59 protein-coding genes and 4 pseudogenes (1 of these 63 cut by a window edge) are annotated in these 57,671 nt (G+C 36.4%); 24 read left to right on the top strand and 39 right to left on the bottom strand.

Going from position 1 to position 57,671, the window contains the following annotated elements:
- A protein-coding gene (locus tag JI665_RS19845; protein ID WP_019380960.1) for a disulfide oxidoreductase crosses the window boundary here: on the top strand, nt 1-16 show its 3' end. It extends 407 nt beyond the left edge of the window; only the last 16 of its 423 coding nucleotides appear in the window; its start codon lies beyond the left edge, outside the window; it ends in the stop codon at nt 14-16.
- Between the two features lie 312 nt (nt 17-328).
- Here the strand turns inward: JI665_RS19845 and JI665_RS19840 are convergent, their stop codons facing one another.
- Nucleotides 329-535, bottom strand: a complete 207-nt coding sequence (locus tag JI665_RS19840) for a capping complex subunit for YIEGIA (protein ID WP_019380961.1) — start codon at nt 533-535, stop codon at nt 329-331.
- Between the two features lies 1 nt (nt 536).
- Nucleotides 537-1,448, bottom strand: a complete 912-nt coding sequence (locus JI665_RS19835) for a YIEGIA family protein (protein ID WP_019380962.1) — start codon at nt 1,446-1,448, stop codon at nt 537-539.
- Nucleotides 1,449-1,715: 267 nt separating this feature from the next.
- On the opposite strand from JI665_RS19835, the gene resA reads away from it, so the two are divergent.
- Nucleotides 1,716-2,237, top strand: a complete 522-nt coding sequence (gene resA / locus JI665_RS19830; protein WP_019380963.1) for a thiol-disulfide oxidoreductase ResA — start codon at nt 1,716-1,718, stop codon at nt 2,235-2,237.
- Between the two features lie 125 nt (nt 2,238-2,362).
- Nucleotides 2,363-3,073: a cytochrome c biogenesis CcdA family protein gene (locus JI665_RS19825; protein ID WP_019380964.1), complete on the top strand. Its 711-nt coding sequence runs from the start codon at nt 2,363-2,365 to the stop codon at nt 3,071-3,073.
- Between the two features lie 576 nt (nt 3,074-3,649).
- Here the strand turns inward: JI665_RS19825 and JI665_RS19820 are convergent.
- A complete protein-coding gene (locus JI665_RS19820; protein ID WP_019380965.1) occupies nt 3,650-5,074 on the bottom strand; it encodes an N-acetylmuramoyl-L-alanine amidase in 1,425 nt (474 codons plus the stop codon).
- A 257-nt stretch (nt 5,075-5,331) separates the two neighbouring features.
- Here JI665_RS19820 and JI665_RS19815 point away from each other — a divergent pair, with 257 nt between their 5' ends.
- Nucleotides 5,332-5,553 carry a hypothetical protein gene (locus JI665_RS19815; RefSeq protein WP_019380966.1) on the top strand — a complete coding sequence of 74 codons (222 nt, stop codon included), beginning with the start codon at nt 5,332-5,334 and terminating at the stop codon, nt 5,551-5,553.
- Nucleotides 5,554-5,605: 52 nt separating this feature from the next.
- Here JI665_RS19815 and qoxD read toward each other — a convergent pair whose 3' ends face one another.
- From qoxD to qoxA, 4 genes are all read right to left on the bottom strand, one after another.
- Nucleotides 5,606-5,890, bottom strand: coding sequence for a cytochrome aa3 quinol oxidase subunit IV (gene qoxD / locus JI665_RS19810; RefSeq protein ID WP_019380967.1), 285 nt, complete (start codon nt 5,888-5,890; stop codon nt 5,606-5,608).
- Between the two features lie 2 nt (nt 5,891-5,892).
- Nucleotides 5,893-6,489, bottom strand: a complete 597-nt coding sequence (gene qoxC, locus JI665_RS19805; RefSeq protein WP_019380968.1) for a cytochrome aa3 quinol oxidase subunit III — start codon at nt 6,487-6,489, stop codon at nt 5,893-5,895.
- Nucleotides 6,486-8,435: a cytochrome aa3 quinol oxidase subunit I gene (gene qoxB, locus JI665_RS19800; RefSeq protein WP_019380969.1), complete on the bottom strand. Its 1,950-nt coding sequence runs from the start codon at nt 8,433-8,435 to the stop codon at nt 6,486-6,488. The genes qoxC and qoxB overlap by 4 nt, the downstream gene beginning before the upstream one ends.
- A 78-nt stretch (nt 8,436-8,513) precedes the next feature.
- Nucleotides 8,514-9,431 (bottom strand): cytochrome aa3 quinol oxidase subunit II, encoded by a 918-nt coding sequence (gene qoxA / locus JI665_RS19795; RefSeq protein WP_019380970.1) that lies wholly within the window; start codon nt 9,429-9,431, stop codon nt 8,514-8,516.
- A gap of 438 nt (nt 9,432-9,869) precedes the next feature.
- On the opposite strand from qoxA, the gene JI665_RS19790 reads away from it, so the two are divergent.
- Nucleotides 9,870-10,730 (top strand): cation diffusion facilitator family transporter, encoded by an 861-nt coding sequence (locus JI665_RS19790; RefSeq protein ID WP_019380971.1) that lies wholly within the window; start codon nt 9,870-9,872, stop codon nt 10,728-10,730.
- 87 nt (nt 10,731-10,817) lie between these two features.
- Here the strand turns inward: JI665_RS19790 and JI665_RS19785 are convergent, their stop codons facing one another.
- On the bottom strand, nt 10,818-12,671 hold the full coding sequence (locus tag JI665_RS19785; protein WP_019380972.1) for an LTA synthase family protein: 1,854 nt from the start codon (nt 12,669-12,671) through the stop codon (nt 10,818-10,820).
- 189 nt (nt 12,672-12,860) lie between these two features.
- Here JI665_RS19785 and JI665_RS19780 point away from each other — a divergent pair, with 189 nt between their 5' ends.
- On the top strand, nt 12,861-13,709 hold the full coding sequence (locus tag JI665_RS19780) for a COX15/CtaA family protein (protein ID WP_019380973.1): 849 nt from the start codon (nt 12,861-12,863) through the stop codon (nt 13,707-13,709).
- A 100-nt stretch (nt 13,710-13,809) separates the two neighbouring features.
- Nucleotides 13,810-14,685, top strand: a pseudogene (locus JI665_RS19775) (cation diffusion facilitator family transporter).
- A gap of 59 nt (nt 14,686-14,744) precedes the next feature.
- Here JI665_RS19775 and JI665_RS19770 read toward each other — a convergent pair.
- Both JI665_RS19770 and ctaG read right to left on the bottom strand, forming a co-directional pair.
- Complete coding sequence (locus JI665_RS19770; RefSeq protein ID WP_019380976.1) at nt 14,745-15,143, bottom strand: FixH family protein; 399 nt, start codon at nt 15,141-15,143, stop codon at nt 14,745-14,747.
- A gap of 57 nt (nt 15,144-15,200) precedes the next feature.
- Nucleotides 15,201-16,124 (bottom strand): cytochrome c oxidase assembly factor CtaG, encoded by a 924-nt coding sequence (gene ctaG, locus JI665_RS19765; RefSeq protein WP_019380977.1) that lies wholly within the window; start codon nt 16,122-16,124, stop codon nt 15,201-15,203.
- Between the two features lie 334 nt (nt 16,125-16,458).
- On the opposite strand from ctaG, the gene JI665_RS19760 reads away from it, so the two are divergent.
- On the top strand, nt 16,459-17,988 hold the full coding sequence (locus tag JI665_RS19760; RefSeq protein ID WP_019380978.1) for an alpha-amylase family glycosyl hydrolase: 1,530 nt from the start codon (nt 16,459-16,461) through the stop codon (nt 17,986-17,988).
- A gap of 323 nt (nt 17,989-18,311) precedes the next feature.
- On the opposite strand, the gene JI665_RS19755 is transcribed toward JI665_RS19760, so the two are convergent.
- The 4 genes from JI665_RS19755 to JI665_RS19740 form a co-directional block, all read right to left on the bottom strand.
- Nucleotides 18,312-19,712 (bottom strand): nucleoside recognition domain-containing protein, encoded by a 1,401-nt coding sequence (locus JI665_RS19755; protein ID WP_019380980.1) that lies wholly within the window; start codon nt 19,710-19,712, stop codon nt 18,312-18,314.
- A complete protein-coding gene (locus JI665_RS19750) occupies nt 19,672-20,403 on the bottom strand; it encodes a FeoB small GTPase domain-containing protein (protein ID WP_019380981.1) in 732 nt (243 codons plus the stop codon). The genes JI665_RS19755 and JI665_RS19750 overlap by 41 nt, the downstream gene beginning before the upstream one ends.
- A gap of 1 nt (nt 20,404) precedes the next feature.
- A complete protein-coding gene (locus JI665_RS19745; protein WP_019380982.1) occupies nt 20,405-20,647 on the bottom strand; it encodes a FeoA family protein in 243 nt (80 codons plus the stop codon).
- A gap of 140 nt (nt 20,648-20,787) precedes the next feature.
- Nucleotides 20,788-21,525 (bottom strand): ZIP family metal transporter, encoded by a 738-nt coding sequence (locus JI665_RS19740; RefSeq protein WP_019380983.1) that lies wholly within the window; start codon nt 21,523-21,525, stop codon nt 20,788-20,790.
- A gap of 813 nt (nt 21,526-22,338) precedes the next feature.
- On the opposite strand from JI665_RS19740, the gene JI665_RS19735 reads away from it, so the two are divergent.
- The 5 genes from JI665_RS19735 to JI665_RS19715 all read left to right on the top strand — a co-directional run bounded on the left by JI665_RS19735 (nt 22,339) and on the right by JI665_RS19715 (nt 26,586).
- On the top strand, nt 22,339-22,644 hold the full coding sequence (locus JI665_RS19735; protein ID WP_019380984.1) for an ArsR/SmtB family transcription factor: 306 nt from the start codon (nt 22,339-22,341) through the stop codon (nt 22,642-22,644).
- Between the two features lie 16 nt (nt 22,645-22,660).
- The gene (locus JI665_RS19730; RefSeq protein WP_019380985.1) at nt 22,661-23,593 is read left to right on the top strand and encodes a cation diffusion facilitator family transporter; all 933 of its coding nucleotides are present in this window, start codon (nt 22,661-22,663) and stop codon (nt 23,591-23,593) included.
- A gap of 227 nt (nt 23,594-23,820) precedes the next feature.
- Nucleotides 23,821-25,215, top strand: coding sequence for a sensor histidine kinase (locus JI665_RS19725; RefSeq protein WP_019380986.1), 1,395 nt, complete (start codon nt 23,821-23,823; stop codon nt 25,213-25,215).
- Nucleotides 25,193-25,870 (top strand): response regulator transcription factor, encoded by a 678-nt coding sequence (locus tag JI665_RS19720; RefSeq protein WP_019380987.1) that lies wholly within the window; start codon nt 25,193-25,195, stop codon nt 25,868-25,870. The genes JI665_RS19725 and JI665_RS19720 overlap by 23 nt, the downstream gene beginning before the upstream one ends.
- A gap of 545 nt (nt 25,871-26,415) precedes the next feature.
- Nucleotides 26,416-26,586 (top strand): DUF2759 domain-containing protein, encoded by a 171-nt coding sequence (locus tag JI665_RS19715; protein ID WP_019380988.1) that lies wholly within the window; start codon nt 26,416-26,418, stop codon nt 26,584-26,586.
- A gap of 220 nt (nt 26,587-26,806) precedes the next feature.
- Here the strand turns inward: JI665_RS19715 and JI665_RS19710 are convergent, their stop codons facing one another.
- Nucleotides 26,807-27,400 (bottom strand): C39 family peptidase, encoded by a 594-nt coding sequence (locus JI665_RS19710; RefSeq protein ID WP_019380989.1) that lies wholly within the window; start codon nt 27,398-27,400, stop codon nt 26,807-26,809.
- 327 nt (nt 27,401-27,727) lie between these two features.
- A pseudogene (gene lgt, locus JI665_RS19705) lies at nt 27,728-28,543 on the bottom strand (prolipoprotein diacylglyceryl transferase).
- A 284-nt stretch (nt 28,544-28,827) separates the two neighbouring features.
- Here lgt and JI665_RS19700 point away from each other — a divergent pair.
- Both JI665_RS19700 and JI665_RS19695 read left to right on the top strand, forming a co-directional pair.
- On the top strand, nt 28,828-29,502 hold the full coding sequence (locus tag JI665_RS19700; RefSeq protein WP_019380992.1) for a response regulator transcription factor: 675 nt from the start codon (nt 28,828-28,830) through the stop codon (nt 29,500-29,502).
- Between the two features lie 31 nt (nt 29,503-29,533).
- Entirely contained in the window at nt 29,534-29,854 is a 321-nt protein-coding gene (locus tag JI665_RS19695; RefSeq protein ID WP_019380993.1) for an AbrB/MazE/SpoVT family DNA-binding domain-containing protein, read from the top strand.
- Between the two features lie 231 nt (nt 29,855-30,085).
- Here the strand turns inward: JI665_RS19695 and JI665_RS19690 are convergent, their stop codons facing one another.
- The 6 genes and pseudogenes from JI665_RS19690 to JI665_RS19665 all read right to left on the bottom strand — a co-directional run bounded on the left by JI665_RS19690 (nt 30,086) and on the right by JI665_RS19665 (nt 36,522).
- Nucleotides 30,086-30,724 carry a TetR/AcrR family transcriptional regulator gene (locus JI665_RS19690; RefSeq protein WP_019380994.1) on the bottom strand — a complete coding sequence of 213 codons (639 nt, stop codon included), beginning with the start codon at nt 30,722-30,724 and terminating at the stop codon, nt 30,086-30,088.
- Nucleotides 30,725-30,883: 159 nt separating this feature from the next.
- Complete coding sequence (locus tag JI665_RS19685; protein ID WP_211202642.1) at nt 30,884-32,056, bottom strand: D-alanyl-D-alanine carboxypeptidase family protein; 1,173 nt, start codon at nt 32,054-32,056, stop codon at nt 30,884-30,886.
- Between the two features lie 327 nt (nt 32,057-32,383).
- Nucleotides 32,384-32,563 (bottom strand): annotated as a pseudogene (locus JI665_RS19680) (YdhK family protein); the annotation flags it as partial.
- Between the two features lie 371 nt (nt 32,564-32,934).
- Nucleotides 32,935-34,005, bottom strand: coding sequence for a flavin-containing monooxygenase (locus JI665_RS19675; RefSeq protein ID WP_051005546.1), 1,071 nt, complete (start codon nt 34,003-34,005; stop codon nt 32,935-32,937).
- 20 nt (nt 34,006-34,025) lie between these two features.
- Nucleotides 34,026-36,161 (bottom strand): heavy metal translocating P-type ATPase, encoded by a 2,136-nt coding sequence (locus tag JI665_RS19670; protein ID WP_082919471.1) that lies wholly within the window; start codon nt 36,159-36,161, stop codon nt 34,026-34,028.
- Complete coding sequence (locus JI665_RS19665) at nt 36,154-36,522, bottom strand: ArsR/SmtB family transcription factor (RefSeq protein ID WP_019381000.1); 369 nt, start codon at nt 36,520-36,522, stop codon at nt 36,154-36,156. The genes JI665_RS19670 and JI665_RS19665 overlap by 8 nt, the downstream gene beginning before the upstream one ends.
- A 185-nt stretch (nt 36,523-36,707) precedes the next feature.
- On the opposite strand from JI665_RS19665, the gene JI665_RS19660 reads away from it, so the two are divergent.
- The 3 genes from JI665_RS19660 to JI665_RS19650 are packed head-to-tail and all read left to right on the top strand — an operon-like array spanning nt 36,708 to nt 39,095.
- Complete coding sequence (locus JI665_RS19660; RefSeq protein ID WP_019381001.1) at nt 36,708-37,721, top strand: multicopper oxidase domain-containing protein; 1,014 nt, start codon at nt 36,708-36,710, stop codon at nt 37,719-37,721.
- Nucleotides 37,722-37,736: 15 nt separating this feature from the next.
- A complete protein-coding gene (locus JI665_RS19655; RefSeq protein WP_019381002.1) occupies nt 37,737-38,906 on the top strand; it encodes a ZIP family metal transporter in 1,170 nt (389 codons plus the stop codon).
- A 12-nt stretch (nt 38,907-38,918) separates the two neighbouring features.
- Nucleotides 38,919-39,095 (top strand): twin-arginine translocase TatA/TatE family subunit, encoded by a 177-nt coding sequence (locus JI665_RS19650; RefSeq protein WP_019381003.1) that lies wholly within the window; start codon nt 38,919-38,921, stop codon nt 39,093-39,095.
- Nucleotides 39,096-39,222: 127 nt separating this feature from the next.
- Here JI665_RS19650 and JI665_RS28705 read toward each other — a convergent pair whose 3' ends face one another.
- Nucleotides 39,223-39,450, bottom strand: a complete 228-nt coding sequence (locus JI665_RS28705) for a hypothetical protein (protein WP_236888105.1) — start codon at nt 39,448-39,450, stop codon at nt 39,223-39,225.
- Between the two features lie 918 nt (nt 39,451-40,368).
- Here JI665_RS28705 and JI665_RS29245 point away from each other — a divergent pair.
- Nucleotides 40,369-40,694 (top strand): annotated as a pseudogene (locus tag JI665_RS29245) (JAB domain-containing protein).
- A gap of 427 nt (nt 40,695-41,121) precedes the next feature.
- Here the strand turns inward: JI665_RS29245 and JI665_RS19635 are convergent.
- Entirely contained in the window at nt 41,122-41,298 is a 177-nt protein-coding gene (locus JI665_RS19635) for a hypothetical protein (RefSeq protein ID WP_019381005.1), read from the bottom strand.
- Between the two features lie 306 nt (nt 41,299-41,604).
- Nucleotides 41,605-42,078: an NAD(P)-binding domain-containing protein gene (locus tag JI665_RS19630; protein ID WP_257781704.1), complete on the bottom strand. Its 474-nt coding sequence runs from the start codon at nt 42,076-42,078 to the stop codon at nt 41,605-41,607.
- A gap of 251 nt (nt 42,079-42,329) precedes the next feature.
- Between JI665_RS19630 and xerS the strand changes: the two genes are divergently transcribed.
- Nucleotides 42,330-43,451 (top strand): tyrosine recombinase XerS, encoded by a 1,122-nt coding sequence (gene xerS, locus JI665_RS19625; protein ID WP_236888104.1) that lies wholly within the window; start codon nt 42,330-42,332, stop codon nt 43,449-43,451.
- Nucleotides 43,452-43,660: 209 nt separating this feature from the next.
- On the opposite strand, the gene JI665_RS28690 is transcribed toward xerS, so the two are convergent.
- The 3 genes from JI665_RS28690 to JI665_RS19610 form a co-directional block, all read right to left on the bottom strand.
- Complete coding sequence (locus tag JI665_RS28690; RefSeq protein ID WP_257781703.1) at nt 43,661-43,855, bottom strand: SRPBCC domain-containing protein; 195 nt, start codon at nt 43,853-43,855, stop codon at nt 43,661-43,663.
- 504 nt (nt 43,856-44,359) lie between these two features.
- Nucleotides 44,360-44,827: a hypothetical protein gene (locus tag JI665_RS19615; protein ID WP_019381011.1), complete on the bottom strand. Its 468-nt coding sequence runs from the start codon at nt 44,825-44,827 to the stop codon at nt 44,360-44,362.
- Between the two features lie 787 nt (nt 44,828-45,614).
- Entirely contained in the window at nt 45,615-46,094 is a 480-nt protein-coding gene (locus JI665_RS19610) for a restriction endonuclease (RefSeq protein WP_019381013.1), read from the bottom strand.
- Nucleotides 46,095-46,400: 306 nt separating this feature from the next.
- Between JI665_RS19610 and JI665_RS19605 the strand changes: the two genes are divergently transcribed.
- Nucleotides 46,401-47,072: an SOS response-associated peptidase gene (locus tag JI665_RS19605; protein ID WP_019381015.1), complete on the top strand. Its 672-nt coding sequence runs from the start codon at nt 46,401-46,403 to the stop codon at nt 47,070-47,072.
- A gap of 395 nt (nt 47,073-47,467) precedes the next feature.
- Here the strand turns inward: JI665_RS19605 and JI665_RS19600 are convergent, their stop codons facing one another.
- The 3 genes from JI665_RS19600 to JI665_RS19590 all read right to left on the bottom strand — a co-directional run bounded on the left by JI665_RS19600 (nt 47,468) and on the right by JI665_RS19590 (nt 49,268).
- Nucleotides 47,468-48,373 (bottom strand): Abi family protein, encoded by a 906-nt coding sequence (locus JI665_RS19600; protein WP_019381017.1) that lies wholly within the window; start codon nt 48,371-48,373, stop codon nt 47,468-47,470.
- Between the two features lie 248 nt (nt 48,374-48,621).
- A complete protein-coding gene (locus JI665_RS19595; RefSeq protein ID WP_019381018.1) occupies nt 48,622-49,065 on the bottom strand; it encodes an ArsI/CadI family heavy metal resistance metalloenzyme in 444 nt (147 codons plus the stop codon).
- Nucleotides 49,066-49,103: 38 nt separating this feature from the next.
- Nucleotides 49,104-49,268 carry a hypothetical protein gene (locus JI665_RS19590; protein ID WP_157888620.1) on the bottom strand — a complete coding sequence of 55 codons (165 nt, stop codon included), beginning with the start codon at nt 49,266-49,268 and terminating at the stop codon, nt 49,104-49,106.
- 307 nt (nt 49,269-49,575) lie between these two features.
- On the opposite strand from JI665_RS19590, the gene JI665_RS19585 reads away from it, so the two are divergent.
- Nucleotides 49,576-49,902, top strand: coding sequence for an ArsR/SmtB family transcription factor (locus JI665_RS19585; RefSeq protein ID WP_019381019.1), 327 nt, complete (start codon nt 49,576-49,578; stop codon nt 49,900-49,902).
- A gap of 52 nt (nt 49,903-49,954) precedes the next feature.
- Nucleotides 49,955-50,110: a hypothetical protein gene (locus JI665_RS19580; protein ID WP_019381020.1), complete on the top strand. Its 156-nt coding sequence runs from the start codon at nt 49,955-49,957 to the stop codon at nt 50,108-50,110.
- Between the two features lie 408 nt (nt 50,111-50,518).
- Here JI665_RS19580 and JI665_RS19575 read toward each other — a convergent pair whose 3' ends face one another.
- The 8 genes from JI665_RS19575 to JI665_RS19540 all read right to left on the bottom strand — a co-directional run bounded on the left by JI665_RS19575 (nt 50,519) and on the right by JI665_RS19540 (nt 56,890).
- Entirely contained in the window at nt 50,519-50,938 is a 420-nt protein-coding gene (locus JI665_RS19575; RefSeq protein WP_019381022.1) for a protein-tyrosine phosphatase family protein, read from the bottom strand.
- A 14-nt stretch (nt 50,939-50,952) separates the two neighbouring features.
- Nucleotides 50,953-51,900 carry a thioredoxin-disulfide reductase gene (gene trxB / locus JI665_RS19570; RefSeq protein ID WP_206843020.1) on the bottom strand — a complete coding sequence of 316 codons (948 nt, stop codon included), beginning with the start codon at nt 51,898-51,900 and terminating at the stop codon, nt 50,953-50,955.
- Nucleotides 51,901-51,913: 13 nt separating this feature from the next.
- A complete protein-coding gene (gene arsA / locus JI665_RS19565) occupies nt 51,914-53,686 on the bottom strand; it encodes an arsenical pump-driving ATPase (RefSeq protein WP_019381024.1) in 1,773 nt (590 codons plus the stop codon).
- A 21-nt stretch (nt 53,687-53,707) separates the two neighbouring features.
- Entirely contained in the window at nt 53,708-54,061 is a 354-nt protein-coding gene (gene arsD / locus JI665_RS19560; RefSeq protein ID WP_019381025.1) for an arsenite efflux transporter metallochaperone ArsD, read from the bottom strand.
- Nucleotides 54,062-54,151: 90 nt separating this feature from the next.
- On the bottom strand, nt 54,152-54,571 hold the full coding sequence (gene arsC / locus JI665_RS19555) for an arsenate reductase (thioredoxin) (protein WP_019381026.1): 420 nt from the start codon (nt 54,569-54,571) through the stop codon (nt 54,152-54,154).
- 28 nt (nt 54,572-54,599) lie between these two features.
- Entirely contained in the window at nt 54,600-55,895 is a 1,296-nt protein-coding gene (locus JI665_RS19550) for an arsenical efflux pump membrane protein ArsB (protein ID WP_019381027.1), read from the bottom strand.
- 14 nt (nt 55,896-55,909) lie between these two features.
- Entirely contained in the window at nt 55,910-56,254 is a 345-nt protein-coding gene (locus tag JI665_RS19545; protein WP_019381028.1) for an ArsR/SmtB family transcription factor, read from the bottom strand.
- Nucleotides 56,255-56,506: 252 nt separating this feature from the next.
- Nucleotides 56,507-56,890, bottom strand: a complete 384-nt coding sequence (locus tag JI665_RS19540) for a MerR family transcriptional regulator (protein ID WP_026041646.1) — start codon at nt 56,888-56,890, stop codon at nt 56,507-56,509.
- Nucleotides 56,891-57,235: 345 nt separating this feature from the next.
- On the opposite strand from JI665_RS19540, the gene JI665_RS19535 reads away from it, so the two are divergent.
- Nucleotides 57,236-57,568: a hypothetical protein gene (locus tag JI665_RS19535; protein WP_019381030.1), complete on the top strand. Its 333-nt coding sequence runs from the start codon at nt 57,236-57,238 to the stop codon at nt 57,566-57,568.
- The last annotated feature ends 103 nt before the right edge of the window (nt 57,569-57,671 follow it).

Raw genomic sequence — 57,671 nt, 5'->3', positions numbered from 1 at the left:
GCAAAAGAAGAACTAGGCAATTAAGACACCCTTATCGTGTACGAATTAGACGTGAACAGTTATAAAATTCTAAAAAGAAACCAGATTATATTTTAAATTACAAATTATCGGCATCGGTTCTTTAACCGATGCCGATAATTTTTAAACCTCAAGGCTATTATCAGTGTTAGTATAGGAATTTACATAGGTAAACAATTATATAATATAGTTTGGACTCACTTTTTGTTGCAATTAAATGGACAAAAAGTATAAAAAATCGCATAAGCTGTATATTTTTATATCAAGTTGCATGTTTGGTTTTATAAGCCACATAAAGAATATTAAGTGTTTATACTCGAAGTACCAGGTAATCCCCTGACTTCATTTGCACAACATCTGCTTTCATAGCTTTAGCGATATCTACAGTTAGAGATTCAGCATCTTTCTCATCCTTGGCGAGTAGCATCAGTGGTTTTCCTCCCAGCACCCTTTCTTTATTAGTGGTTATAAATGCTAATATTTCATAATTAGGCTTTTGTGTTGATTCGCGTCCCAAATTACTCTCTCCCTGTTAAATTAGTTTTCATTACTGCATGACTTTTCTTAGAACTTTCAAGTAGTGGAGTCTCCTTTACTGTTTCAATCAATTTATTAATGTCTTTTACAATAGGAACTAACGTGATCACCACTCTTCCTGCCTCATAGTCTTTCCGTGTGAAGTGATATCTCTTTACGCCTATTGACCTGGTAGCTTCAAATAATATGGCTTGCCTTTGACCATAATTATCGAGTGTAATTCGAAAATGTTCTTCGCGTGGATAAATAACAATCGCAATGCCCTCTTTTTCGAACAGTTTACGAGCATTCTCAGTTCCAAGCTGATCCGAAACATAAATGTCGTCTACAAATAGTTCAGAATCTCTTATCTCCACTTTTCCTTCCTTAATATCCGCAATATCGCCAACAGTTTTTCCTTTTGAAAAACGCTTCAAAACATAAAATACAAAAAAGCCGACAATCACCCCACACACTACATTAATCCAAGGCGTATCATTGTTAATTAGCTGAATTGTGAGACCTGTTGAAAATGAGACAATTAAAGCAAAGTAGTTCCTTGCTTCAAAGGTCTTGGCGATACCATCAATATAAGCATCCCCTCTATAAGTTGCTTCAGTATTCTCAAGGTCTTTTAAACTATCCCTTTCGGTCTTCCGTACATCCCTGAACTGCTGTATAGCCAGTGTCAAGAAAGTTACCGCAACAAAGTTTTTAGTCATTAAAGCCGGAATAGCAACCGCTCCTAAAGCTGCTGCAACAAATCCAGTGATAAGATGTGTTAAATAGCCATTTGGATAGCTAGGATATTGCCGATAGTCTTCTTTAATGGTTAAAACTCTTGCTAGTGTTCCAACTACAATTGCAGTAGTTATTAATACAATTTGGTCTGTTGAAATAATTCCGTCTTTCATTTTCTCACTCCTTAACAACCCATTATTGCCTTTTTCAGAAAAGGTATTCTTTTGAACCAAAATTGTTGATCTACTGTACTAGCGTAGCTGGATTCTAATTAATTAATTTTTTGATTTTAATGGCCAAGTATCAAAAGAGCTTGGGGTTATTAAACACCCCATTTACAACAATATTCTAATATGCATTTGAATATTGTATTTATCTTTACTATAATAGTAATTAAAGACAATCTAAGCAAAGTTTGAATAAAAATTAAGGAGATTGATATGAAAAGAAAAAGACTTATTATTCGAAGTGTGATTTTAATCCTGCTTTTTGGTGCTGTCGGATATACTCTTTATGCGAACTTTACAAAAGACAAGACTGTGATTGCAGAAGGAACAGCTGCCCCTGACTTTTCATTAGAGACACTGGATGGAGAGCGGATAAAATTATCTGATTTAAGAGGAAAAGGAGTCTTTTTGAACTTTTGGGGAACTTGGTGTAAGCCATGTGAAAAAGAAATGCCATATATGGAGAATCAGTATAAAAAGTTTAAAGATAAAGGAGTAGAAATTCTGGCTGTTAATATTGATGAAAGTGATTTTTCTGTTTCAACATTTGTGAAAAGACATAATTTAACGTTTCCGATACTGATGGATCGTGGGAGTGTTGTAACGGAATTATACAATATTGGTCCTATCCCCACTACAATATTAATAGACAAAAGTGGGAAAGTTGTTAAAGTATTAACCGGCACAATGACGGAGGAAGATATTAGCAATTACATGGAGTCGATTGCTCCTTAGTATAAAAGCCCTTTACAGGGCTTTTATACTTTCATGCTGATTACGTTAGATACCACATTGGAAGTTATAGATAACTTATAGAATGGCCGAAGCCAACATTTAAGCTTTGATGGAGGTTGTATTTTATGGATTTAAATTTGTTCTTAGCATTTGGAGCTGGTTTGCTGTCCTTTATCTCACCATGCTCTCTTCCCTTATATCCTGCATTTATTTCCTATATAACGGGTATATCCGTTAATGACCTTAAAAGTAAAAGAGCCCAATTCTTTAAAAGCAATGCATTCTTTCATACTTTATTATTTTTGGTCGGCTTTTCGATTATTTTCTTGGCGTTAGGATGGTCAAGTTCTCTAATCGGTGTACTGTTTATTCAATATAAAGATTTGTTGGAGCAAATAGGAGCCATCATTATTTTCTTTTTCGGTCTTATTATGGTAGGTGTGCTGAAGTTTGATTTTCTGATGATGGACCATAAGGTGCAATTTAAGAAGAAACCAGCAGGGTTTTTAGGATCAATATTAATAGGAATGGGGTTTGCAGCTGGATGGACACCTTGTACAGGGCCTATTTTGGCAGCTGTTTTTGCTCTTGGAATCACTAATCCAGGGCAGGGCTTGTTGTATATGGCTGTATATTGTCTTGGATTTTCCATACCTTTTCTATTTATGTCAATGTTTATAGATAAACTGACATTCTTTAAAAGGCACAGTGATTCACTTATGAAGGCTGGTGGGATTATAATGATACTAATGGGTGTTATTTTATATTTCAATTGGCTTACAAAATTAATCTCCGTCATTACAAACAGCCTTTTTGGCGGTTTTACTGGTTTTTAATTAGAAGAATCATATAGCAGTTTGGTGTAGGAGATAAAAAAATTAAATAGTAATAAACGATTGTAGTCTAATTTATTTATTAATGTATTGGTATTATCTAAAGAATATGTACGAGTTTTTTACATATTAGGGTTAGATTATGTCTCATAATTATTGTATTCTCTAAAATCTTGAGGCTGTTAAATACCTAGTAAAAATGAAAAAAAAAGACCGATTTGACCAAAAAACTAATTTGACTCAAAAAACTTAATTAGATATAAAAGGCATTGTTTATATATAATGCCTTTTTACACTAAATTTAGTATTACCTTTAGAAAAAATTAAGACATTGACTATGTTTATTGTTATCCTGTTGATTAGTATGTCAATTTCGGTGCTGCATGTACTCACATCATTTTAAGTCTGCTTTATAGACACAAAAGGTCCAAATCTTATGCGATTTGAACCTAAAATTACCTTCTATATTCATATTTTGTAATCTCAATAAAACTGTTGAGCTTGTAAAAAAGATCTATAAAAAATATTTCCATCAATAACTGTTAAGGTTAGCTGGGGCATGAATATACTTTTGATTGATTAATGGAGCTTCTCTGAGGGACTTGCTCCCAATTGCTGGTATAAAGATGCTACGTCCTTCTTTTGATAATGATGGTAATAGTCCAGGATTCCCAAATAAATAGCTTTTGCAGCCAGTTCTCTCCATTGAGGGGACCGAAGCTTGTCATTATCAGTTTTATTATCAATGAATCCGAGTTCAACTAGCACCGCGGGCATTGAATTTTCTCTGATTACATGAAAATCCCCGTTTTTCACCCCTCTGTCATTTAACTCCCATGCTTCCAATAACCTATTTTGGATATACTTAGCTGCTGCTTTACTCTGATTAACATTTGGATTTTGTGAAGCAGAATAGTAATATGTCTCAGTTCCATGGCCTGAACCGTTAAATGAGTTTGCATGGATGCTTACAAATAAATCGCCATTAGCATTTTGGGCTTTAGATACACGATCTTTTAATTCAATTTTTGTGTCCCTGTCTCTGGTCATCACTACAGCAAAAGGAGACTTTTTAATATAGGTATTTAACCTTAAAGCAGTATCTAGTACAACATCTTTTTCATATATCCCATACCCAGATGCCCCCGTATCGGGATAACCATGCCCGGGATCGATAATTATCGTCTCATCACTGAGTGGATTTTTTGTTCCAGATGAACCTTGTAAACTATTTATACTTAAGTAATCTTGATGTACGAAACCTTTTGAACCCCCTACAGATATATAAGCCCATTTTCCAATGGAATAACCAATATTTACTTGCGTTCCTGTTTCGAGCTTATTGACAACTGGATACTTTATAGAAGGGCCGCTTCTGACATTGAGTACATCAGCATTCACTAGTGCCTTTTTTGAAAAAGAAACAGACGCTCTCCTAGTTCTTAACTCTTCATTGATTGACCTAGCTAAAAACACAGCAAAATCTGATCGTATAAGTGTTTTATTAAGACCAAATGTTCCATCAGGGTATCCTTGTGCTATTCCAAGGTTCATAAGAACTGTTCCTGATGAACTCGTATTAGACCCACCGAGGTTAAATGCCCGGTTTAACATAAGTGCCATCTCACCCCTTGTTACTGACTTGTTAGGTCTAAAAGTACCATCAGGATAACCCGAAAGAATCCCGTTTTTGTATGCATCATTGATGTACCCTGAGGCAAAATAACTTGAGGACACATCCTTGAAATTGGTAGAACTATTTCCTGAGCTATACTGCAAAGCTCGTCCAATCATAGCAGCAGCCTCTCCCCTTGTAACTTGCTTATTTGGCGAAAATCGGGTAGCGCTTGTTCCGCTTACAATATCTCCAATTTTTAAGTAATTTATTTCTCTTTCAGCCCTATGATTCACTCCTAAATCTGAGAATGATTCGGCACTTCCAGGCGATGCGAATGTAAACAATAGAAAAGTAGCAGTAAACAAGAGAATTAACAAACGTTTCATTTATTAAAAAACACCCTTTTCTTTAAATTTTGATCCTTTAAATATATTATCGACATAATTATTCGCACTTTTTAATATAAAAGTCTGCTTCATCTCCTTTTGCTGTTTATGAGTGAGTATCGTTGTTATATGGATTAATAAACTCATATTTCACTAAATAAACATTGTCAGCCGAAACTGTCAATAATTTTAAATCCGAAATATTTGACAATTTTGTGAACAGGTTGAATAATATATAAAAAGGAGGTTGTTAACATATGGAATCTCGAGTAAAAATTTTAAATGCCCTAAAGTTTACAAGCGGCACTATAACTTTGATTGGCATCATTATTTTTTTTCTAGGACTTTTTGAAAACGGTTACAGTGTTTTGACACCCATCGGTGTTGGCACAATAGTAGGAGCTGTTTTTATCTTCCTGATGGGTATGTTCTTGGTAGCATCTGAAGAGATGGTAAAAAAGATTGGGAGACAGCAATAAGATTCGAAGCAATAAAAAGAGCGCCCTTTCAAGACGCTCCTTTTGTTACATATTAATAATAACCCCAAATTAATGACAGTAATGTACCGAAAACTGTCACTAAGGCTATGAAAAAACCATAATACAGCGTAGTGTAGATTGACCTCTTATCTTTCGATTCACCAGCGTGCATAAAAACAACCAATTGAACAGCTGCTTGAATAAAAGCTGTTATAAGAAGAATGGTCATAGCTAACTCAAATGACATATCCAAAAAGTAAACTGAAAGAGCAATTACCGTTAGGACAATAGAGAATACAAACCCTAATACTTGTTTTGGAGGAAATAATTCTTTCATTTCTATATCATTCCTTTCAGGAAGACGAAGCTAAAGATGAAAATCCACACCACGTCCAGAAAGTGCCAGTAAAGCGAGAAGATAAATGCTTTATTCGCTGTTTCAGGTGTCAAGCCCCGCTTTATAACTTGAAGGATAATAAACGCCCCCCAGAATAAGCCAAAGGTAACGTGTGCTCCATGTGTTCCTAAAGTTAGAAACAAGATAGCTGTAAAACCGCTAGTTTGCAGTGTTGCTCCTTCGTGAACATAGACAATAAAATCATATATTTCTACTCCTAAGAAACCAAGTCCAAGTAGTAGAGTAATTGCAAAGAAAGTAATCATGGCTTTTGCCTTGCCTAACCGCATGGCATGGATCCCGAGCCCAATTGTGAAACTGCTTGTCAAAAGTAATATTGTTTCAATCAGTACCGGTGTAATCTCGAAAATCTCAGCTCCAGATGGACCGCTGCCTGTCCGATCCACCAAAGTAAAATAAGAAGCAAAAAGCGTCCCAAAGAGAGCAATTTCAGCTCCAAGAAAAATCCAAAATCCTAATATGTTAAGGCGATTTTGTTCTGTTCCATATTCTAAAGGGAGCGAGTGATCTATTTTCATTTTTTGGCACCTCCCAATTCTTCTTCTGTTTTTTCGATTTCTTCAACAGAAATATAACGGCCATGGTCTTTCTCGAATGAGCGGTGAGCCAAACACGCAGCTATGCCGATTGAAGCAAGAACCGCGAGCATCCACATGCCGAATACAAAAGCAAAGCCCCATACAAAAAAGACTAATCCCATTAAAAACGGTACGCCACTATTATTAGGCATATGAATCGGTTCATACTTGCCTTTAAATAATTTATATCCTTTTTTCTTGTAATCCCAAAATGCTTCAGTTGAATCAACTTCCGGCACGATTGCAAAATTATATTCAGGGACTGGATTATGTGTAGCCCACTCTAATGAACGCGCGTCCCATGGATCTGCAGGGATATCCCTTGATGAGTATCGAATACTGTAATAGATGTTATAAACAATTAACGCAAATCCTATTGCCAGTCCAATGGCACCAATAAACGAAATCAGATTCCATATTCCAAATCCAGTTGATTCCGAATAGGTATACATCCGGCGTGCCTGGCCATCCAATCCAGAAATAAACATAGGGAAAAAGGTTACGCATACACTGATCGCAATAAACCAGAATGACCATTTACCAAGCCTTTCATTCAGCATAAAGCCGAACATTTTCGGCCACCAGTAGAAAAGTCCAGCTATCATGGCAAAAACAACGCCAGGAATGATAACCAGATGGAAATGAGCAACCAGGAACATTGTATTATGGTATTGATAGTCGGCGCTGGCCATCCCTAGCATAACACCCGTCACCCCACCGATTGTAAATATCGGGATAAAGCCGAGCGAGTAGAGCATTGGGGTGGTAAAAACGATTTTCCCTTTTCGAAGGGTGAACAGCCAGTTAAAAATCTTAATCCCGGTAGGAACAGCAATAGCCATCGTGGTAATCGAAAAAATACTGTTTACTAATGCTCCCTGACCCATTGTAAAGAAATGGTGGACCCAAACAAGGAAAGAAAGCACAGAGATAGCGACCATTGATATAACCATAGATTTATAGCCATATAGATTACGGCGTGAAAAGGTTGAAATAATTTCACTATAAATACCAAATGCGGGCAATATTAAGATATAAACTTCGGGATGGCCCCAAACCCAGAACAAGTTAGCCCAAAGCATGTCCAATCCGCCATTACTTGTTGTGAAAAAGTTAGTAGCAAATAGACGATCCATGGTACCCATTAATAATGCTACTGTCAATACTGGAAAGGCAAAGACAATAATCAGATTAGTAATTAACGCTGACCATGTGAACATGGGCATTTTCATTAAGGTCATCCCGGGAGCTCTCATTTTCAGAATGGTCGTAATAAAGTTAATACCAGTAATTAATGTACCAAGTCCAGAGATTTGAAGAGCAAGCATGTAGTAGTTAGTACCTACAGATTTACTATATTCAGTTCCTGCCAGCGGGAAGTAAGAAGTCCAACCAGAATCTGGAGACCCCCCGATAACGAACGAAATATTGAAGAGCATTGCTCCGAAAAAGTACAGCCAAAAACTTAAAGCGTTTAATCTTGGGAAAGCCACATCACGTGCACCAATTTGCAATGGAACAGCAAAATTCATTAATGCCATAATAAACGCCATTGCCATAAAGATAATCATAACAACACCATGTGTTGTAAAAATTTCATTGTATTCCTGTGCGCCAAGCAGCGTATTCTCTGGAACAGCCGTTTGGGCACGCATCATTATGGCGTCTACCCCTCCACGGAAAAGCATCAGTAAAGCTGATATTAGATACATGATTCCAATCCGTTTGTGGTCCACGGTCGTCAGCCATTCACGCCATAGGTATCCCCATTTTTTGTAATATGTCAGTCCTACAAAGATAGCGACCATTGTAAGGGCTATGGCAACCATCGATGCGTAAATTGTAGGTCCTGGATTAGGTACGGCAAATCGTGCTAAGAAATCCATACTATTTGACTCCTTTCGGAAAGTGTGTTGCTAAAATATCCAGCTAGAAATAGATTAGAAAGCTAGGCAACTCTTACTTTATTGGTTCATTTTGCTGTGATCCATTATTTCATCCGGATCTTTTTCGGATTTGCCAGGCTTCATTTCTTCTTTCTCTGAATCACCTTTCTTATGATGGCCTTTAGGCGGTGGTGAGAAAGATAAGTGAGTGCCAGTATAAGTTGATTGACCAAGATGTCCTGGCTTTAATAATTCCTCAAATTTTTCCTCTGTAAGAGGTTCTGCAGTTGCATTAATTTCCTCTACCCATTCATCGAACTCTTTGGGCGGCATTGCTTTTACATTAAACGTCTGTTGAGCAAAGCCTTCACCAGTAAAGCTGGCATTCCTACCGCTATATTCACCTGGTACATCAGCAGCAAGATTTAGGGTATTTACCATGTCAGCCATCGCATATTTTTGTCCACCGAGCTGAGGAATCCAAAAACTTGAGATTGGCCCGTAAGAATAAAGTTTGAATTCAATTGGCCGGTCTGTAGGAATGAACAGATAGTTTACAGTTTCAATGTTCTGTTCAGGATAACTAAAGTGCCATTTCCAATTAGATGATGAAGCGTAAATAACTAATGGTTCCTCGTCATATCCTTCTGGTGTTGCCTCAACTTTGTAGGTGGATACAACAGTCACTACCGATAGAAACGCAACAATTAATACCGGAATAGCGGTCCAGATGATTTCTAGTTTAAGACTGCCTTCAATGTGTGGAGGTTCATAGTCTTCACTCTGATTAGAAGCACGATACTTTCTAACAATGAAGATATATAAAGCAAATACAACCACTACAACTATAGCCATGGTCCAAATTGAGATCATGATTACATCTGCTGTTGTACGACCTTGTGGCCCTTTTGGATCTAAAACCAATAACGGTTCACATCCTGTTAACACAGTGGCAATAGTGAAAATTAATGTCAGTAAAGCCCATTTCATTTTCATAGGAGTTCCCCTTTCCGTATTTGCACAAATTTAAAGAATAAACTTAATGATTATATGTGCATGTGTTCACTTAAAGATGTTTAAAATATTATCATAAATTCAGCTGCCAATTGTGACGATTTTGAAAAGGAATTATTTTACTATAATTAGAGAGAACAAGACAAACCATCCTTCCATATTTTTCAATTAGAATTATTACACCTTTAAAAAAACATTTTTATGCTCACTTAATCACATTATCTCATAATCCACATTCAATAAAAGTGACAATAAAGCAACAAATTTATGGCGAAAATATGCACTATATCAATTTCCCCTCAATTACAAACCCCCAAAACTGGACTATTTTCTTTTGGAGAGGGAATAAACGAATTGTAGTTGACTATTATTGGTTAAGATAAAACTAAGTGCTAATTATGTTAAGTGGAGGAACTGCGGATGGAAGAAAATGAAGTGAAAAAAGGAGAAAAAGGTGCCTGGATTAGTATATCAGCATATATACTCTTATCCATTATCAAGCTTATCATGGGGAATTTGGGAAATTCGGAAGCTTTAAAAGCGGATGGATTAAACAATTTAACTGATGTCATTGCTTCTGTAGCCGTATTAATTGGATTAAGGATATCTCAAAAACCGGCCGATGAGAACCATAAGTATGGACATCTTAGAGCTGAAACGATCGCTTCTTTGGTTGCTTCATTAATTATGCTTACTGTTGGTTTGCAAGTAGTGATCGATTCTTTTAGAAATTTATATAATCCTGTTGAAGAAAGACCTGATTTATATACTGGGGCTGTTGCTTTATTTAGTTCTCTTTTTATGTACCTAGTCTACAGATATAATTTGAAGCTATCTAAAAGGATTGGAAGTAAGGCCCTTTATTCAGCAGCACAGGATAACCGTTCCGACGCATTGGTAAGTATAGGCGCTGCAATAGGAATAGCTGGTGCACATCTCGGGTTGAATTGGCTGGATTCCCTCGCGGCAGCAATTGTGGGAATAATTATATGCTTAACTGCCTGGGTAATTTTTAAGGAGGCGGCTCACGATTTAACTGATGGTTTTGAAGTAAAACTCTTGAAGGAAATTGAAGAAACAATCAATCAAACGGAAGGAGTAAAATTTGTTAAAAATCTAAGAGCAAGACTTCATGGAAACCACCCAATAGTAGATGTGACTATTTTTGTTGAACCTTCACTAACCGTTATTCAAAGTCATGATATTACTGTGAAAATTGAGGATAATTTACGTAAGTTTCATAATATCCATCATACTCATGTTCATGTAGAGCCTCACTAGATTAAATTGCCTGATTACTAAGTTCAAAAAAATGAGCCGCCATTACTGACGGCTTATTTCACTTTATGAATTGGATCTACCTTTTGTTTATTTATCGGAAGTATATCCTTTCTGATTAATAAACCTTAACAGATCGCCGTAGATAACTTGATCTGATGCGTTCAATTCCTTTTGCGCCCTTTCAGCATTCTTTTTACAGTTTTGTCCATCAATTTCGAGTGCAGTCTGCTTATCATAGCATCTATTTTTTGTATACAAATATTCTTTAGTAATAAAACTACCGTCTCTGAGAACTGTAAAATTGTCAGGATCTTCGGTAAAAAGATCTGAGCCAAAAGTAACATCCGTTTTATCTTTTATACCCAATAGGTTAAGAATAGTGGGTTTAACATCAATTTGTCCTGATATATTTTCTATAGTCTGTCCTTTATTTATTCCGGGAATATGAACGATCATAGGGACTTTTTGAAGCTGTGTTTCTTGGAATGGAGTAATCTCTTTACCCAGAAATTGAGCCATGGCTTCATTATGATTTGATGAAATCCCGTAATGGTCTCCCATTAGTATGAAAATAGAATTCTCATAAAGCCCTTCTTTCTTTATCATCTCAAAGAACTTTTTCAGAGACTCATCTTCGTATCTTACGGTCGTAAAGTATCGATTTACTGTTCCATCCTCAGAATTCCATTCGGGAATTAGCTCATCCTCTTCCTCTAAGGAAAATGGAAAATGATTTGTTAAAGTAATAAATTTAGCGTAGAATGGCTGCTTTAAAGTCCTTAAATATTGCATTGACTGTGCAAAAAAGATGTCATCTTTAAGACCCCATCCAATCGAGTTTTCTTCAGTAATATCATAGTATTCATCAGAAAAATACTGATTATAGCCTAAGGATTTATACATAACATCCCTGTTCCAAAAACTTTTGTTGTTAGCATGAAAAACTGCAGTGGAGTACCCTGATTGACTTAACAACGAAGGCAACCCCACAAAGGTATTTTGAGAATGTGTGAAGAATACTGCCCCCCTTGGAAGTCCGTAAAGAGAGTTTTCAAACAAAAATTCAGAATCGGAGGTTTTTCCTTGTCCGGTCTGATGATAGAAATTATTAAAATAGTAAGTGTCCGTACTTTTTATCAAACTATTTAAAAAAGGAGTGATTTCCTGGCCTTCAACTTTTTCGTTTATTATAAAGTTTTGAGTAGATTCCATAGAAATAACAAATACATTCTTCCCCTTCGCTATTCCTGCAAGTTCTTCATTGTTTGGTTTTTTAATTGCATTCGCATAATTTACGATTTCTCCTATTTGACTGCTGTCAGCAAAAGCACGATTCATACTTGTTTTTGTCTGCAAGTATGCATCATACAGTTGATAATTAAAGACTCCCAGGTTTTTCACAAGCATATTTCTATCAAATGATCTGGTTAATAACTGGGGTCTTTCAATATTGGCAAGAACTAGATTAGCTGCCATAACGAGTATGGAATAAAATAAAATCTTCCGCTTTTTAATTTTAATTTCACCAAATCGTTTTTTTAAAGGAATCAGAAATCCCAAATCTAATACTAAAAGGATGTCAAGCGGGTTAAGAAGACTGATAATACTGCTCCCCAAATCACTTGCATTGTCAGTTTGGAATAACACTGGAATTGTAATAAAATCATTAAAAAAACGATAGTAAATCAGATTAAAATATAACAATGTGGTAAGGAAGAAATTTGTAATAAAAAGCCTGGATTTAATTCCCTTTTTATTCCCAAATAAACACAAACACAATAAAAATAAAATTGAACCCCCGCAAGCTAACATTAATATGACTTCTTGGATAAAATTTTCAATTTCTAAGCTGAAAGCAAACCGGGTGACAACATATGTTTTTAAAGTTAAGGTTAACCAAATTATCCCTAAATACGAATCCTTTAATTTTTTCCCTTTCATATGGCTAGTCCCCTTTATACTTTTAATACATGTACATCCTCTCATATAGTTATCTATCTTATAATCTATCCCTATTTTTGTCAATTAATCTATAATTATTAACTGTTGAGACTCGTTATGATACATGTTAAGTTTGTATATGTCTTTAATGGGATTATTCATATTTAATAATGTTAGGATGATTATTAATTGAAGAATTTATTTTCTAAACTCACCATACTTTCAACTCTATTTGCACTTATTCTAGGGAATTTAGTTGTTGCTACAAATTCCGGGGATGCGTGTGGCACTGATTGGCCAAAATGTAATGGTCAATATGTTCCTGACTTTACTAAAATTAATATATTAATTGAATATTCACATCGGATATTTACCACTTCTCTCGGTTTTATTTTACTATTGAATGCCATTCTGGTTTCGAAAAAGCTAAAAAAAAGGCATACTAAATCTTGGTGGCCTGCAGTTACTGTAATTTTACTAATCGTTCAATCCCTAGTGGGTGGAATAAATGTAATATTGGGTACCCCTATTGGTTTTACAACCATTGATGTCACAGTGAGCTTGTTATTACTTGTATCAGTTATTTATACACATACCTTATTAGAATCACCAAAAGAAGGGCCTAAAAAAGTTATAAAAAAAAGTGCTCATTATTTATTAATCATAACCTTCATAGAAATAGTAATTGGAGCTTTCTTTAAACATTCTAGGATGAGCGAACTGCTCTATCCTGGTCAAACCGATGCCCTTATCAATAACCGAAATTTTTCACAGATGATTTACTCAATTCACGGTATATTAGGGCTAGCCTCTATCTTAGTGACAGCCTATCTTCTGTTTTTATCCTATAAACACAATAATTTTAAAATCCAATCAACACTGCTAATGTTTTTCTTATTAACCACAGCTATTTTTGGTCTCATTACAAAGATAAGTTTTTTGAGTCCTGTAACTTCATCTATACACATGATTTTTACTATTATATCCATTGCACTCACCTGCTCAATATCAGCTGACAGAAAGGGGATAGGAATTTAAGAAATTTAGTTATGCATGCTGATTAGCTGATTACTAACTTCTAATTGCTTGTTTTAAAAGTTAGGTTTTGGGTATTAACCCTTTTAAAAGGGGGATTACTATGAGCGCAAAAAATAACAAAACACAAAAAAATATGGGGCTGGCTTTCTTTTTGAACTTAGTCTTTACAATAATAGAAATAATTGGCGGTTTTATTACTGGTAGCATCGCTATTATATCTGATGCAGTTCATGATTTGGGGGACTCAATTTCTATAGGAGTGTCTTGGTATCTTCAAAAGAAGTCAGAAAAAGGTGCAGACTCTCATTTTACTTTTGGGCATAAAAGGCTGTCCTTAATGGGTGCACTATTAAATGCAGCTGTCTTATTAGCCGGTTCCATTTATGTTTTATACGAAGCAGGCAAGAGGTTATTTAACCCTGTTAATCCCAACTCGGAGGGTATGCTTTGGCTTGCCATTTTAGGGATTGCAGTGAATGGGTTTGCAGCTTACCGGTTAAAAAAAGGTGATAGCGGCTTAAACCAGAAAATTCTCTCCTGGCATTTAATTGAGGATGTATTAGGATAGGTAGCAGTTCTAATTGTTAGCATTATTTTGTTATTTAAAGATATTCCAATCCTGGATCCACTTTTATCTATAGGGATTACTTTTTACATTCTATACCATGTTATAAAAAACCTAAAGGATACCTTAGGTATCTTATTAGATAAAGCACCTAAGGGAATTGATACCAATATTTTAGAAGAAAAAATTCTGGGAATTTCATCGATTGAAGGTCTTCATCACTTGCATTTTTGGTCCATAGATGGAAAGGAACACGCATTTTCTGTTCATCTTGAAGTGCCAAATGACATGGACAGAGATTCTATTGTTACTATTAAAAATAAAATAAGGGAACATCTAAACGAATTTAAAGTGGCTCATTTTACAATACAATTCGATTATAGTGGAGAGAATTGTGAACAAAAAGAATAGCATGCAACTTATTCAAAAAATGAGGGGGATTTAATATCCCTCTCATTTTTTTCTATTAGTTATTCAGCGACCTCAAGTTCAACTTGAGGCATATTATGCATTCCTCTTGCTGTAACATGCGCTATAACATAATAAAGACCAGGCTCATTAAAGGTCTTTTTTACAAAGTAGGTACCTTCTTCTTTATTTAATTCACCTTTTATTTTTTCATGCTCCTGATCAGGAGCCCCTTCTTTCCAAATTTCAAACTTCATGTCATCTGCATCTGTTACCACTTCTTTTCCCTGGGTTATTTTAGCCTGAATCATTATTTCATCATTGGGCTTTAAGTCTGCAGGAACAGTTTCAACCGATACTTCTATAAGCTCCGGAATTTTTTCTTTGCTTTGTGTTTCGTTTTTATTTGAACAGCCAGCTAAAGTTAAGATTAAAAAAAGCAAAATAATTAATTTCTTCATCAGGTCGATTTTCCTCCAAATTAATAATGATTTTTTTGTTTTGTTCTTAAAACAACTTTAAAATTCCCTATGTTCTGAGTTAAGACTTCTGTTTGTTTCCATTTTATTGATTTTAAAATCTGAGGCTTCCTGATCCTTTCGGTACCATTCAAAAAATGTTGAAGCCAAAACAATCCCTAGAACTACTTCCTGTATAATTTTCATGAGGACTCCTCCAAGTTGCTGGTCCTGAACCAGAGACATTGAATTAAAGATCTCTGGGCCTGTCAATTCCAATCCTGACAGTCTATTAGATGGAACACATAACTTTAAAGCTTCTTGCCAGGCAGCAGGGTTTGAGTAAGTAGCATACAAAGAGGTATCTGCAAAAATAATCAAGGCACATGCGGGGGTTAACAATACTCCTTCAGCAAAGATATAACCCACCTTTTTTAGTCCATTCAGGGTTTGATGTTCTTCAAGCTGGTTGATTAGTGGCCACCACATATTTATTGCTAATAGGAACAGAACAAAGGTATAAGACGCATGAATTATTTTATCGGTTTTAACCATATCAAAAACCATGGGAATATGATAGATAGAGAAAAAACCATTAAAAAGTATTAATCCAATAAGCGGCTTGGTTAATAACATAAAAATCGGTTTTATTCCTGCAACATTTATTAAATTCCTCCAAATCCATTGAGGAATTCCAATTATCAATAATGGAGGAATAATCAAATATAAAATTGCCATCTGAGTCATATGAGCAGAGAACATTAGATGACCAAGCAGATCGACTGGAGCCCCTTTAATAACGTATAAGAGCAGTATCCCCAAAGAAAAAATGATTCCCTGTTTTGTCGTTAACGTCTCACTGTTTTTAAAGTTTCTACGGTAGATAACAGTAATAAGAAAATACATGGTTAATAGCATCAAAAGAAATACCAAAAAATAAGGACTCCAAAGAGCGCGAAAACCAAATATATTTAGTGTCCCCAAAGCACAGCCTCCCCTTTATAAAAAATAATAAGTACAGATCTTTCATGTGTGTCAAATTAGACTAACCATAGAAAAATTTTTAAGATTATGCTTTTCACCATTTCAAATAAAAAATTTAAAAAACCTCCTGCAAAAGGACGTGTCAATATAATTATCTATCTTAATTTTTATAGATTAATGAAAAAACCCTATATTTTTATATGCTCATATATTAAATTAATAGATAGGCTGTTAAAAGACAATCTTTATATTAAAAGTTCTTTTTTTCTTCACAATTCCTTAACAATTGAATATTTACGCTGTTAATTTACAAAATTTAAAAGGAGGAAGTACTATGCTAAAAAAGTTTATTCCCCTATTCCTTATAACTTTTTTTATTCCCCATTGGGTCTCAGCTGAAGCAAATGAAAAAAATGAAAGGAAATGGCAAGATGAAACGATCTACTATATAATGGTTGACCGCTTTAATAATGGAGACATTAAAAATGATTTCAATGTTGATGCTAAAAATCCTGAATCCTATCAAGGCGGAGATTTCCAAGGAATAATAGACAAACTAGATTATCTCAAAGATATGGGATATACAACGTTGATGCTCACGCCAATTTTTAACAATGAAGAAAATGGATATCACGGTTATTGGATTAATGATTTTTATAATACCGAAGAACATTTTGGTTCTTTAAAAACGTTTAAGAGACTTATTAAGGAATCTCATAATCGTGATATGAAAATCATCCTAGAGTTTCCATTCAATAATATTGGTCCTAACCACCCCTGGCTGAAAGACCCCCAAAAACGTGATTGGTTTAAGGGGAATATGGAACCGAAGGTTACAGGTGAAAATACTAAAGAAAATGAGTTCAGCAACCTGCCAGAATTAGATATGAGAAACCCTGAGGTTCAGAAGTACTTGATTGATATAGCGAAATGGTGGATAGCAGAAACGGATATAGACGGATATCAATTAAACTTAATCCAAAATGCACCTGAAAGCTTTTGGGAAAAATTTTCAAAAGAGGTTTATGAGGTAAAAGACGATTTCTATTTAATTGCTGACACAGTTCCAAGTGATTCAAATCCTGACAAATACGAAAAAATGGGTATAAAAAGTTTAATACATGAGGCATTCAGTAAAGAGCTAAGATCAGCATTCTCAAAACCTGACCAATCGCTTGAAAACTTATTCTCAAATCAATTGAAAGCTGACCTTACTGAAGACTCCCCTTATTTAATGGGAAAGTATTTGGATAATCCACATACACCACGTTTTACCAGCGGGGCGGTAAAAAACAATCAGCATCCGGGACCAAGGTGGAAGCTGGCACTTACTTATTTATACACCACACCTGGCGTACCTATTGTGTATTATGGGAGCGAAATTGCATTAAATGGTGAAGAAGAACCTGATAACCGGAAGATAATGGACTTTAGAACTGATAAAGAATTAATTGATTTTATAACTAAGTTAGGAGAACTCCGCCAACAGCTTCCTTCCTTATCAAGAGGACAACTGGAAGTATTATATGAAGACCATGCTGCAGCAGTGTATAAACGAGTCTATAATGATGAAGTGACTGTAACGGTCATCAATAACAGCTCCCGATCAACCACCATTACTTTATCAGCTGAAAAGCTTGGAGGAAAAGACAAAGAGTTAAGAGGATTGTTAGCAGGAGATCTTATTCGTCCAAAAGATAATAAATACATCTTTGTTCCCGAACGGGAGGAAAGTGAAATATATGTACTTAAAGAGAAAACCGGACTAAACATTCCACTTATCTTATCACTGGCAGCTGTTTATACAGCATTTATAATATTTATTATTGCTCTTCGCAAGCGCGCAAAAAAGAAGAAAAACTAATCAGTTGAACTGTTGGAAATGAAATAAAAAGAAGAACAGTCTTTAAAATATAGACTGTTCTTCTTAAAATTCTACATGTTAAGCCTCTGAGTAACCCTCCCTGAAATTATACTTCATCTATTGGCGAAATAGCCAAATTGCTAAAAGAATGAGGAAGAAAAAGCAGGTTAACCCAATGAACATCCACATCCTGCTGTTATTTGATAGGACAAAATATCCTGCTAAAAAACAAGTAAAAGCTAGTGATATTAGAAGAGTTCCTTACCTGATTAACATGTTGGATCTCCTTTTGTAGTGCTCCTTAAGCTATACCGTTACTTGATCTACACCCAATTGAAGATACGAGCTAATTGTGCAATAAGAAAAGTTACAAAAAACGCAATACCAGTAGGAATGATAAAGGACCAAAAAGTCCACTTTGCACTTTTGGTTTCCTTGTATATATTTACAAGTGTAGTGCCACAAGGATAATGCAGTAAAGAGAACAGCATCATATTTAAAGCAGTCAGCCAAGTCCAGCCTTGCTCGATAAAGATTTGTTTTAAATCCTCAATCCCATCTACATCTATTAAAGCACCAGTTGACAGGTAACCCATTAATAGGATGGGCAACACGATTTCATTAGCAGGAAGTCCAATTAAAAATGCCATTAAAATATATCCGTCTAGACCAATCGCCTGGCCAAGCGGGTCTAAAAATTGAACAATATGAAGCAGTATACTTGTATCTCCTGCCTGAATGTTTGCAAGTACCCATGTTAATATGCCTGCTGGAGCGGCGACTTTAACCGCACGGACTAAAACAGACCAGGATTTATTCAAAGAAGCACGAATAACTGTATCAAAGAATTTAGGTTTTCTGTAAGGAGGCAACTCCAAAGTGTAGTGAGTTGGCACGCCCTTCAATGCCGTTTTGGCTAGAGTCCAGGATACAAAGAATGTTATAATTATCCCGAAAAGCACGATCCCCACAATAACTGAAGTCGTAACAATTGACTTCATTCCACCGGTAAAACCTGTCGCCATAAAGAGTGAGGCCAAAACAATTAAAGTACCCCATCTACCGTTGCAAGGGACAAAATTATTTGTTAATATAGCCAGCATCCTTTCCCGGGGAGATTCGATAATCCTCGATGACATAATTGCTGCAGCGTTGCAGCCGAACCCCATCGCCATTGTCAGTGATTGCTTTCCGTGTGCCCCTACCGTTTTAAACAGCCGATCCATATTAAATGCTACACGTGGCAGATAACCGTAGTTTTCAAGCAATGCAAAGGTCGGAAAGAAAATGGCCATGGGTGGAAGCATTACGCTGATTACCCAGCTCGTTCCACGGTAGAGACCCAATACCAAAACTCCATGAAGCCAATTAGGGGCATTTAATTCAGTGAAAAATAAGGTTAAATACGCTTCCACCCAGCCAAAGAATTCAGCAAGCATGGACGAAGGGATATTTGCTCCTGCAATTGTTAAATAAAACACAACACCCAGCATAACCAACATGATTGGAAATCCAAATACAGGGGAGGTAAAAATTGCATCTAATTTTTCAGTTCTGTGGTCAAATCTATTTTTTGTAAATGAGACACCTTCTTTTACTAATTGATGGCTTTTTCTATATAACTGCTCAACTATTTGGTCACGTATCTGTGTCGAGGAAAGAAGATCTGCCTGCTGGAACAATTCATTTAATGCCTGTTTTTGTTTTGTGGATTGTAGTTCCATTGATCAAAACCTCCCTGTTTCTGGCCTTTTCTACGATTTGTTCAAATAGTTCTCTGTCTCCGTCTAATAACCTTAAAGAAAGCCATCTTGCAGATATATCATTTCCAACAGTTTTCTCAATCATAGGCTCCAAGATTTTTATTTTTCTTTCAGTCTCCTTATCATATTTCATTTGAAAAGGAGTGCACTGAATGGCTCCCGAAATAACTCGGCTCATAGTATCAAGAAGCATCGGTATCCCCGTCTTATTTCTTGCAGAAATTTTAATTACCGGTATGCCTAACCTCCTCATTAGTAATTTTTCATTAATATTAATTCCTAATTTCTCTGCCTCATCAATTAAATTAATACAAATGATTACTCGATCAGTCATCTCCAGTACCTGCAAGGCCAAATTTAAATTTCTTTCAAGAGCAGTAGCGTCCAAAATAACAATGGTGATATCGGGATTCTCAAACACAATATAATCTCGAGCGATTTCTTCGTCTAAGGAATTTGAATAAAGTGAATATGTGCCGGGTAAATCAACAATTTCATATTGATCATTTTTATAAGTGTATACACCCTTTTTCATGTCCACGGTTTTTCCTGCCCAATTTCCAGTATGTTGTTTTAGTCCTGTTAGTGCATTAAATAAGGTGCTTTTGCCTGTGTTCGGGTTGCCGCAAAGAGCAATTCGAAAGTTACCCATGCTAAACCAACTCCCCTAAAATTTTGTGACTTTCCTCTTTCCTTAAGGCTATAGAAGTGTTGCTTACCCGAAAAGCAACAGGGTCCCCCAATGGGCTTTTTCTTAGCACTTCGACATTTGCCCCCGGAACAAATCCTAAATCGAGTAGACGTCTCCTCATTATTCCTTCTATGTTTAAATCAGTTATTCTGATAATGTCCCCTTTTTCTCCTTCAAATAAAGAGAGTTTTTTAGACAACCCCATATTTTTTTCCCCCCTGCTTGTTTTTTTCCCTAACGCAACTTTTAGTATTATAATATGAATATATTTTCATGTTGTCAAATTTATTTTGAAAAATAAAAAAAACTGCCATCTCCATGACAGTTTTGATTGGGCTGATCTATTTAATGTCCTATGGGTACCAAAATAAAAAATAAGATTATAAGAAGTGCTCCTAATAAGGTTATGGATAGCACTTTAATTTTCGACAGGTGGAAGGAATGTTTCCAAAGTACCTCATAGATTGTTACATAACTTAATGTACCTATGGCGGTTCCGTTTAAAATAGTAGTAAACTTCTCAGATGGCGATTGCCACTCCAGTCCCCCTAAAGCATTCAAACTGACCGCAAGCGATAGGATAAAGCAAAAAACCCCAAAAATAAATAAGTTCATTTCTGTATATATGAGGGTCCCCATTAGAATAACTCCCTCAGGAATATGATGAAGAAAAACTGCTGCTAATAATATTGACGGATTGACAACCTGTTGCTGGACATTCATACCAAATGCTAACCCTGTAGGAATGCTGTGGAGAAATAATGCCGTAAAGAGTAGGAGGAACATTCCCGAGTCACGTTTGAAACGATTTTTGGTTTTATGGATTAATCCTTCCATTGCAATCATAGAAAATACACCTAATGAAATTCCAGCAAAAACTCCGATAAAATCTAAATGTTTAAGTGTTTCTGGAAGGAGTTCAAATCCAATCAAACCGATTAGTATCCCGCTGCAAAATATATTAATGTAATGGCTATTCAGCTTTAGTGTATGACAGATTAGCCACGTAAGCCCTCCTCCAATCAGAGTTCCAAAGAAAATAATTAAGAAAACATTTACAATTACCGCTAAATCACTGTTCATTAAAGAACCCCCATGTATGTTTGTACAAGTATATTCATAGAGTATTTAAATAAGAATTCATTAAAAATATAGAAAATGGAATAAGTATCAGAGATTTTCATTGACAGTATTTTCTTTTTTGTATAGGATTTATATGAGTATTTATTCATATACTTGTGACAAATTCGGGTTTTTTATGATTTATGATGCAGTTTTCTTAGATTTACTCTTATAGTCTTCTTTATTAAAATCTTCTTTCGCCTTCTTAACCTGGTTTAGTAATTAGGTGGCATCCCTAAGGGTTTCTTAATAAAATAAGATACTAAGGTTTTCAGTTGTCAATTCAGTTTAACTCTCGAGTGAACAAGGTAAATAAAGAAAAAGAAAATTTTTAGAACAAATCACTGCTCTTTCCAAGCAAAAGTATAGATTTCACAACAGGTGCATTTAACAATATGAGGATTCCATCATTTGCGAGGTGACTTCGACCAGGTTTTTAAATCCACCCTTCACAATATAGGATTTCTTAAGATGAATTGCATTGATTGTTGGTACCACAGCATCAGCAATTGATTAAAAAGTCACTATTAATTGATCAATCTTCTTTTAGTGTCATCAATATAAACTGTGCTACAGATTTTCGTCCATTTTTTAAAAGGAAAGATTACACTTTATTGAAAAATCTTATACATATACGATGATCCTCTTTAGAGGTAGCATATTTGTTGGCCTCCCCTGGTAGCGGTCCCCTTTTGTTATAATATGGAAATGGGGTTAAAAGTTTGTATTATTATATAAGAATAAGAACAAAATAATTAAAAGGTGGAAATATAAATGAAGCAACAGGAACATACGTTTTTATCAACTCAGACAGTGGATGAAGCCTCTAGGATTTTTAAGGCACTAGGAGATCCCACACGAATTAAAATTCTATACTTATTATCACAAGAAGAGTGCTCGGTAAGCCATATAACCGAAGTCTTGGAAATGACTCAATCTGCAGTCTCCCACCAGCTTAGTTTACTTAGAAAGCTAAGGCTTGTTAAATACAGACGCGAAGGAACTACGCTCTTTTATACATATGATGATGAGCATGTCATCACGGTGTTAAATCAAGTTATAACCCATATTAAATGTTAGAATAGGAGGATTATTAATGGGACATCACCACGACCACGGACATGGTCACTCACACGGACATAACCAATTTGAAGAATCACGAGAAGGAAATAAAAAAGGATTAATCATTGCTCTGATTATTACAACGGGCATTATGATTTTAGAATTTTTCGGAGGACTGATTACCAATAGTTTAGCTCTACTCTCAGATTCAGGCCATATGTTGAGTGATGCAAGTTCACTGTTTTTGAGTTTAATTGCTATCTGGTTTGCTTCTAGGCCCCCATCCCCTCGCAAGACATATGGATTCTACAGATTCGAGATCTTAGCTGCATTGTTTAATGGAGTTACTCTTTTTGTAATAGCTGGCTTTATCGTCCGGGAAGCTTATGGCAGATTCTTTGAACCACCAACTGTTGCAAGTGGATCAATGATGCTGATTGCTTCTATAGGCCTAATCGCTAATTTGATTAGTGCCTGGTCCTTAATGCGGAAAGGAGATGTGAAAAATAATGTTAATTTAAGAAGTGCCTATTTGCATGTTCTGGGAGACGCTCTAGGTTCTATTGGTGCAATTATTGCAGGAATATTAATGCTATTGTTTGACTGGTATGTAGCAGATCCTATTATCTCTGTTTTGGTTGCTTTATTAATATTGAAAAGTGCCTGGGGAATTATAAAACATTCTGTTCATATTTTAATGGAAGGAACACCAATCACTATTGATCAAGAGAAAGTGAGAGAGGCTTTAACTGAAATTGATGGAGTCATTAATATTCATGATCTCCACATATGGACCATTACTTCCGGACTTGATTCACTTAGCTGCCATATCCTTATCGATGATAACAGAGACAGCCAGGAAATACTCCAACAAGCAATTAGCAAAATAAATGAAACCTTTCAAATTGAACACACTACAATACAGGTAGAAACTTCTTCTATTGCTCATAATGAGTTGAAAATATAGACAGTTAAAAATACAACTTCTAAGCCAAGAGCCTTTCTTCTTGGCTTTTTATAGTGTGTTTGGGGAAATAAAGAATTCAGGTAATAGTTAATTGAATTATTTAAAAAATATTTCTTCGTTTATAACCTTTTAAGTGGCTATAATTTTTCTAGCTGCAATTTAATTCTGCATAAAATCTTCAAATTTCAGGGATATAATTTAACTATTAGCATGAAACAGGTGATTACATGAACAAGCTATCAATAAAGCTAGGAGTAATTTTCTTTTTAATTATATTTGGCCTTGTTATTTTGATGTTTTTCTTCTTACATTCGGCTCTCGTCGACTCGAGAATAGAAGAAGAACTGCTTTCTTTACAAGCGAGAGGAAATTCTCATAGAGCAATCCTAGAAAAACACTTTGACGCAGATACTATCTCACATGTAACTCTTATGGAATCTGAAGCAAATACTGACGTGGTAATCACGGATGTAAACGGTAAAATACTTGGATCATCAGCTAATAGCGAGAGTTTTGAGAGGTATATTTATAGTTCGGGGTTTAATATTCCAAGAAAAGGTGAAATTTTAGAGGATAATTGGAAAAATGGGTCCTTTATTTCAACCGTAAGCCCAATAGAGATCGATGGCAGGACAGAAGGTCGCGTTTATATGTTTCAGGATACAGAATCACTTCACGCTTTGATAAAACGGCTGAATGGGAACTTTTTATTGGCAGGAATAATTGCTGTATGTTTGACTCTGATTATTATTGTCTTTCTTTCCAAAGGTCTTGCTAAACCTCTTATAAAAATGAAGGAGGCTACCTTTCAAATAAGCAGGGGGGATTTCTCCGTGTCTCTCCCAAAAAACGGCAATGACGAACTTGGTGACCTAGCTCATTCCATATCAAGGCTTGCCAATGACCTAAAATACTTAAAACAAGAGAGAAACGATTTTTTAGCCAGCATTTCTCATGAGTTAAGGACCCCTTTAACTTATATAAAAGGGTACGCTGATATTGTCCTTAGCCGAAACCTTTCTATTGAAGACCGTGACAGATATTTAAATATAATTCATGAGGAGGCGAATCGCCTTTCTGATTTAATTAAGGACCTTTTCGACCTAGCGAAAATGGACAAAAATTCATTTATAATACAAAAAAAAGCAATAGACTTAACTGACTTTATGATGAAAATAAATCAAAAGTTCACTCCCGCTTTCCAAGAAAAAGAGATGGAACTTGAAGTAGTTTGTCCGGAAGAGTTATTTATTATGGCGGATCCATCCAGACTTGAGCAAATCATTTTTAACTTATTAGATAATGCCATAAAATATTCTCCTTCTGGAGCAAAAACACTTCTTTCTGTTAGCAGAAAGAAAAAGGATATTTACATTCAGATTCAAGATAACGGTAAAGGCATTCCAGAAGAAGACCTTCCTTACATTCTAAATCGCTTTTACCGTGTAGATAAATCCCGTACAAGATCATTAGGTGGAACAGGTCTAGGATTGGCCATTGTAAAAGAACTGGTTCTTGCTCATGGTGGTAAGATCTCTGTTAAAAGTGAAGAAGGCAAAGGAACTGAGTTTGAATTAATCTTTAAAGGAGCAGGTAAAATTGAAAACGATACTATTAGTTGATGATGAAACTAGGATGCTTGATTTATTAGCCCTATATTTAATGCCGCTTGGTTATAATTGTGTCAAAAAGCGATCAGCCATAGATGCAATCCTTTATTTAGAGTCCCATCCTGTAGACCTTATATTGTTAGATGTTATGATGCCTGAAATGGATGGGTGGACAGCATGCAAGGAAATTAAGAAATTCAGGGATATTCCAATAATCATGCTTACTGCTAGAAGTGAGAAGCCAGATATTGTAAAGGGGTTAAAAATAGGAGCTGATGATTATATTTTAAAGCCATTTGATGAGGAAGAACTCCTAGCAAGGATTGAGGCAGTTTTAAGAAGAACACAATCAGAGGAAGGAATCCTTTCTTTTAAAGGCCTTGTACTAAAGCCAAATTCTTATGAACTCTTATTTGAAGATAAAGAGATTTTGCTGACGCCAAAAGAGTTTGCAATGATGGGATTGTTTTTAGGAAATCGAAACAAAGTTTTCTCCAGAGATCATTTTATTGTGTCCGTGTGGGGAGATCGAGTTTCAATTGAAGACCGAACTATCGACTCTCATGTTAGGAACCTACGGGACAAGCTCAGAAAAGTAGGGTTTCCCGCAGATGATCATTTGCAAACTGTTTGGGGTGTTGGCTATAAATGGACTGAAAAAAAATAACAAGTCAATTAGGTGTATAGTTCATTTAAATACATTTTCTTCGAATTGAAAGTAATCGGATCGTAATAATAAGTATATGATTATGCTTGAATATCAACAAGATATTACACTATGACCAATTTAAAGACTCAATCTTATATGTTCAGCTTCACTTTCTGGAAATTTTGAGCTATTTAATTTAATAATTTATTATCCATACTTTCTGCATACTTTTTAATTATAATAGGTTCGAACCTTAAGCGTCTAACTTCATTTAATATATCGTTATCCTGGTTACATTTCTGAACTTCTCCAAATAAAACTTGTTCGAGTCAGAGTGTGGACATATTTATAATTATGGAATTCGTCTAAAAGTTGCAATTTGAGGATTATGCTGTATTTTGATGGACATGCTATATATAGGGTGACAAGTTTTTAAGGTACAAGAATGCAATTTCACTAGAACATATCAGGAAATTCCATGGAGTATTTGTTTGAAATGTGACAAGGAAGTAGGAAATTATTCTAGACAGCGATATATACCATAATAGATAGGAGGTTGTCCCTTGGGTATAGTAATTATATTTGGTTTAGTAGCATTGTTATCAGGTTTTGGGACTATCACTGCGATAAAAAATAAAAATCTTCTTGGAGTCCTTTTTGGTGCTGGAAGTTTTCTTGTCTTTGGTTGGTTCTCAATCATGACTTTTATTAACTCTGGGTATCCAGCTATGTAATCGACTTGTTGGATTTTAAGGTAACAAACCCATATTTCAAGAAAACTTTTAGGATATTATAATACATACACTGAAAATTACCATCAACCTTTTTCTATAGGTAAAGTCAAGAAAAGGGCAAAATCAATAGCTAGCCCCTTCTTGACTTATCTTATTAACCACCACGTCAATAATGTTTCTAATAATCATTATTTAAATCAACTACTAATCTTCTTAAACACTAATCTGGCAGATATGTCACCGCTTGACTCCCCATTTGCTTCCAGGCAGCAAGAAATTCCCCCTTTGAAATTAGCTTATTTTTCATGCCGTCAATTGGGTCATTAAAATAAATTGCCTTTTCATCGTAGCCTGTAATAAGAACAGAATGTTCTTTATAAGTTATTTTTATCTCCCCATTAGGTGTAAACCACTTTACAAATGCAGAATCAGGCAATTCATTATAGGTAGTATTGGTTATAATCCAAATTGGAATACCAAGCGAAAGATAAGCCTGAAGTTCCACAAAATCCCTACCTGTTAAATCTATTATTTGACCTGGTATATATTTTTCGGCTAGTTCTCTTATCGGTTTATGATAAACTCCATAGCCGGGATTTTTATAGGAATACATATCACCAACGAATCCCTCATTTGGATCTCCCCAAAATATCTTCCCGCTTTCTTTTTTTAGCGGAACAGAATTCTTTTTTATATTATTGGCAAGTGTAATTTTATTTGTTTTAATTCCTTTATACTGCAGAAGCATTGCCAGACTAGTAACCTCACAACCTCTTGGCAGTTCAGGAAATTGTTTAATAATAGGTGCATCCAAAAGGACTCGGTCCTTAATCTTTACCACCTTTTTGTTATATCTTCCGAATCTACAGATGCACGAGATGTTTGTTCAATATTATCTAAAACTTGAATATTACCAAGCTGCGTAAGCTCTTCTCTTCCTAATAAGAGAAGAACTGATAGGCTTATTAATGTGAAAACTAAAAAGTGAAGAATAAATTCATGTTATATTCCCCATTACAAAGTTTAATGTAAACAGAACTTACATTTCTTTAAATTCCTATTTAGAGAGTGGTTCTTTCCGAAAATACTTATTATCTCCGCAGAATTATGCTTAAAGCAGGTGGCCTTTATTAAAAATTCATTAATCCCTATCAGCATATCTATGAACAGCTTTTTCTAAGCGTCTTCTAAGGACAATGACTAAAACGGCTGCTGCAATCAAAGTTAAGGACATAGCTTGAGCTATTCTAACTGATTCTGTGAGCATTAAACTATCTGTTCTCAATCCTTCAACAAAGTACCTCCCAACTGAATACCAAATAATATAAGATAGAAAAACTTCACCACGTTTTATGGATAAACGTCTGAGAAAAACCAAAAGAACAAAGCCAAGAATATTCCATAATGATTCATATAGAAAAGTCGGATTATAGTATGCTCCTTCTATATACATTTGATTAATGATTAAGCCTGGGAGTAAGAGGCTTTCGAGGAATGAGCGGGACACTTCTCCCCCATGCGCTTCTTGGTTTATGAAATTCCCCCACCGTCCAATTGCCTGGCCTAATATTATGCTTGGTGCAGCAATGTCTGCAAGTCTCCAAAAAGAAATACCCTTTTTTCTAGAAAAAATAACGGCAGTTATCACTGCTCCTAATAATCCTCCATGAATAGCAATACCACCTTCCCATATCGCTAAAATATCTCCTGGATTTTTAATATAGTATTCCCATTTGAAAATTACGTAGTACAATCTTGCACAAATAATTGAAATGGGAATTGCCCACAGCTATAGGTCTGAGAGTAGTTCTTTTTCCATTCCAACTTTTTTCGATTCTCTTGCAGCAAGAATCCATCCTAATAACAGACCACTTCCGATAATGATACCATACCAATAAATCGTTATTGGGCCTAACTCAAAGGCAATTCTATCAATCGATTCAATTTCCCCCAATATATTCACCTCTTTAATGTTTTTATATCAAAAATATTTTAAGGGAATAATATCAAGAAAGTGTGCAAGAAGATAACTTTAATGAAAATATTAATACAGAAAGCATAAATAACCAATTTGTGGATTAATGAGATTAATTTTTTAATTGGATCTATTTAATCTAATTTTAGCTTGAATTCAATTAAAATAATTTCTAGTGTTTTTTGGAAGTCTTCTAAAATGCAAAATTTCTTCATATTTTTTTAGTAAGGTAAACGTAGATTACTAATGAAAAGAGGAAAGCTAAAATGAAAAAAATTATGGTGATTGATAATGATCAAAAAACACAGAACTTATTGTCTTCCCTTCTTTCGCCATTCTATCGATGCATACAGTTCCGTTCAGCTAGTGATGCAATTTCATTTCTTTCACAGAAGAGTGTATCTCTCGTCATATTAGAGGTTGTTATGCCTGATATGCATGGTTCGTCTACTTGTGAAAAAATTCGAAGGGTTTCTAATGTTCCAATCATTATACTATCTAAAAAAAGTGAGAAAGAAGATATAGTAGATGGATTTAAACAGGGTGCCGATGATTATCTAACTAAGCCTTTTAACAAAAACGAACTTTTAGTCCGAATAGAGGCATTGTTAAGAAGGTCTTCCCTAGTAATCAGTGATTCACTTTTTTTTCAAGGGTTAAAATGGGATGAAACATCTTTCAATCTTTCTTTTAACGGAAACACCATATCTATGACTCCTAAGGAATTTGCACTTGTAGGGCATTTGTTAAGTAACATCAATAATGTTTTTTCTCGTGAAGCCCTTTTACAGACCATCTGGAGTCAGGAATGGAAAACAGAAAGTAGAACGATTGATTCTCACATTAGGAACATACGAGAGAAGTTAAGACAATCTGGTTTCCCAGTTGATCGCCATCTAAAGACCATTTGGGGAGTCGGCTATAAATGGGAAACAAATTAATATAGAGATTAAGGGAAAGGATGAAATGCCTTTGTATGTAAAAAAGTTAACAAAAAACGGTCAAATTTTACTTCCTGCCGCTCTATATAGAATGTTGGGCATGAAGGATGGAGAGTTCGTCTTTATTTATGAGGAAGCTAACCAGTTGGTTGTAAGCAATCATCATGAAAATGCCCATTTAAATAAATGCATTTTCAGGAATGGAAAATTATCTATTCCAATGGAATTAAGAAAAATGTTAAAAATCGATACAAATACACTATTATTATTGCAGGCATACCCAGAAAAGGGATTTATAAAAATAATGAAGTTAATTGAAGACCAGGCCAACAGCCTACATCTCGAAATATAAAGGAACCATAGCCTATGTTAAGATATTAAAAACTGAGGTGGAAGCTTCTACAATAATTCCAAAATCCTTAAAAATAAGCAGAAGAATGGAATTTTCCTGATTTGCCTCCCTCTTGTCCTTTAAACGAAGGGAATCAGGGGTTTTAAATTTCGTACAGGAACCTTAAGACAATCTTTTTTCCTCTACAAGATAATAATAAAAAGGAGTTAATCAACGCTGTTATAGCATTGATTAACTCCTTTTTATAAAGCTTGCAACTGAATCAATTGTCATTTCCATCATTTTCTCTGTTGATAGCGGTGAATCATTTTCTAATAAAGGCCCTCTTGCCGCAAGTCGGTGAACCATTCCCAGTAGATTATTAAATGTCCATGCCGTTAGGTCATTGGCTGTAAAATCAGTTCTTATGCTTCCTTCATTTTGTCCTTGTTCAAACACCAAAGGAATTGATTCCCCATTTATTTTAATTAATTCAAGATAATAAGCTTGCTCAATTTCTAATTTATGTGATTGATAATAAAGATCAAATTCTGCTTGAAATCGGATATGATCGTCTTTTTCTTTTAGATAAGAGTCCCATTGTTTAAGCCAATTTATGATTTGTTCATATGCAGTACTATCAGTTGATATCTCTTTGAAAAATTCCTTCATTTCAATAAAAATTTGTTGTTTAACTTCAGCAGCAATTTCATCAACAGACTTATAATATTTATATAAGGTAACCGTAGATACCCCTACCTCTTTTGAGATATCTCTCATCGTCACTCTTGGCAAACCTTTTTCCAAAAATAATTCCCTTGCTTCATCTAATATCTCTGTGCGGCGTCGTATCCTTAGTTCGTCTAACTCGCTATCCCATTTTAAACTCAAAAATAGCCCTCCATTATATTAATTAATTTTATTTCAACACTTATCATTTCTATTTAAAAAAATTGATTGCCTAGTGCAAGATCTGTCCCTTCATAATAAGTACTCCTCATCTCACCTTATATCCTAATAGTTGTTCTTCTATCTATAACTTTGAAGGTGTCATAACTGTTCTTCAATGGTTGTTTTTGCTATTTTGTTACAGGTTCTATTTCCTAATACAATAACGGAGACTAATAAAGTAATTAATATGGTGCCAAATATATAACTTCCTTTTGCCAACTTCTCATCTTTTTGATTCGTCGATTGCTTCACTATTTTCTTTACTTCTTTATTCTTTTTAATAGCATATCCTAATTGGATATCAGAAAGCAGCTTTGCACTCGGGTATAAAATTTCAATTTTCCCATCATCCTTTAAAGTACTTAGAACATTACTTTGAGTGGACTGAGTAATATAGAGTTTAGTTGTTGCATTATAAACAATATTGTTAATTTGAAAATCAGTTCCTTTAGATAGACTTGATGTTTTAAAGTTATTAAATCCGAAATCAAGTAATTTCATTGTGTCATTATAAGCAATTTCTTGTGATGGTGCCTTAAGGGTGACTGCAATCAAGCTCAGATCCTTTCTTTGGGCAGCAGTTACCAAAGTATGTCCAGACTGATCAACGTATCCTGTTTTCCCACCTATAACACCCTCATATGGGAATTCCCTCATCAGTTTATGATGCGTATATAAAGTTGTATCCCAGGATACACCTTTCCACTTTAGCTCTTTGGTTCCAAAAATTTCTCTAAATATACTATTTTCCATTGCATAACGGGTTAAAAACGCTAAATCTTCTGCCGTAGTAACATGTTCAGGATCGTAAAGGCCATGTGGATTTTTAAAGTTAGTTTCCTTTAGCCCCAAATCAGCTAAATACATATTTAATTCTTTTGAAAATCGTTCATTTGATCCACTTAAGTGCTCAGCTATGGCAACGCCTGCATCATTACCGGAATTAATTAGCATTCCTTGAATAAGTTTTTGCAAATTGACTGTTTCACCTTCTTCCAAATAAACCCGTGTACCTTCAGTTACTCTTGCATTTTTCCCAACTGTAACGATATCGTTTAAATTTCCTTTTTCTATCGCGTATATTGCCGTTGCTATTTTTGTTAGACTTGCAGGATACATCCTTTTATTTGAGTTTTTTTCAAATAAAACCTCACCTGTTTTTGAGTCAATTAAAATAGCTGCTTCGCTTGAGATCGCTGGTTCTTCTTCTGCTTGAACTATTATAGAAGGGCTATTCAAAAAAACCAAAATAGAAACATATATTAGTAACATTTTCACGGAATTCCTCCTGAGGTCGATCGCTGTTAAGAGATACAGAGAATTATTCTCTTATTACCACCATTGAATTATAATAAAAAAATATGAAGAAAATATGGAGAAGCTAGTTTCCGGCTCATAGAACTAGTTTTAAATAAATCTCTAGAAAGATAATGTTTAGTAAATAATGTATCCTAGTTTCTGGATTTTACATGTATTGTCTGGAATTATCTTCTGAAAACGTTTGATTTAAGTATTAAAACATTCTCACTATAAAAAAAGCCAATTCCCCTTGTTAAGGAATTGACTGACTATCCAAACGAAAATGGTATTATCTGGTGATTACTCGCTTTCTGTTACCCATTTATGATTTTTCACTTCATCTCCGCCGGTAGTTGGAGTGAAATCAACCATATATACAGTTGTTTGTTCAGCAGAGTCAATTTTAGCTGTTACTCCGTCCATTCACTTCATATGTTCCGTAGATACAGTAACTTCTGTTCAAGGTTCAAGCGGCTCTTCTCGGGCTCCTTCTAACTTAGCTTACCCTTTTAAGTAAATAAACAAAATGTGCTTTAGGCTCCTCCTGTTAGTCCATATAATTCGCTCTTATAAAAAGTTGCTTGGCAGTTAGCTTTACTCCAAAGTGCTAGTTTTGAATATTTCTTTCAGTATCCCAGTAATATTCACTGACCACTTCCGGAATTGTAATTCAAAATTTTCACCTTTGCCCCTTGATAGGTAAATCTCTTGAAGACCTGATGTAGCCTAATAATCAGTATTTTAAGATGCACAGCAACATTGTGCAATGTATCATCTGACTAATTGAAGTTTCATCCATTAATTTGCTTTATTTTCGCTGTGGTCAGAGCGCATACTTGAATGAAACGCATCTATAGTCGCATCTGTTTTGCTAAATATTCAGCATCTGCCCCGACCCCTTGAAGCAGTGCTGAACCCCTTCTATATTGCCATGGGAGTCCTAAGAAGTATAAGCCTTGAATTTCTGTAACTCCTCTTTCATGAATCGGCAACCCCTTCTCATTAAAGATTACGGGAATCTTTATCCAGCTATAATCCGATCGAAAACCAGTGGACCAAATTAGATTTCTCACTTTCACAATGCTTTGGTCCTCAAACATGATCTCATTATCATTAGCAGATATAGCTTTCGGCTTTTGCTGTACTTTTCCGTCCATGAGCAGTCCTTTAAGTTCGAAACCAAAAATTGTATCAGGCTTATTCATTATCAACTGACCAATTTTGCTGTCTATATTTGCCTTTAATAATCCTAATTTATCAAACCACCAAAAGATGCTTTTGCCCAAAAAGTCCTGAGGCAGGAAATTAGGTTTGTGCCCAACCGACAGATATACTTCGTTATGATCCGCCAATTCTACCGCAATTTGTGCTCCAGAATTCCCTCCGCCAACAACTACTGTGGTACCGCTCAGGAGCTGATTAGGATTTTTATATTCTGAAGAATGCAGCTGAAAAACTTCATCCGAAAGGCGTTTAGAGAATTCGGGTATATTTGGCTGCTGGAAAGGTCCTGTGGCAACTACCACCTGTTTGCTTCGGTATACACCCTGGCTGGTGGACACAACAAAAAGATCCCCTTCTTTATCCAGTTTTGTAATCACTGTTTGGAGCTTTACTGGGAGCGAAAACGCCTTTGCATACTGCGACAAATAGTCACTGATCTCATCTTTTTTTGAATATCCATTCGGATCCGCGCTTAAAGATAATCCTGGAAGAGAACTGAAATAACGCGGTGTAAACAGCTTTAGAGAATCATATCTTTTTCTCCAGCTCTCGCCTATTTCGTCCCCCTGGTCCAGGAGAAGAAAAGATACATTATTCTTTTTAAGGTAATAGCCTATCGAAAGCCCGGCTTGTCCTGCGCCAATAACCAAAACATCGTATAACAAGAATATCCCTCCTAATAAAAATGAGCTTCCCATGAAAACGGGAAGCTCCTAGCTTATTTGTCTTTAATTCTGAGAAGTCGCAAGCCGTTTAATGTGACAATAAGAGTCGCACCCATATCTGCAAAAATCGCAATCCAAAGCGTCAGCCACCCTGGAATGACCAGTAGTAATGCAACAAGCTTTATCCCTAATGAAAACGTAATGTTTTGCTTAATGATGCTAAGTGCTTTCCTGCTTAACTTAACTGTAAACGGCAATTTTCCAAGGTCATCTGCCATCAAGGCAATGTCCGCTGTTTCAAGAGCCGTATCTGTTCCAGCTCCTCCCATGGCAATCCCCAACGTAGAAGCAGCTAATGCAGGGGCATCATTCACGCCGTCACCGACCATTGCCACTCGGTCATATTGATTCCTAAGATCTCTAATAAACGTTAATTTATCTTGCGGCAATAATTCAGCTTTAATATCCGATACGCCAACTTGTTCACCGATCGCGTTTGCGGTTCCTTCGTTATCACCAGTAAGCATAATAGTCTTTTGAATTCCCAAAGAATGAAGATTTTCAATAACATTTTTACTGTTTTCCCTTAACACATCCGCAACGGCAATCAAACTCAATACTTCTTCTGAGGTTCCTGCCACCATGACGGTTTTTCCTTGATTTTGAAGGCGGGCAATTGTTGTTTTTAATGCAGCCGGAATGCCGTTTGATAATAGTTCTTCAAACAAATTCGGGCTTCCAACATAATACATCTTATTTTGAAAGTTTCCTTTAATTCCTTTACCCGTAATGGAAGAAAAATCTTCAATACTGAGGTCCTGGTATGGCGCTTTTTCTTCTTCCGCTTTTTTCATGATAGCTGAAGCCAGTGGATGCTGTGATCCTTTTTCCAGCGCTGCAACAATAGACAAAAGTTCTGCCGAATTTGTATTAGACTGTGGAAGATAATCTGTTACCATTGGAATACCTTTTGTTAGTGTTCCTGTTTTATCAAAGGCAATGGCTTTGATTGCTCCCATCTCTTCCAAGTGAATGCCGCCTTTAATGAGCACGCCATTTTTTGCAGCACTCCCAATCGCTGTTACAATCGCAACAGGAGTTGAGATCACAAGCGCGCAAGGGCATCCAACCACAAGTGCAGCTAATCCTTGGTAAATCCAGGTATCCCAATCGGCTCCAAAAAACAGTGGGGGGATAACGGCAACCCCTAATGCTACAAGAATAATAAGCGGCGTATAGTATTTCGCAAATTTGTCCACAAAAGCTTGTGACGGAGCACGCTCAGCCTGAGCCTCTTCAACTAAATGGATAATCTTCGCAATGGTTGTGTCATCCACATGCTTTGTCACCTTGACTTCAAGGAGACCTTCTTCATTCAAGGTTCCTGCAAACACTTCATCATCTGGTGTTTTTGAAACAGGGACAGATTCCCCCGTAATAGCCGCCTGATTAACGGAAGACAAGCCTTTTACCACGATTCCATCCATCGCAATTTTTTGCCCAGGCTTTACGATCATAATGTCGTCTATCTGAATATCATCCACTTCAATCATCATTTCCTTATTTCCTCTTCGGATTAAGGCTTCCTTGGGAGCAATATCCATTAAGGAGCGAATGGATTGACGGGCTTTATCCATAGAATAAGTCTCTAGAGCCTCACTAATCGCAAAAAGAATTACGACAGTAGCTCCTTCTCCCCATTCCCCAATAAAAGCAGCACCGATGACAGCGATAGTCATAAGCGTTCTCATATCAAACTGAAGGCGAAGGAGATTTTTCAAGCCTGTTGTGAAGAGGCGATACCCGCCAATTAACATGGATGCACCATATGCTAAAATCGGTGTGATGCTGTCCTCCCCATTCATTTTTACAAAAACCCATCCAAGAATAAGAAAAACAAAGGATGCAATCACAGTTGCGTGTTTTATTATAAAAGGAACCTTTTTCTCAACGAATCTCTCTTTTTCAGGGATGATTTTTAAACCTTCAAAAGCTCCCGCCTTCTCCAGTTCTTCAATGGTTGCTTCTCCATGTACGGTAAGCTTTGAAGCACCAAAATTTACAACTGCATCAGAAACACCATCCAGGTGTTTTACGTTCTTTTCGAACTTTGTGGCACAGCCTGCTCAGGTGAATCCCTGCACACGATAGACCGTTTTTTCATCTGATTTCGTTAAAGCTTCATTCATAGTTCTCCACCTCCTTTTGATGTGCAAATGCGATTTGGATAAGCTGTCTGACATGATCATCATCCAGCGAATAAAAAACTAGTTTTCCTTCCTTTCGATATTTCGCTAGTCCCATATTGCGTAACAAACGCAAATGGTGTGATGCGGTTGCTGTCGTACATCCGACGATATTCGCAACATCACAGACACATAACCCCTCTTCTTCATATAGGGAAAAAGTAATCTTTACTCTAGTGTCATCAGATAATGCTTTAAATATTTGAGAAACAGCCAAGGTATTCTGCTGTTTTACCGATTCCTTAACACGCCTTACTTTCTCTTCATCCACACAGGTAACTTCACAAACATCATCTTGTTTCAAATTAAACCCCTCCATACTCAAACAATCATTTGATTATTAGTATATGTAATTCCTTTTATTTGGTCAAATAATTATTTGAATGTTTTCGTAAAATGTTTGTTGACAAAAAGGTTGTCCTTGTCATAAATTATTGGCAAGTACTAATATTTTTGGATTAAGGAAACTTTTTAAGAGGAGGTAAAACAATGTCAGAAAATAAGATATCCCGCCGTGATGTATTGAAGCTGGGGGCTACTGGGGCACTTGGGATAGCAGGAAGCATGTACTTAAATAACGTTTCGCCATTCACAACTGAGGTTCAGGCTGACAGCGGGAAAGCAAAACATAATAATCATGCTGCTAACCACACTAACATGAAGGACACAGCAAAAACAGAAGGCTATAAAATGGCTGAACAGCTCCTGACCGAGTTTGATTATGGGAAAGTGACAACGCTGCCTGACGGACGGACTTTAAGGGAATACGAGGTTGTTGCCGTCGATAAGGAAATTGAAATTGCCAAAGGCATTAAGTTTCCTGGCTGGACTTATAACGGAACCATACCTGGACCAACCTTTCGCTGCACAGAAGGAGATTTCTTGAGATTTCACTTTACAAATAAGGGAAGCCACCCCCACTCCATTCATTTTCACGGGATCCACCCACCCGAAATGGATGGGATAACTCCTATCGCTTCAGGGCAATCCTTTACGTACGAATTCGAGGCAAAGCCCTATGGCTTGCAGGTTTATCACTGCCATGTGCTGCCTTTAGCCCGCCATATTCATAAAGGCTTATACGGAAATTTTATAATTGACCCGAAAACGCCAAGGGAGCAAGCTTTGGAATTAAATATGGTCATGAATGCCTATGATTTAGATTTGGATGGTGCAAACGAATTTTATACGGTGAATGGATATGCTTTTGCTTTTATGAATCATCCCATAAAAGTCAAGAGAAATGAGCTTGTCCGAATTTACTTAAGCAACCTTACTGAATTTGATTTGCTCAATTCTTTCCACTTGCACGCGAATTATTTTACTTATATTCCGACAGGGAGAAATGAAAACCCATCTCAGTTCACAGACACCATTATGCAATGTCAAGGCGAACGCGGGATCCTAGAGATTCGTTTCCCTTATAAGGGGAAGTATATGTTTCATGCCCATGTCAGCGAATTTGCTGAGCTGGGCTGGATGGGATTCTTTGAAGTTGAATAGAGAGGAGTGTAAATGATGAAATCAAAATGGCTTTTATCAGGTATTATCCCGCTTGTTCTATTGCTTATGGTATTGGGATGGCTTTTTAAAAATGGAGCTGGGGTGGAACGAGATCCTGCTGCTCCCATTGAAGTATTGAATATTGAGCAAATCAAAGTGGTCCCTTCAGGATTTGAGCTTGATGTCAGTAATACCGGACCCGAAGCATTGACCATATCACAGGTAATCGTCGATGATTCTGTTTGGAACTTCTCCATCAAACCAGGACCAACTCTTAAACGATTCCAGGAGGGAAAAGTCACGATACCCTATCCTTGGGTTGAAGGCGACCCCCATACTATTCTATTAGTTTCAGAAAATGGAATCATTACAGAAGCAGGTATTGAGGCAGCTACTTTGACCCCTGAATTTTCATGGGTTAATGTATTGAATTATGGGTTTATCGGCTTCTATGTAGGAATTGTCCCCATTACTCTTGGTTTATTATGGTATCCATTTATGAAGCGTTTAAAAAAGAGCTGGATTAATGCCATTCTCGCGCTTACGGTTGGGCTATTATTATTCTTATTCTTTGGAACACTATTTGATGGTTTCGAAATCGGAGCAGAGGCACCTTCTGTGTTCCAGGGCAACATGGTCGTTATTATCACAACTGTTCTCACCTTCCTTCTTTTAATAGGATTTGATCAATACCAGCACCGAAAACAAGAACGAGCAGGATATTCTCCATTTGCGGTTGCATTTATGATGGCAATTGGAATTGGACTTCATAATTTTGGGGAAGGTTTGGCAATTGGCTCTTCCTTTGCACTGGGCGAAGCGGCTTTAGGAACATTCTTGGTGATTGGTTTCACTCTTCACAATATCACGGAAGGGATTGGTATAGCCGCTCCCCTTTTAAAGATTAAGCCTAAATTCCGCACCTTTTTGCTACTGGGAACTATTGCAGGCGCTCCTGCCATCCTGGGTACCTGGTTCGGCGGGTTTGTTTTTTCACCTATTTGGGGAGCTGTCTTTTTAGGAATAGGCGCAGGTGCGATTTTACAGGTGATTTACGTGATCACCAAAATGTTGATTGAAGATCAGAGGAAAAATCTTGAACCTGCTGTTTCATGGAAGAACTTCGCAGGATTCACAATCGGGATATTGATTATGTATTTCACAGCTTTCTTTGTAAAATTTTAAGGGGTGAAACATATGGCGAATATAGGTGTAAGCGGGGCGCTATTAATCTTTGTTCTTGCATTAATTATTATTGGGCCGAAGAAGCTTCCTGAACTGGGGCGTGCAGTTGGAACCACACTTAGGGAATTTAAACAGTCCACCAAAGGTATAATGGAAGATGATACCCCTAAGGGCAAAGAAAAAGAATAAAAAGAGAAGGTGGTTCAATGGATTTGATCCTGGACCACCTTTTTTGCACTTACTTATTTGTTTACTACATTTACCGTGAATTCTTTGGTAGGCATATTTTGCAACCCTCTTGCCCTCACGTGCGCTGTTACCGAATAGGTCCCCGTCTCTTGAAAAATCGTGGTAATGGAATAAACACCTTTGCCTTGATGCTCCCCAACCATTTCTTTTGATGTATCTGAGCTGCTTTTTTCACTTCCAGCTTAACCTCAATGGCGACTTCAACTTTTTCCTTCCCCTGTATAACGGCTGCCTGGATGACAATCTCTTGATTAGCTTGTATCACTTCTGGAATGTCAACTGAAACCTCCAACAATTCAGGACTTTTTCGGCAGCGTCATTCTCCTTTAAACACCCTGCCAGCAAAAATAAAACACATGCAAAAAAATGGCTTTTTTCATATATAGCACGTCTCCTTTTATCATGTTCCAATAACTGTGCACCTTTTCAATAACGCGATGGCTGATATTTTATTTATGTTTTTTCTATGAACTCACTTGCCATGTTAATTTTAATAGGCATTGAATTATGAAATATAAAATTAGAATTAGGTATTCTTACATTTCATCAGTAGATTTGCTATCAATATAAAAAGTTAATTTCTTGGGTGTATATAAGTAGGAAATTTAGCTTTAGAAACTTTAGAAAAAGTGCCCGATAATTGAAAATAACTTTACATCCATTTCTATCTATAACCCTTAATATATGTTTTAATTTTCGTTGGTTTCTTTTTCGTAATTCTTTCAAAATCATGTGTAATCCCTTTAGCCAGTCCAAGGATTAGTGTACTGTACCTTACTGCACTTACCTCCCTCAATAAAAGAAGCGAAAACAGCTGATTACTCTTGTTTTCTTAGGTTTTCATAGTTAGTGACATCCCGATAAGTCCTTTATTGTTGGAGATTATCACTTGAAAGGATATATTACCTTACCCACTTTACTCTGTATTGGTTTGGAGAATCTCTATTAACTTGTCCTATTTGTGACTTTCATCATATACATTCCATAAAAATTTATCTAATCTGAATATTGATATCATTCTAAAAGTGGGATTACAAATGAAGAAAATATATGAAGTTATTATAAAATCAAACAAGTTGTAAAAGAAATTCAAAATGAATTAATTGAAGTTATCCGTTCACCACTGGATGCCAGCCGTATTGCCCATTATTTTTTTGGGGATGATGACAGGGAAGTCTTCCTTGTCCTTTGCTAAAATACAAACCAAAACGTCATCGCCGTTCACCACTGCCATATAGGATCATTAGACTGGGCACTCATTTCACCAAGAGAAGTATTTAAAGCCTGCATCCTAAATAATGCTAGGAAGATCATCGTTGCCCACACCATCCATCCACTAAACTTAATCCGTCACATGAGGATCTCGAAATCACGCAAACATTATTAAAAGCTGGAAAAATTCTAGACATTCCCCTCCAAGACCATATAATTATCAATGCAGAAGGCGATTACTTCAGTTTTCGGGAAGAAGGATTTATATCTAGAGGACGCCTCATAAATAAATACGATGCCAAAATAAATCTGATTTTACATAAATAGCGTGCTGCATTGCGCGCTATTCTTCATCGATTTCAACACCTACAAGATCATAAAAACTAATTCTAACCAACCCCTTGTCTTTAGTTTCCAAATAGATCATTTATTGACTTCATCAAGCCTCTGCAATACCCTCTCTAAACCACTGTATATCCCCCTATCTCGAAATGCCACTTGATCCTCTCTTCCTAAATAGTCAAGACGATTCTTTCACTCACCCTTTAGTGAAAAAAATCCACCTCAAAAGGGAACTTTGATTATCGGTCACCTACAAACGTAAATTCATAAAAAAGCGTTAATCGTTCTAATGATTGTAATGCGAGTTTTAATTTACTGCTATTTTCAACGAAATAATTAATCTGCGTTATCGGCAATAAAACACAAAAAGCTGGATAAAACCAGCTTTTTAAACTTTATATTGATTGAACACCTAATCCACCACAACAACCACATCTTTTGCCACTATGACAACACGGGCAACATCCACTTGTCTGGCAGTGGTGACATCCCCTTCCACCACAACAGCAGCACATACCAGAACCGCCACAGTAACGACAACATCCTGTTCCTTGGCAGCAACGACATTTATGCATACACATACCTCCATAAGATAACTTTACTTAGATATATATATTTACGTGGTTTGAATTTGAGCATGCCTATGTCATCTAAATTAATAAAGGATTTTTAATCGAAGATCCCTTTTAAGTTGTTTGTTGATATAGATTGTAACATTTCCTAAATAGCAACTACCTTGAAGGTTTTGTTAACATATTGTTGGCATCCTATACCTACCTTATATTCTTTTTCCTTTTGATTGGTGTAATTTATTAAAAAGTTGAAATGAAGCGAAGTGTAAATAGAAATGCTAATACAAGTATATCTTAGCCGCCTTTTATATGGTAATAACAAACTACAACAGAAGCTGAAAAGGACATTCATATTCTGAAGAATGTAGAGGAAGGACTTCATTCGAAAGGAATTTTGAGAATTCGAGTATATTTGGCTTCTGGAAAGGACCTATTGCAACTATCACCTGTTTGCTTCGGTATTCCCCCCTGCCTGGTGTACAGAACAAAACAATCCCCTGCTTTATCCAGTCTTGTACAACTGTTCGAATCTTTACCAGAAGGGGAAACTCCTTTGCATAATGCAACAAATAGTCACTGATTTCATCTTTAGTTGTATAACCATTGGGATCACCACCTAAAGATAAACTTGAAAGAGTACTGAAATAACATGCTTTAAACAGTTTTAAGGAATCATATCGTTTTCTCCAGCTCTCACCTATTTCATTGCCCTGATCGAACATAAGAAAAAATAAATTTTCCTTCTGATTTGCAGCTGTCCCCTGATAATAAGCACGGCAACTTGAATGAGAATCTATCTGTTAAACTGTATTGCTCGCCCCTCCATCAGTACCTAGTGTATTGGAACAAATAAGAAGACAACAAGATTTACTTCCGTTACATAGTAATCATAAAAGAAAACTAAAATATAAGTATGTTCGCACTTTACATGAGTTACTGTTATAATTAAAGAAACACGAACTCTAGTTCTATATCTAGGTCTTATAAACTTAACGCAAAAAATTACTCTTTTGAGGCGATTGCCTTCCTAATAAAACTGTAATGTGAGGTGTCCCTCTTGGCTATTACTAAACAGCATGAATACTATGAGCATCGGTTAGAAGTACTTATAAAAGACATGCCCGATTATGTGGTTAAATACGTTGATGATAAATTAGACATCCGCTCCCCCCTAACCCTTTTTAATTATGTTAGAGATTTTAAGGAGTTTTTCGGCTGGTTAATTGCTGAAGGAATTGTTAAATCAGATTTAATGAAGGACATCCCTGTTGATGCATTAGAAACCCTCTCACTTGATGATGCCAATAACTATTTCAAGTTCGTTTCTAGAAAAAAATATAAAGTTTCTAATAAAGATGATGAAACAAAGAAAATAGACACAAAGACCGTTAATAGGCATAAATCATCCCTTAGATCATTATTTAAATACCTGACAGTTGAAGCTGAGCTCTCTGCTGGGAAGCCATATTTTGAAAGAAATGTGATGGAGAAGATTCCTATTAAAAAGGTATCAGAAACATTGAATGAACGGGCAAAAAAAATTACCGATAAGATTTTTATTGAAGACAAGGATGTAGATTTTCTTGAATATGTTCAAAATGAGTATGCAGAATCCCTATCCCCTGCTCAAATGAGATATTTCAAGCGTGATAAAGAGAGAGATTTTGCTATCCTCTCTCTATTCTTGGGTAGTGGTATTCGCGTAAATGAACTTACAAATTTGAGAATTAAGGATATAGACTTTAGTGCTAAAGAGATTAGCGTTATTAGAAAAGGAGGAAAAAAAGATACTGTATCTATTACCCCATCCTCTCTTGAAGACGTCAAGGCGTATTTAGAGGTTAGAAAAGAAAAATATAAAGCTGGCGACGGTGAAAATGAGTATATTTTTGTGAAAAATTTAAAGGGCAATCCACAACCGCTTACTAACCGTGCTGTTGAAGATATCGTTTATAAATACACTAAGTCTTTTGATAAGCGTATGTCCCCACATAAACTTAGACACACTTATGCGACTAATTTAGCGGAGCAAACCGGTGGTGACATCCCTTTAATCATGAATCAGTTAGGCCATACACAATCTGATATTTCTCTTTTGTATATAAACACAACAAGGGAAAAACAAAGGTTAGCTTCAGAGTTGTTAGATAAACGAAGAAAGAACAAATAGAAATCCATTGGGGATTAAATAATGTAAAATGCTGGCCAAATGATGAAAAGATTCCTATTAATGTGAAAAAAAGCCCCATAAATACACGATGTATTTATGAGGCTTTTTTCTAATATTTTAAATTACTCTGGTTGGCAGCAGAGTTCACCTTCACCTTTTTCAAGAGAAGATTTTAAGCTGCTTAGTACACCGGACCATGCCATCTCATGTCACTTATATGCTTGATCCCACTCTTCTCCATTTTTCCACCCAGTGTGATTTACTTTTACTTCTGTTGTATTTTCATCAATTTCTTTGAAGCTTACTTGTACCAGTGTCAATTCACCATGGTTCATAAGTTCATCGAATTGATCAGGACCCTTCCATTGATAGTTTAATTCTTGTTGAGGAATGAGTTTCTCTATTTTACAACCTATTGAGCCAAATTAGATAGGTCACCATACATTAACATTCTATTTTTATACTAAAAAAAAAACTAGGATAATATGCCATTCTCCCACTTAAATGTAGTATTTAGAAATTCACAATCTCGAATGTGTGCCCTCGTTTTGCATAATTCACCGGAATCTTTTCTAATAACGTGGCCATAAATTCCCTCCCCCCTGGTTGCAACCTCGGTAACATAAAACAAGACCTCTTTATCTGCTAAATGTTTGCCTTTGTCTCCAGCTGTTCTGGAAGAGCATCTCCTTACATTCATTACAACTGACCCCACGGTGGTACTATTTTTTATTCTACATACATTACACATTGTTATCCGCTCCCTAATGAATTGGCTGATTATTTATCCCAGTAATTATCATTGTCTAAATCGCGATCTGATCCTCCAGATTCATAATCCCAGATGTTGTCATTATCTAAGTCTCTGTCGGAACCTCCGGATTGATAATCCCACATTTTATCGTTATCTAAATCGCGATCTGATCCTCCAGATTGAAAATCCCACATGTTGTCATTATCCAAGTCCCTGTCTGTTCCCCCTGATTTATAATCCCATGATCCATCATTATCCAAGTCACGATCTGAACCGCTTCTTGGTTATAGTAGCCTCCGGCAGAAGAACCCTCCTGAGTAGATGAATCTTCTGTAGAAGTATCATAGTATTCCGAGGAGCCAATCTCATCATCTCCATAATCTATCTCGTAATCAAATTCTTCTTCAATTGGTTCAAAACCCTCTTCAAGAAATTCCTCTGTTATTAATCCATCCTCCTCCTGAATCTCATACTCTTCATAATAGGTATCTGCTTTTACTCTACCCTCTTCATAGGAATCCTCTTCTATATTGTCACTCACATTTATATTGCTCTCTGATTCACTTGAGTTGCAGCCGGATAGAAGAACAACAGCAAACGCTAAATATACTATTTTATACACTAACTAACACCTTTTTCCATTTTTCTTAATTATAACGTTTACAATTGAAAATTAGAATTTGATTTTCAATAGAAATAAATACCCTGGAACCCCTCCCTATTCAATTAAGCAAGCCGGCTCATTAACATTTGATTTTATGAAAGAATACTGGAGACACATAAAATAATAATGAGTGAGGATTTATGAAAGTAGTTATTGAAACACAGCTCAATATTGTGGGCAATAGAGGCTCAAGTCAGGGGGCTTTTTTTTGTTAATAATCGTGACTTTAAAGAAGATCCCAACTTAGCGGTTGCGGTAGTCGCTTATGATTGATACAACATCAAAAAAGGGAAACTGGCCAAAGAGAAACAATAATCGAAAAAGTTACCTGGAATGAAGTGAATGATATTACAGATATTGTGAAGAAAATCCAACCTCTTTTACCTGAGGATAATTTGCCTTTTTATGCTCCCTAAAGGGGGCTTTAATTTTTTCACATAATAGACACAAGGACTTTCCCTCTTTATGACAAATTATTACATAAAGGGAGTTGATTTTATGAATGTAAACCAACTTAATGAGAAATTAAAGAATGTGGAATCTGATGAACATTGAGCTTGCTTTTCTTTAAAACCAAGAAAAAAATTGCGTGGAGTAATGCATGGGAAGGAAGTGGCAATCATTACAATTAAAGATGGGCATGCTCGATATACATATGTAGGTTCTGAAATTAAAGTGTTTGCGCAATCAATAAATTGCATAATATTTAACTTTTAAGCCCCTCTCAAATTGAGAAGGGCTTAAATTATACATACTCAGGTAATGCTTGCTTTATTTCCTGCTCAGCATATTCTAATCCAGCTAACCAAAGTTCAACAAGCTTAACACCATCAATTAATTCAATGTTTAATTCTTCTGCATATTCTTTAGCATTTTTAGTAAAGGACCCTGTAGTTACAACATATCCACCTATAGCCCCATCCTTGACCATATTAGAATGAATTATAGCAATACAGTCAAATGCTAGATCACCTTTATAACATTTTATCTGACCTAAGTATTTCCCTTCCTTAGTAATATGTTCAAAGTCAACTCCAAAGTCACCAGTTGGTGGTGATACCCAGGTACTACCTCCCCTTGCTTTTTCAAAAACATCAGCAACAAAGGATTCAAACAATAAAGGGTCTTGTTTTATAAAAATCGAATTTTCCTTTATAGAGTTTTTATCTTCCTCAAATTCTTTCCTAAACCTAAGATACAACCCCATAGCTAAAGTTCTTTTCATCTCTTCACTGCTATCAATATGACTTGCTAATAAGTAGTCTTATAATTCGTTTGCCTTTTTACTCTTTGGAATTGAATAAAGGCTGCAATTAATACTACAGCAATCATTATTTCGACTAATAACATTTTACCGCCTCCATATAGTAAGGTATCGGTAACTTAAATGGAAAATATTCAAAGATTTCTTCTTACCTTCATAAAATATTGCTCCATCTCCTATTTCGAGTAACTGATTATTTAAATGAATACAGTTTACATTTTCAAAATTATTGGTAATCATAAGTACTATAATAAGGAGGTTTACTATATGTGCGGACGATTTTCACTTGCTGAAGATATTTCAGCTTTGCAGCAATACTTTGACTTTGAAATTTCTGAGGAAATCTCTCCTCGCTTTAACATTGCCCCAAGCCAAAGAATTTTAACGGTTATTTCCGACGGCCAAAATCGAAGAGGTGGAACGATGAAATGGGGATTAGTTCCGTTCTGGGCGAAAGATGAGCGGATTGGATATAAGATGATCAACGCTCGATCTGAAGGAATCGATGAGAAGCCTAGTTTTAAACATGCATTCAAGCGAAGACGGTTATTGATACCGGTCGATGGATTTTATGAGTGGAAAAGAAAAGATGATGGTACCAAGCAACCCTATCGATTTATCATGAAAGATAAAAGACCTTTTGCCTTTGCTGGGTTATGGGAAACTTGGAAGAAGGGAGAACAGCCTTTACATAGCTGTACTGTTATAACAACTACACCAAATTCTGTCACTGAGGAAATTCATGATCGAATGCCAGTTATTCTACACCAGGATGATTATGATTTATGGCTAAATCCGAAAAATGATGACACTGAGCATCTAAAATCACTTCTGGTCCCCTATCCTGCAGAAGAAATGGATTTGTATCCTGTTTCTACTATGGTGAATTCGCCCAAAAATAATATAGCCGATATTCTTGCCCCATTGAATAGCTTGTAACATCTTCATCATACTAGGCTAAATTAGCCGTTTCAAAAAATCATTAAGGGTACTTTCTTAATATAGGTACTCTTACTTCCCATATGATATACTTTTTTTGTACAGCAAACGCAGGGTGGGCAGCGGTCTCCTCCAATCCATTAAGGAAAGGGGGTGCCGCTGATGGTTACGTATGAAGCAATGAACTTGATGGTGAGCTTTATCAATACCCAAATTAAAAAAATGCACATAAAATATAGGGTTATACACATTATTCATGTTTAATATGTATAACCCTTTTTTGTACACTATCGCATCATTTTTTTAAACCATAGTAAATAAAAACCACCATCCAATGATTAGAAAACATGTCATTAAACGTGGAAAAAGGAGAGTGATTTATTCACTCTCCTGGATTATGGCTTTTTTTTATTTGCTTTTTCCAAAAGTTTTTTCCAGTTTGAAGGAAATCCAATATGAACAAAGTCAATATCTGACTCATATTCAGATATAAGAGCATCCAGATCCGTAATAAATCTATTTCCTTCAGTTCTGGTTAGTAATCTTTCAGTTATATAAATACCAGAGTATATATACTGATTGCTAAAATGCTTAAATTCATCCCTGAATAATTTAGGTTTGAATGTGAGCTGCTTGTTATATAGTCGGCCATAATGAGCACAAACATTACGGACGTTGGATAAAGTTTGTAGCCAACTTTCCATATAAAGATAAGGGACATTGTAATAGTTTTTTGCTATATGTCTTTTTAAATCTTCTTTTAGATTTCGATAAAATTTAGAAAGAAATCCAAAAGAAGTGACTTCTATGGCAGCCCAAATTGGGAATTCACCGTCGTATTTTTTGAAGTGATGTTCTACAAACAGCTCACCTCTACGACTCTTTTCAATTAACATATCTAGCTCGGATAATGAATCTTGATGGAATTTTTCATTAATAAAGTTTTCTTTATCTCTATATCCCAAAGGTCCGAATTTATGTGCTGTTTCATAGGAGATATGCGTTCTAAAGGCAATTTCAATGGTTTCCATTGCTCCTAAGAGTAATAAACGTAAGCGACGATCAAAATCATATATTGAAAGCATTTTATTAAATGATGAACCTGCTACATAATCATCTTTTATTAGTGGATCCTTAAGAGTAAGTCCATAAGCTGTTAGTCGATAATAATTAACACGCTGCAGGGTATTTTCGGCATATTCTGAATCTTCAATGTAAAGTTTTCTACCCTTATATAACTCTACTTGTTCTTTAAACGTAGTAGGTGGTTTTATTTTGGACTTATCTCTTTCAGAAGTCAAAATTATTTTCTCCTTAAATAAAAAATGACCCACCTTGGTCCGCATTGATAAGAGGCGTGGTGGGTTCTGTTACCATTATAATATTTGATTTGACCACGAATGTCAACAAAATACCACTTTAGATAGGTTTAAATGATATATTTCTGAGCTGTTTTTTTGTTATCTAAAAAGACTCTTGAAGTCAATAGTATATTTAAAGAATAAATAAATATTCGGCGGGTCTGAGATTCTCAGTTTTTTATTTGTTGTTATGAACAACACGAAGAATTTTTAATTTCAATTTTGACTGGTTCCGGCGTACAGCAGGAGGAATCAGTCTTCATTGACTCCACATCAGATTTAGTATAGAAAAATTCCCATTCGTTTCCGTCTGGATCCGTCACCCAAAATTTATCCTGCGTAGCATAGCAGCAAGTAACATCCATCTCTTCACGGGCAAAGAAACCGAGTTTCTCTAATCGTTCTTTGTGTTGGACAACTTCTTCCCGATTTTCGACCTGAAAACCAAAATGCCCCACCTGGTTTCCTGAAACCTCATCCTTTAAATTCAAGGTGAAATTGAGACCTGGATCTTCAAGTAAAAACTTTGCATAATCTTCTTTTACTTTTACTGGTTCAGTATTAAATACTTTTGAGTAGAATTCAATTGATTGATTTAAGTCCGTTACATTAATTCCTACATGTACCTTCATACTAATCGCTCCTTTAGGTCCTTTAAGATTTTTTTATATTAGCAGCAAGAGGTCTGTTGTTCATCAGATGTGCCGCTGCAGGAAGACTGTACCTCCGAAGTTCCGCAGCAGTGGTCTTCCTGTGTCGTTGCCTCCTTGATTTCATTATCACAGCAGCCAGATGACTTAGAGGATTTGCCAGTAAACTTGTTAATAATATTCATCTTTAACAGCTCCCTTTTTTTAAATCAATTTTTTTTGATTTATAATTAAAGTATATTAGCAATTATTTCTAAATGCAACCGATTTATCAAAATAATTTGATTAATTATTTTTTAAGTAGTTAATAGTTTTTATCGATGGATTTCAAATCTGAATTAATGAAAATCCTCACCTTGAAAAATTAACATTATGATAATCATCTATTTTGCTTATTAATCAAATTATTTTGATTTTACAAATTGACATATGAAAATTTTGGATATATGATTAACTCATCAAGAATTTTTGATTAAAGAAAGAGTGGATGCAATGAAATCAGAAATAACAAACCAAAATCAATCAATGGACCATCTATTTGAGCATTATGAGGGAAAGTTTAAAGCCATAGCAGATAAAAAGCGGCTTCAAATTATGAATTTATTAACCCAGAACGGCTCCATGTGCGTGTGTGATCTCGCTCCACTAATGGAAATGAGCCAATCCAAACTGTCCTATCATTTAAAGATCTTACTGGATGCCAATATTATCAAAAAAGAAACAAAAGGCACCTGGAGTTTTTACGAACTGAATCAAGAAGAATTAAATCACCTATTATCGTCAGAGCTATGCTGCTTGTTTAAACCTACTTGCTGCTAAATTTTTTTAAAATATATATCAACTTTTTTTGATTAATAAGGAGGAGTTAAAGATGGATTATTACAATTATGAATTGATCATTAAAACAAAACAGCAGGAAACAAACGAGGAATCCTTTTTTAGAAAACTTGTCACGAAGTTCTCTTCAGTAAAAAAAGCCTCAGAACCAAGCAAACAAAATCAATGTGTTTGCATTTGCGAATGCTAGAATGAATAACAATGAATTGGAGTAATTTTTGGAGGAAAAGTTAAAGGAGCTGGTGTTCACCAAGCTCCTTTAATAATCCTAGCAGCAATCACTTTCATTCCCTAATAGCACAAGTCCATTCGCTTCCTGGCTAAAATCCAAAACAAGATTTTGTGTTACGTTTTCAATGTTAGGATCGATTGCCACTGTGATGCCGTTAATCTCACTAATTTTATCCTCTTCACCTGGCTCATCCAGAGCCAGTCCTACCTTTGGCTGTCCTCAGCCAAAGCCTGCAAAATAAAAACGTACGTTTTTGGCATTGTGTTCTTCAAATAACTGTTTCAAGAAATCACGAGCCTGATCTGTAATATTCACGTTCTCCTCACCCCTAATTTATATTCAATGAAGCCTCAAACCATTTTATCATTAAGCATTGGGGAAAAGACGATGAAGGGACTCTTTCATTTCTGGTTTTACATTGATTTTAGGACGTGCGGCCTTCGCCATCTCTTCTGCTTCTTCGATTGTCTTAGCTTTTCCTAGCGATAACAATGATCCAATTGCAACAGTCCCAGTGCGGTTGCTTCCTCCCGCACAGTGGAAGTACACTTTTTTCCCCTCATTATAGGCATTCACCACATGCTCAATAGACTGCTTAATGGATCCATCCTGATTTTCTGCATCATCCACAATAGGACTATGAATCCGATCATAGTCCGCTTCTGGAGCCTCTGCCCGCAAATCGAAAATTACATCTGCTTTTTCATTTCTCATCATCTCTTTTACATCATCGGCTCCGCCAATGTAGATACGATCTTTTATTAATTCATGATAGTTTTTTGTCATGATGCTCCCGCCTTTTATAGTGATTTGCTCCAATCGTGTGTTGGAGTTCCTTCTAGGTACCGTTCGGCATCAAGTGCTGACATGCATCCTGTTCCTGCAGCTGTAATTGCCTGGCGGTATTTCTTATCTTGTACATCACCGCAGGCAAAAACGCCAGGGATATTGGTTTCCGTTGTTCCAGGTACAACATTAATATAGCCTGTTTCATCCGTTTCGATTTGTCCATTGAGGAAAGCCGTATTTGGCGTATGTCCAATCGCAACGAAAATCCCGTCTGTTTCGATCACTTCTTCTTTTCCTGTCACATTGTCTCGAACTTTTAAGCCTGTCACTTTCATTCCATCGGATATCACTTCAATCGGCGTATTGTTGAGCGCCCAAGATATTTTCGCATTCTCTTTGGCACGATCCTGCATAATCTTTGAAGCCCTAAGTTCGTCACGGCGGTGAACAACGGTCACTTCTGAAGCAAACTTCGTTAAGAAATTGGCTTCTTCCATAGCCGAATCCCCACCGCCAACGATAATCACTTTCTTGCCGCGATAAAAGAATCCGTCACAAGTCGCACATGTGCTGACTCCCCGTCCAATATTTTCTAATTCACCAGGAATGCCTAGAAGTTTAGCGGATGCACCCGTGGAAAGAATCAGCGCTTCCGTCTGTATTTCTCCTAAACCGCTCACTTTTAGTGTAAATGGCTTTTTGGAAAGATTTGTTTCAGTTACCCACCCTCTTTTAAACTCAGCTCCAAATCTTTCTGCCTGCTTTCGCATATTGTCCATTAATTCAGGACCCATTACCCCGTCTGTAAACCCTGGAAAATTCTCTACTTCGGTTGTTAACGTCAATTGTCCTCCTGGCTGCGTACCCTCGATCACTATTGGCTTCATATTTGCACGCGCTAAATAAATGGCTGCTGTTAATCCTGCTGGACCTGTCCCTAAAATGACGACCTTTTCCATCTTAATCCCTCCGCTATTGGTTGATAAACTTCTTCAATTCCTGGTGTCCAGAGCCTTCTTCGCTCTGTAATGGAACAATGGCACATTTTTCGCTTAGCTCATTGGTCACTTTTTCAATCCAGTTGATCTCAGCACTTGCTCTTCCTTTTAGAACAGGATCTTTTGTTTCTGTTGCATATAGACTTTGGTTAATCAGCCACCACTTAGGCGTAATATCTGCTCGTTTTAAGTCATCCTGCAAACGGCCAGCTTCCAGTACAGGAGTTGCTTCAGCCAATGTAACAATCACGACTCCTGTTTCTTTTGGGTTTCTTAACCTTGGAAGCAGCATTTTGACACTTTCAGGCACCTCACCCGTTGAGCGCGCAAGCTCTTTATGATAGGACTGAGCCGCATCCAGCAGCAAGAGGGTATGTCCTGATGGAGCGGTATCAATGACCACCACTTCATCCTTCGATTTCTCAACGACTTCTGCAAAAGCCCGAAATACTGCAATCTCCTCTGTACATGGGGAATTTAAATCCTCTTCTATATAAGCTAAAGACTCATCATCCAGTTCACCACTTACATTGGATAGTACCTCGGCTTTATACGCCTCAACTTCTTTTTTTGGATCGATGCGGCTGATGCTCAGGTTCTGATTCAGCTGGCTATTCTGGAAGACAAATTCGAGATGAGCTGCGGGATCCGTGGTGGTCAAATGGACTTTGTGACCTTTTTCTGCTAAGCCGACCGCGATAGCAGAGGCCATTGTTGTTTTGCCGACTCCACCCTTGCCCATTGTAAAGATAACTCTTGTATTAGTAGAAGAAAAATCTTCAATGACTTCACTTAGTCCAGGCAAACTGATCAAATTTTGCTCCATAGCCAATTCAGTCTGCGGAAGGATAAACTGCTTAAACAAATAGCGCAGATTTTTAATCCCTGTAAGGGAATAGGAGACAAATGGCAGTGAATAAGTCGCCACTTGCTTCAGATCGTCTGGCATCCGTTTTAAGGCGTTCCGCTGACGATGGAAGAATGACGCTGAAACCTCATCATCATGAATATGGGACTGCATTAATCCATTTATAATCAGACTCTGGTTCTTGATGCCAATCTCTTTTAATTCTTTGGCAGCACGGCTTGCTTCAACTAAAGAAGATTCATCTGGTCTTGCCACCAGAATTAATGTGGTTTGGGTCGAATCAGCAAGAGCGTCCATCGTAATGGAATAAATCTGTTTCTTTTCCGCAAGTCCTGAGAGTGGTCCCAGGCATGAAGCACCATGCGTGCTTTCTTCTAAAAATCCGCTCCAGGCGGTTGGCAGCTGAAGGAGACGAAGAGTATGGCCTGTTGGTGCGGTATCAAAAATAATGTGATCATAAGCCTCTACAACGGAGGCGTCTGAAAGCAAACTAGTGAATTCATCAAATGCGGCAATTTCAACCGTACAGGCACCTGATAGCTGTTCTTCCATTGTCGCCACAACTGAATCTGGGAGCTTGCCGCGATAAGGTCCAATCGTCTTTTCCCGATAAGCGCGGGCTGCTTCCTCTGGGTCAAGATTACAGGCAGAAAGATTCGAAACCCCAGGCACAGGCATAGGTGTGTTTGTTAGCTCTACCTCTAAAACATCCTGCAAGTTGGATGCCGGATCCGTACTGACAAGCAGAACCCGCTTTCCTTCATCCGCAAGCTTGACAGCCGAGGCACAAGCCGTTGACGTTTTCCCTACTCCTCCTTTTCCTGTAAAGAAAAGAAATTTCGTATTCGTTACCGCCCTTGTATCAAATGGTTGAAACATGCATCTTCCTCCTTCCTATTTTCAGATCAGCTTGAATTTTACGTTTGGCTTTTTAAGAGCGAGATCTTCCACTTTCACTTCAAACCATTGTGCAAGTTCATCGTTTGAAGGATACTTGCCTTCCTTCACGACTGCTCCGTTTAATAACGTGACTGGCAGTGCATCAGGTCCCTTTTCATGGAGTACCTTATTTACCTCTTTATTGTCTGCAAACACAGCTGGTTCATTGGCCAGGTTGTATCGTTTAATATCAAAGCCTTTTTTCTCCAATGCGAAGACAGCCGATGCCATTCTGGTTAGTTCTGGGTCTACACTCGGACCGCACACACCCGTTGGACAGCATAGTGCAGGGTCAAAGATTTCAATTTTATTCATGATTTTCGCTCCCTTACAATTAAATAAGCATATACTTATATATAAGATGAAAGGATAGCCAAGAGAGTGATTTCTCTTGGCTATTTTCTTTTACTTCCCTGTTTCGGCAAACGTTTTAATGCGGTCGCCAATTTCATCACGCACACGCTGGAAGAACGCCCATTTTTCTTCATCTGTTCCTTCTGCTTTTGCAGGATCATCAAATCCCCAGTGTTCGCGTTTCACGTGAGGAGGAGTCATTGGACATTTGTCAGCTGCATCTCCGCAAAGTGTGACAACTAAATCAGCATTATTAAGGATTTCAGGGTCAATAATATCAGAAGTTTGATTGGAAATATCAATGCCAGCTTCTTTCATTGCCTTTACAGCATTTGGATTCAAACCATGTGCTTCGATTCCTGCGCTATATACATTCCACTCATCACCTAAATGCTGCTTTGCCCAACCTTCAGCCATCTGGCTGCGGCAAGAGTTACCTGTACATAGAAAGTAGATTGTTTTTTTAGTCATGTTGAGATTCTCCTTTAGGTAAGTTTTTTTAAATGATCAGTAACCAAATATATAGACCAACCAATGTAATGAACAATGTTGGAATGGTTAATATAATGCCAGTTTTAAAGTAAGTACCCCAGGAGATTTTAACTCCCTTTAAAGACAACACATGAAGCCATAGTAAGGTTGCAAGGGAACCAATCGGTGTAATCTTCGGACCTAAATCAGATCCAATGACATTCGCATAAATGAGTGCTTCTCGGATCACACCGCTAGTATTGGTGTCAGCAATAGCCAGTGCGTCAATCATAACGGTTGGCATATTATTCATCACAGATGAAAGAATGGCCGCAATGAATCCCATACCGATGGTTGCCGCAAATAATCCCTGGTCAGCTGTCATTTGAATTAAATCAGCCAACACATTAGTAAGACCTACGTTTCTCAGCCCGTAAACCACTACATACATTCCGATGGAGAAGAACACAATGGCCCAAGGTGCGCCTTTGATAACGGTACGCGTATTAACTGCTGGGCTTCTGCGCGCCATTAGCAGGAAGAAAATCGCTACAATTCCTGCAATAATGGAAACTGGAACGCCAATAAATTCACTTGCAAAATAGCCGATTAATAGGATTCCTAACACAAGCCAGGACAAACGGAACATTTTGCTGTCACGAACCGCCTCAGCTGGTTTTTTCAAATGTGATAAATCATAATTCTTCGGTATGCTTTTTCTAAAGTATAAGTATAAGACGGTGATGCTTGCTGCTAGTGAAAAGAAGTTTGGAATAATCATTCTGGATGCAAATTCCACAAACCCGATTCCAAAAAAGTCAGCCGAAACGATATTAACAAGGTTGCTGACAACCAAAGGCAGTGATGTCGTATCGGCAATAAATCCGCTCGCAATGATAAATGGAAAAACCATTTTTTCTTCAAATTTCAAGTTTCTTACCATCGCAAGAACAATTGGCGTCAGAATCAATGCTGCTCCATCATTCGCGAAGAATGCCGCAACCAAAGCTCCCAATATGGAAACATACACGAACATCCTTACTCCGTTTCCTTTTGCAGCTCTTGCCATATGGAGAGCTGCCCATTCAAAAAATCCAATCTCATCTAAAATAAGTGAAATGATAATGATGGCAATGAAAGCAAGCGTTGCATTCCAGACAATCGATGTAACATCTATCACATCATTGAAGTCAACTACTCCCACAAGTAAGGCAAGAATAGCGCCTCCACAGGCAGACCATCCGATTGATAAACCTTTAGGCTGCCATATTACTAATATGAGGGTGATCAAAAATATCACCGATGCTAATACAATTTGAGTCAATGTGATACCCCCTCTTACTCACAAGAAATTCTTAGTCCCTGTTCTTCCAGTTCTGTTAGTTTATAATCCTGGCTTGGAAGGTGATCCAGCAGGTTATGCACCATTGGATAGTAGTCACTGTCCTTATTCAGTGAATAAATAATCCATTGACCTCTCCTGGCTTCCCTTACCACGCCTGCATCTTTTAACTTCCGAATATGCTGGCTGATGGCAGGCTGGCTCATTTTAAATATCTCCACAAATTCACATACGCAACAATCGTTGTTGTCTAGAATTTTCACCATAGTTAGTCGTGTCTTATCGCCTAATAATTTTAAGATGGTTGCTGCTTTATCGATTTCAACTGTAGAAACTTTCATCCTGTGTTCACCTCCGACTTTCGATATCAGTATATAATAATTCACTTATATAAGTAAATGCTTTTTTTCTTATTTGCAAAACCTTTACTTATAGTTTGCTTTTTTTAAGTTAAATTATTAGTGGTGACCCTCTAACTGATTAGTAAACAAAGGGCTATAAAGTTCCAATACAGTTATTTAATTTTAAACCTTAAACGTGCATAACCCCGTTATAATTTTATGACGGGGTTATAATAAAGTTATTAAATTTTTTTAACTACAAGTAGCGTTTGAATTAACCTTAGTGAAACATTCTGACCAGGTTTGACATTTGCACTTTAAACCATTATTTAAAACTTCTAACATTTCTTCAATATGCTTCTTTTGTTTTTCTAAATCAACACACTTGGTAAACGCCATTTGTTCCCACCTTTCAGATGGAGTATCCTTGCTATCGAATCCCTCCAAAAGTACGGTTATTTCTTGAATACTAAAACCTGCTAACTGAGCAGTTTTTATAAACTTTAGTTGGTGCAAAACATCTATTGTATAGCGTCTCTGTCCACTTACCCTTGTAGGTATTGGCATTATTCCTATTGATTCATAAAAACGAATAGCAGAAGGACTAACATTAGCTTTTTTTGCTAACTCTCCAATTGAAAAAAAGAACCCATCTAAATATCACCTCTTGACTTAAAGTTTACTTTAAGTATTACACTTTAAACAAATATTAAAGGTGGAGTTTCTTTGAAAATATATTTGCAGGCTTTGGGATCATTGAGTTATGTGCACTTTGTTGTGCGTTCCCTTTCCTTTTAGTTGGATTAACTGGGGTATTAGGAATCGGTTTGGTTTTTTTCGAATTAGGGATTCTTACTAACCGCTTTGTCCTTAGCTGTTTTTATATTTTAAAAGATCGGTGCGTGTAGTACAAATACAGGATGTAATTATAATTCAGGATCATGTAAGCATAGATAATTTCATAATGGAGGTCTTAATAATATGGCTGAATGTAATTGTTGCAAAAGGTTATCAAATGTAGTTTGCAATATTGGATCCTATAATGCAGAAGAAAGGAATCATTATGTTGAGCTACGAAGAGAGTTGACCGAAAATCGCTCAGTTGAGGAAATTCCTTTTGGATATACTTTTATTTATCCCAATCAATCGTCGTTGCTATTAAGAATTGCTGAATGGATTTCTTATGAGAATCGATGCTGTCCATTTATTAGGTTCTCACTTTATGTAAGTGGAGAAGCAGACTCGATAAGATTAGAACTAACAGGAAGTAAAGAAGTCAAAAATCTACTAAAAAAAGAATTTCACTTACCTTAATCCCTCTCCCTCTAAACCTTGTCGGTTTAGGGGTTTTTAGAATAAACCAAATAATAATTATGATAATATTAAGTAAAAGTTCCTGTCCAAATTAAATATTTTC

This window comes from Bacillus sp. NTK034 (genome assembly GCF_017303275.1).
In the GTDB taxonomy this organism is placed as follows: Bacteria; Bacillota; Bacilli; order Bacillales; family Cytobacillaceae; genus Cytobacillus.
This window is presented reverse-complemented; position numbering and strand designations above follow the sequence as displayed.

Excerpts from the sequence above, each read along its gene's own strand:
- qoxC (WP_019380968.1), bottom strand. The coding sequence starts at position 6,489 with ATGAAAATAGATCACTCGCTCCCTTTAGAATATGGAACAGAACAAAAT.
- JI665_RS19675 (WP_051005546.1), bottom strand. The coding sequence starts at position 34,005 with ATGGGAAGCTCATTTTTATTAGGAGGGATATTCTTGTTATACGATGTT.
- JI665_RS19815 (WP_019380966.1), top strand. The coding sequence starts at position 5,332 with ATGGAATCTCGAGTAAAAATTTTAAATGCCCTAAAGTTTACAAGCGGC.
- JI665_RS19595 (WP_019381018.1), bottom strand. The coding sequence starts at position 49,065 with ATGAAGGTACATGTAGGAATTAATGTAACGGACTTAAATCAATCAATT.
- JI665_RS19605 (WP_019381015.1), top strand. The coding sequence starts at position 46,401 with ATGTGCGGACGATTTTCACTTGCTGAAGATATTTCAGCTTTGCAGCAA.
- JI665_RS19730 (WP_019380985.1), top strand. The coding sequence starts at position 22,661 with ATGGGACATCACCACGACCACGGACATGGTCACTCACACGGACATAAC.
- JI665_RS19790 (WP_019380971.1), top strand. The coding sequence starts at position 9,870 with ATGGAAGAAAATGAAGTGAAAAAAGGAGAAAAAGGTGCCTGGATTAGT.
- qoxA (WP_019380970.1), bottom strand. The coding sequence starts at position 9,431 with ATGAAAATGAAATGGGCTTTACTGACATTAATTTTCACTATTGCCACT.
- JI665_RS19535 (WP_019381030.1), top strand. The coding sequence starts at position 57,236 with ATGGCTGAATGTAATTGTTGCAAAAGGTTATCAAATGTAGTTTGCAAT.
- resA (WP_019380963.1), top strand. The coding sequence starts at position 1,716 with ATGAAAAGAAAAAGACTTATTATTCGAAGTGTGATTTTAATCCTGCTT.
- JI665_RS19835 (WP_019380962.1), bottom strand. The coding sequence starts at position 1,448 with ATGAAAGACGGAATTATTTCAACAGACCAAATTGTATTAATAACTACT.
- JI665_RS19755 (WP_019380980.1), bottom strand. The coding sequence starts at position 19,712 with ATGGAACTACAATCCACAAAACAAAAACAGGCATTAAATGAATTGTTC.
- JI665_RS19820 (WP_019380965.1), bottom strand. The coding sequence starts at position 5,074 with ATGAAACGTTTGTTAATTCTCTTGTTTACTGCTACTTTTCTATTGTTT.
- JI665_RS19580 (WP_019381020.1), top strand. The coding sequence starts at position 49,955 with ATGGATTATTACAATTATGAATTGATCATTAAAACAAAACAGCAGGAA.
- arsA (WP_019381024.1), bottom strand. The coding sequence starts at position 53,686 with ATGTTTCAACCATTTGATACAAGGGCGGTAACGAATACGAAATTTCTT.
- qoxD (WP_019380967.1), bottom strand. The coding sequence starts at position 5,890 with ATGAAAGAATTATTTCCTCCAAAACAAGTATTAGGGTTTGTATTCTCT.
- JI665_RS19660 (WP_019381001.1), top strand. The coding sequence starts at position 36,708 with ATGTCAGAAAATAAGATATCCCGCCGTGATGTATTGAAGCTGGGGGCT.
- JI665_RS19545 (WP_019381028.1), bottom strand. The coding sequence starts at position 56,254 with ATGAAAGTTTCTACAGTTGAAATCGATAAAGCAGCAACCATCTTAAAA.
- JI665_RS19740 (WP_019380983.1), bottom strand. The coding sequence starts at position 21,525 with ATGAACAGTGATTTAGCGGTAATTGTAAATGTTTTCTTAATTATTTTC.
- JI665_RS19610 (WP_019381013.1), bottom strand. The coding sequence starts at position 46,094 with ATGAAAAGAACTTTAGCTATGGGGTTGTATCTTAGGTTTAGGAAAGAA.
- JI665_RS19650 (WP_019381003.1), top strand. The coding sequence starts at position 38,919 with ATGGCGAATATAGGTGTAAGCGGGGCGCTATTAATCTTTGTTCTTGCA.
- JI665_RS19725 (WP_019380986.1), top strand. The coding sequence starts at position 23,821 with ATGAACAAGCTATCAATAAAGCTAGGAGTAATTTTCTTTTTAATTATA.
- arsD (WP_019381025.1), bottom strand. The coding sequence starts at position 54,061 with ATGAATAAAATTGAAATCTTTGACCCTGCACTATGCTGTCCAACGGGT.
- qoxB (WP_019380969.1), bottom strand. The coding sequence starts at position 8,435 with ATGGATTTCTTAGCACGATTTGCCGTACCTAATCCAGGACCTACAATT.
- JI665_RS19700 (WP_019380992.1), top strand. The coding sequence starts at position 28,828 with ATGAAAAAAATTATGGTGATTGATAATGATCAAAAAACACAGAACTTA.
- JI665_RS19575 (WP_019381022.1), bottom strand. The coding sequence starts at position 50,938 with ATGACAAAAAACTATCATGAATTAATAAAAGATCGTATCTACATTGGC.
- JI665_RS19760 (WP_019380978.1), top strand. The coding sequence starts at position 16,459 with ATGCTAAAAAAGTTTATTCCCCTATTCCTTATAACTTTTTTTATTCCC.
- JI665_RS19635 (WP_019381005.1), bottom strand. The coding sequence starts at position 41,298 with ATGGAGGTATGTGTATGCATAAATGTCGTTGCTGCCAAGGAACAGGAT.
- JI665_RS19770 (WP_019380976.1), bottom strand. The coding sequence starts at position 15,143 with ATGAAGAAATTAATTATTTTGCTTTTTTTAATCTTAACTTTAGCTGGC.
- JI665_RS19590 (WP_157888620.1), bottom strand. The coding sequence starts at position 49,268 with ATGAATATTATTAACAAGTTTACTGGCAAATCCTCTAAGTCATCTGGC.
- arsC (WP_019381026.1), bottom strand. The coding sequence starts at position 54,571 with ATGACTAAAAAAACAATCTACTTTCTATGTACAGGTAACTCTTGCCGC.
- JI665_RS19825 (WP_019380964.1), top strand. The coding sequence starts at position 2,363 with ATGGATTTAAATTTGTTCTTAGCATTTGGAGCTGGTTTGCTGTCCTTT.
- JI665_RS19785 (WP_019380972.1), bottom strand. The coding sequence starts at position 12,671 with ATGAAAGGGAAAAAATTAAAGGATTCGTATTTAGGGATAATTTGGTTA.
- JI665_RS19655 (WP_019381002.1), top strand. The coding sequence starts at position 37,737 with ATGAAATCAAAATGGCTTTTATCAGGTATTATCCCGCTTGTTCTATTG.
- JI665_RS19745 (WP_019380982.1), bottom strand. The coding sequence starts at position 20,647 with ATGGGGTTGTCTAAAAAACTCTCTTTATTTGAAGGAGAAAAAGGGGAC.
- JI665_RS19735 (WP_019380984.1), top strand. The coding sequence starts at position 22,339 with ATGAAGCAACAGGAACATACGTTTTTATCAACTCAGACAGTGGATGAA.
- JI665_RS19750 (WP_019380981.1), bottom strand. The coding sequence starts at position 20,403 with ATGGGTAACTTTCGAATTGCTCTTTGCGGCAACCCGAACACAGGCAAA.
- trxB (WP_206843020.1), bottom strand. The coding sequence starts at position 51,900 with ATGGAAAAGGTCGTCATTTTAGGGACAGGTCCAGCAGGATTAACAGCA.
- JI665_RS19685 (WP_211202642.1), bottom strand. The coding sequence starts at position 32,056 with ATGTTACTAATATATGTTTCTATTTTGGTTTTTTTGAATAGCCCTTCT.
- JI665_RS19585 (WP_019381019.1), top strand. The coding sequence starts at position 49,576 with ATGAAATCAGAAATAACAAACCAAAATCAATCAATGGACCATCTATTT.